This is a genomic window from Pseudoscardovia radai, from assembly GCF_002259605.1.
Taxonomy (GTDB): domain Bacteria; phylum Actinomycetota; class Actinomycetes; order Actinomycetales; family Bifidobacteriaceae; genus Pseudoscardovia; species Pseudoscardovia radai.
The window spans coordinates 1-45,762 of the sequence record NZ_MWWR01000001.1 but is presented as its reverse complement, the minus strand read 5'-3'; the positions used below and the strand labels follow the sequence as shown (position 1 = coordinate 45,762).

Genomic DNA, 45,762 nt, shown 5'->3' with positions numbered 1-45,762 from the left:
TCCCGCCGCCTTCCCGGCGGTCTTCCCCGCGGCCTTGGCGGCAGGCTTTCCCGCGGCCTTGGCGGCGGGCCCTCCGGCCCCTCCCGTCCGCGCGGCGTCGGCCGCGCCGGCGCGCACGGCGCGCCCCGTCACGTCATCCATGGTCGGCTCCTCCAGTCCGCCGGGGTCCCGGCCCTCCAATCCTCTCACGGACCCCGCCGCCGGCGCCACCGGCACGCCGCCCGCCGCGGGAACCCGCCGCGACGGATCGGCCCGGTCCACCCACTTGCGCAGCGTCCCGGGAGACGGATACCCCAGGCACCGGCACGTGCGCTGCACGCACCGGCCATGCGTCAGGAAATGCTCCACCGCCGCGCGCCTGAGCCCCTCGGGATACCCGCCCGCCGGCGCCGGCACCCTCGCGGGCGCGACCCTGCCCGGCACGCCCCCGTACCTCTCCGACGCGTACCGGCGGTACCACGCGCGCACCGAATGCCGGCTCGCCGGATACCCCAGCTCCCGCACCACGGCCGTCGCGCTCCGGTCCAGCCGCTCATACAACTCACACGCCCTGAGCCTCTGCTCCCGCGTATAACTAGCCATGACGCCCTCCAGTCAAAAGTCCAAGAAAACGTCACCACCTCGCAAGCCATCACATTGTTATTGGGGAGGAACTCAGTCTGTGCTGAGCTTAGAGGATCTCGGCGCCGAAGGGGGCCCAGGCGAGCTTGGCCAGCTTGAAGGCCTGCATGCCGAAGGGAATCCCGATAATCGTGACGCAGTTGAATATGCCGGCGAGGACGTAGCTCAGCGCGAACATCCATCCGAAAGTGATGGCCCACAGGAAGTTGCCGAGCGCCGACCCCACGCCGCCGCCATACACCACTTCGCGGCCGAACGGCGCAAGCGTGAGCTCCGCCGCCTTGAAGCACTGGAGTCCGAGCGGGATGCCGACAATCGTGAGGCACAGCACTCCTCCGACCACGAGCCAGCCCAAGGCGATTATCAGACCGCCGAAGACAATCCACAGAATATTCCCCAAAAAACGCATCGCATCCCCTTGGTAAGCGCCCCGTCGCATACGCCTCCACATCGGAGGCGCCGCCGGGCATCCAATACAGTATAGACAATGCCCGGAGGGCCGCAAAATCGTAAGGAAAATCGTTGCAATTCCAAGGAATTCACACGATTTTCCCGCCGTTCGCACCGCCCGGCTCGACACCGCCGCCCGCACTCGCGGCACCACTCGCCGCGCCAGCGCCTCCGCCCGACAAACCCGCACCGCCGCCCTGGCACAGCCGCCGCATCCCCTCGTGCACGCCGCTCGTATGCGACGTCGGGAACACCACCACGAGGTAATCGCCGGGAACAAGGCGCGTGGAATCGTAGGGAATAACCTCCGCCGACCCGCGGATGATCGTCACAAGAACAGCGCTGCGCGGCATATCGAGCGAGCCCACGCGCGCGCCGTCGGCAAGGCTGCCGGGCTCCACGGGGAACTCCATCATGGCGGTGCCCGAGCGCGATGACGCGCCGCCTTCATGCGAGGCCATGTAGCGGTCGAGGAGCACGGAGTAGATGGGCTGCGTATGCAGCACGTCCGACACGAACAGCGCCGTGAACGTGCAGATGGCGACGGGCAGCATATGCATGACGGACCCGGACATCTCCACCGTGAGCATGATGGCGGTAATCGGCGACTTCACGCACGCCGCGAGCGCCGCCGCCATGCCGTACACGGCGAACGCGGTGATGCCGCGCACGGGAATCTGGTCGAGAAGAGAGAGTCCCGTGCCGAACGCCGCGCCGCAGCTCGCGCCGATGGCGAGAATCGGCATGAAGATGCCGCCAGGCACGCCGCTGCCGAAGCTCGTGGCGGTGAACAGCATCTTCGCCAGCATCATGAGCGCGAGCATGCCGAACGGCATCGTGAGGCTTTCGCAGATATGGATCATCTGCTCGCCGCCGCCCAGCACATAGGGGAAGAACAGGCCGACGGGCACGGCGATGAGCATCGACAGCGGCGCGCGCATCCACTCCGGCATCCTGCCGTACAGCGTCTGCGCACCCAGGAGGAAGCGGTTCGTCAGCGCTCCGATGATTCCCACGACTATCCCGAACGGGATCATCCACAGCATACCGAACACCGACATCTGCGGGACGGTGGAGAAATCGAGCACGGGGCGCAGGCCGAACCAGTATTTCGAGACGAAATCCGCGCTGAGGCCGGCCGCGGCGGCGGTGAGCAGCACCAGCGGCGAGAAGCTGCGGTAGATCTCCTCCAGCGCGAACATCATGCCGGACAGCGGGGCGTTGAACGCGGCGCTGAGGCCGGCCGCGGCGCCGCCGGCGACGAGGAACGCGCCTTCTTCGCGCGTGCGGCGCAGCTTCCCGCCCAGCAGCTGGCTGCCGGCCGCGCCGATTTCAATGGACGGGCCCTCGCGTCCGAGCGAGAGTCCGAAGAGGCTGCACAGCGTTCCGCCGACGTATCGGACGGCGAGTACGGGCAACGCGGCGAGCTTCAGGCCGTTGAGCAGCACGCCCTTGATCTGTGGGATGCCGGAGCCCGATGCCATGGGGACTTTCTTCACCATCCACCCCACGGCGAGCCCGACAACCACGGCGAGCAGGCACCAGGGCGCTATATACAGCGGGTGCAGGCGCAGGTAGAGGTAGATGTCGGAGGCGACGCCGGTGCCCCACGCGAGCAGCCCGCGGTAGATCACGACGAGCACGCCGGAGAACAGGCCGCACAGCAGGGCCTTGCCGGCGAGGGTCCATTTGATCTGGTCGCCGTGCGACATGAAGCGGATGAGTCGCGAGCGCGGATGCACGATGCGCCTGCTGAAGTCGGGGGTGTCGGGGCCTGCGGCAGGCGCGGTCGGGGTGTCGGTGGCGGCGGCCGGGGTGGCGGTGCCGGCGGTGGCGGCGACGCCGGCACCGCCGGGGGTCGACGATGGCGCGGCGGAGGCATCGTGCATCCTCGCACCGCCGACCGTCTTATCAGCACCATCCGTTGCCTGAGCTGCACCCGCTTCTTGAGACCTCATGCTCCCATTATGCCCGCCCTCCCCTCACGCAACAATGTGATGGCTTGCGGACAAAAATCGTCGAAAAACGGCCTCGAACAGGGCGAAAATGTACGCAAGCCATCACATTGTTATTGGGGAGGGGCCGGGCCTAGGCGGCGCGAGCCCAGGCGAGCGGCTATATGCCGTACCAGCCGATGCCCTCGTAGCGCCAGCCGGCGGACAGAAGCCCGTCGCGCTGTCGGACACGCCGCTCGCGCTCATGGCGGTGATGGTGGCGGTGCCGGCGGCCACGCCGCGGACGATGCCGGAGCGGGTCACGGTGGCGACTGATTCATCGGAGGAGCTCCACGTAATGACGGTGCGGGAGCTCTTGGGCGTCAGCGAGGCGTCGAGATAGGTCTCGCCGCCCACGCCGATCTGCTTGCTCGTGGCGTTCAGCGAGATGGCGGTCGGCGCGTTCTGCTCGGAGTACGGGTCGAAGATATCCCACGGGTTCTGCTTGGTGTGGTCGCCTTTTGTGGAGGTGCCGGGGTTGGCGGGGTCGGTGATGGAGGTGTCGGGGTTGGCGGAACCGTCAGTTGCGGTGCCATCGGCGGCGCTGTCAGACGATGCAACCGACGACGAAGGTGCAAAATCGTGCACCCTCGACCGGGATTAGAGCACCAAAGACAGGCCCAGACAGAGGTAACCACCACCGAGGGTGCAATCCAATGCACCCTCGACCGGGATTAGGACGGGCGGGACGGCATTAGGACGATGCAACCGCCGCCGAGGGAGCAAAATCGTGCACCCTCGACCGGAGTTAGAGCACCAAAGACAGGCCCAGGCAGAGGTAACCGCCACCGAGGGCGCGATCCAATGCACCTTCGACCGGAGTTACCCCCGCCAAAACCGGCATCAACCTCGCCCATCCAAAGGCGAAGGTGCAAAATCGTGCACCCTCGACCGGAGTTAGAGCACCAAAGACAGGCCCAGGCAGAGGTAACCGCCACCGAGGGCGCGATCCAATGCACCCTCGACCGGGATTAGGACGGGCGGGACGGCATTAGGACGATGCAACCGCCACCGAGGGCGCAAAATCGTGCACCCTCGACCGGAGCCGGGATCAGGACGGCGGAACACGGAATCTCCCCGAAAACAATGTGATGACACCGATTCCTGGGCTCTATCTCGCCGCTCTGCGGACGGGAAGGATAGAAAAACCCGCGGGAGCCGGATAATCCGGAACCTCCCACGGGTTGGGTTGTCGGACGCCTAGCGTCTCAACGCCTCAGCACCTCAGTGTCTCAGCACTTCAGTGCCTCAACACCTCAGCACTTCAGCGCCGCACCGCACGCACACGCACGCAGCACGCGCGGCGTCACTCGGCGACGGCGTACCAGCCGATGCCCTCATCGGTCCAGCCGAAGGAGAGCAGGGTGTCGCGCTCCTGCTTGCTCACCGTGTAATGGTGGCTGTTCGCCGTGGCATTCGGGTTGTACAGACGGTACACCGGTATACCGGTGGATTCCGGCGCCGAGTACCAGCACACGCCCTCGTCCTTCCAGCCGAGGGGCACGAGGTGCGCGAGCTCGCCGAAGTCCTTGGTGTAATGGTGCTCGCCCGTGTTCGGGTTGTACACGCGGTACACCGGCACACCGGTCTTCGGCGACTGCCACGCCTCGCCCTCGTCGTTCCAGCCGACCCCCACAAGTTTCGCGCGCTCGTTGAGGTCGGCGGTGAAGAGGTGCTCGCTCGAGTTCGGGTTGTACAGACGGTACATCGTCTGGGTGGTGGCTACCTTCTCCGTAACGGTGACGAACGCCGAGGACGTGACGCCGTTCGACGATTTCGCAGTCACCTGCGCCTGGCCGGGCTTCACGCCGGTGACGGTGACGGTGCCGTCGCCGTTATCGACCAGCGTGACGGTGTCCGAACCGGTGCTCCAGGTGATGGACTTGTCGGTGGCGTTCGTCGGCAGCGCCGTGGCGCTGATGGTGACGGAGGAGCCGACCTCGACGCTCTGCGACACCGGGGTGACGACGATGCCCGTGACGGGCACGTCGATTGACGAGGCAGGGGCGACGGTCACGACGGCCCGGCCCATGATCGTCGGGTTCGAGACGGACGTCGCGCGGATCTCGGCGACGCCGGCCTTCACCGCCGTCACTTTACCGTTCTGGTCCACCGTGGCGGCATCCGGGTTGAGGCTCGTCCACGTCAGCGACGGATCCGTGGCGTTCGACGGCGTGACCGTGGTCTGAAGCTGGCCGGTCTCGCCCTCGGTGAGGTTCAGCGTAGTCGGGCTGACGGTGACCTGGTCCACGTCCACGGTTTCCGCCGGCTTGGGCTTGACGGTGACGGCGGTGGCGCCGGCGATGCCGTTCGACGCCGTGGCGGTCACGATAGCCGTGCCTTCCTTGATGGCGATCACGGTACCGTTCGCATCCACCGTGGCGACGGACGGGTTCTTGCTCTCCCACGTCAGCGTCTGGTCGGTGGCGTTCGACGGCGTGACGGTGGCCTTGATCTGGCCGGTCTCGCCTTCGACAAGGCTCAGCGGCGCCAGCGTGACGGCCGTGACCGGGATGTCGGTCTGCGCGGCGGTGACGGTCACGATGGCGGCGCCGGCCACCTTATTCGAGGCCGTGGCCGTGATGGTGGTCGTGCCTTCCTTGATGGCGGTCACGGTGCCGTTCGCATCCACCGTGGCGACGGACGGGTTCTTGCTCTCCCACGTCAGCGTCTTGTCGGTGGCATTCGTCGGCAGCACGATGGCCCTCAGCGTGCCGTTCTCGCCCTCGGTCAGCGACAGCGAGCTCGGCATCAGCGTCACCGAGGTCACATCCACGGTTTCGGGCGTCTTGGCGGTCACGATAATGCTGGCCTCGCCCTTCACGCCGCTCGTCGCGGTGGCGGTCACCGTCGCGGTGCCGGCCTTCACAGCCGTCACCAGGCCGTTCGCATCCACCGTCGCCACGGACGGATCGGAGCTCGCCCACGTCAGCGTCTGGTCCGTGGCGTTCACCGGCAGAACCAGCGTGCTCAGCGTGCCGCTCGCACCCTCGGTCAGGGTCATCGGGTTCGGCGTAAGCACAACGTTGATCACCGGAACCGTAATCGGCGTCGGGTCGGTGACGGTGACGGTCGCCTCGCCCTTCACGCCGTTCGACGCTGTGGCGGTCACCGTCGCGGTGCCGGCCTTCACAGCCGTCACCAGGCCGTTCGCATCCACCGTCGCCACGGACGGATCGGAGCTCGCCCACGTCAGCGTCTTGTCGGTGGCGTTCACCGGCAGAACCACAGCCGTCAGCGTACCGGCTTTACCGGTTGTGAGAGCCAGCGGATTCGGCGTCAGGGTCACCGACGCCACGTCCACGATTTCGGGCGTCTTGGCCGTCACGATCACGGTCGCCTCGCCCTTCACGCCGTTCGACGCTGTGGCGGTCACCGTCGCGGTGCCGGCCTTCACAGCCGTCACCGTACCATTCGCATCCACCGTGGCGACCGACGGATCGGAGCTGGTCCACGTCAGCGTCTGGTCCGTGGCGTTCGTCGGCAGCACCGCGGCCTTCAGCTGGCCGCTCGTACCTTCGGTGAGAGCCAGCGGATTCGGCGTCAGGCTCACGATGGTCACCGGAACCCTCTGAGGCTCCTTGGGCGTCACGGTCACCGCGGCGGTGGCCGTCTTGCCGTTGGCGGAACGCGCCGTAATCGTGGCGGCGCCGGCCTTGACGGCGGTCACGACGCCGCGGGACACGGTGGCGACGGACGGATCGGAGCTCGTCCACGTCAGCGACTTATTCGTGGCGTTCGTCGGCAGGACGGTGGCGGTCAGCGTCTGCGTGTCGCCTTCGGTGAGGCTGAGAGACGATGCATCCAGCGTCACGGAGGTCACGTCGACGGTCGGGGTCGAGCCACCGCCGACCGTCACCACCGCGGTGCCGGTTTTGCCGCCGGCGGTCAGGGTGATCGTGGTGCTGCCGGCCTTGATGCCGCGCACGGTGCCGTCGGAATCCACGAAGGCGACGGACGGGGCCGCGGAGCTCCAGGCGGCGTCGGTCACCGTGGCGTTCGACGGGCTATACGATGCGCTCAGCGTGCCGGTCGCGCCGACGGCGATCTGCTGCGTGGCGGGAGACAGCGCGATGGAGTCGACGGCGACATCCTTGGTGGAATCGTGCAGGACGTACACGGTTCCTTTCTTGATCTCGCCGTTGTTGCTCGTGGCGGTGATGGTGGCGGTGCCGGCCTTGACGGCGGTCACCGTACCATTCGCGTCCACCGTGGCCACGGACGGGTCGGAGCTCTTCCACGTCACGGTTTTGTTCGAGGCATCGGGCGGATAGATAACCGTCTTGTAGGTGTGGGTCTCGCCCTCATTGAGCTGCACGGCGCTGTCGCCCTCGAACTCCACGCCGTTCACAGGCACGGCGCCGCTGGTGGAGTTGACGACCACGAAGAGGTAGCCCGACACGCCGCCGCATTTGGCATACACGGAGGCGTAGCCGGCCATGTTGCCGGTGACGGTGCCATCGGCGGAGACGCTGGCCACCGTCGGGTTGCTGGATGTCCACATCAGGGTTTTGTCGGTGGTGTTCTCAGGAGACACCGTGGCACCGACCTTATGGGAGCCGCCTTCGGTCAGGGTCAGCGTCGCGCCACCCCACTGATCAAGCGTCACGGCGCTGTCGGCCGTGAAAGTCACGGAGGTGGCCGCGACGGCATCCTTCGAGGTGACCTTGACGGTAGCCGTGGCGCTCGCGCCGCTGGGAGCGGTGGCCGTCACCGTGGTGGTGCCGGCCTTGACGCCGCGCACGGCGCCGGTCGAGGCATAGACCGTGGCGATGGAGGGATCGGCCGAGGTCCACGTAATCTTCTGGTTCGAGGCGTCGGACGGCGTGACGGTGGCGGCCAGCGCATCGGAGCCGCCTTCGACCACGCTCAGCGAATCCTTGCTCAGCGTGACGCTCTGCACCGGGTTCGGGTCGATATGACCCGTGCCGGTGACGGTGACGTCATACGATGCCGTCACGTTGCTCGCGGACACCGCCGTGATGGTGGCGCTTCCCGGCTGGATGCCGGTGACGAGGCCGTTCGCATCCACATACGCGATGGTGCTGTCGGAGCTGTACCAGGTGACGGCCTTGTCGGTGGCATTGCTCGGCGTGGCGGCGGCGGTCAGCTGCAGCGTGGCGTCGGCGTCGACGCTGTGGCCGTCACCGGAAATCGTCAGCGCGCTCACCGGCGTCTGCGTGCCGCTGAAAGCGGGCACGGTGACGGTGATGGAGCTGTTCTTGCCGCCCGCGCAGGCGTAAATCGTGGCACTGCCGGGCTTGAGGGCCGTGATATAGCCGTTGCCATCCACATACACAGTGGTGGGATCGGACGACCTCCACGACACCGCGGTGTTCGACGCATCGGACGGCGCAACAGTGGCGCTCAGCTGCTTGCCGGCGCCCGTCTGCAGCGTCTGATCACCATCGGCCATCGTGACGCCGCTGACGGCGGTCTGCCCGTCGCCGGTGACGGTGACGGTGATATCGGCGGTTTCCTTACCGTTGCTGACATGCAGCGTGGTGGTGCCCACGCCGGTCGCCACGATGGTGTTCTCCGCATACTCCCCGTTGGACTCCGGCACGGCGTACCAACCGCTGGGATTCTCGAGCTTCGCGACGGTTTCATCGTCGCTCGTCCAGGTCACCCACGGATTCGTGAGGTCGGGCGTGCCGATGTAGGCCCTGACATCGACGCTCTGGCCAACGGTGGTGCTGTATTTTCCGGTACCGATGACCGTGATGCCCTCGTAGGAGAGGTCTCGCACATGCACGATGCATGTGGAGTAGACGCCATCGCTAGCGGTGGCGCGAATCACCGCCGTACCGACGCCGATGCCGCCGATGCGGCCCGTGGAGTCGACCGTGGCGATGTTCTCGTCAGACGATGAGAACGTGACGCCCGTCGACTGCGAGGCGTACAGCGGGAAGGTGGACTTGATATTGAGGTCGAGCTCCGTCGCATTGAGCTCGATGGAGCTGACATTCGCGCTCGACGACGAGTTCGTGTCGGATGCGAAGGCGATGGAGGGCGTCGAGGTTGCGACGATTCCTCCGGTGAACAACATGGCCGCGGACGCCAGAAGGCCGATGGCCTTTCGGCGCACGCCGCCCCGGGTGTTTGCGATTTCCCTTATCATCCATGCCCTTTCAAACAATAGATATGCGGGGGTGAGCGGCCTGACTGGCGCACGGGCCCCGGATGGGTCGGGGCGCGGCGCGACGGGGCCGCGTATTCTCTGTTTCGGCAGCGCGGCATTCTCCAATGTCACGCCCTGTGCCGAGTGTGGAAGGCTCTCGAACGCCTCCCTGGGGTTCAAGAAAATCCTCGAACGATTCAATTTTACCCATATCCACGATTGCCTCGGCCCTGCTTTCCAAATGCGCCGTGATGCCTCTAAGGCATCGTCGCGCGTTTCTCGAACAGCGGGAGCATGGACAGCCGAGGCATCAAACAGCGGAGGCATCGTGGATCGGAAGCGCCGGCATAACGAAACGGGCGCCGCGGGCCTCCCGAAGGAAGCTCACGACGCCCGCCAGAGGCATCAGCCGAAGCGACCAATCACCGCCCGGCCCATACGGGCCGGAGCGGAATCGACTACTCCTTCACGCCGTACCAGCCGATGTCCTCGTAGTTCCAGCCAATCTTGCGGAGATTTTCAATCTCGCCCCAGCTGGAGGAATAGTGGTGCGAGAACTGCGAGGCGTTCGGGTTGTACAGGCGGTACACCGGAATGCCGGTCGACTTAGGCGCCGAGTACCACTTCACGCCCTCGTTCCTCCAACCGGCATCCGTCAGATGCTGGAGCTCGGTGAGGTCGAGAGTGTAGTGATGGTCACCGGTATTCGGGTTGTACACGCGGTACACCGGGGTGCCCGTCGTCGGAGCCGTCCAGGCATAGCCCTCGTCCGTCCAACCGATCTTGATGAGAACCCCGATCTCGTTCTGATCCGAGGAGAACAGGTGCTCACCCGAATTCGGATTGTACAGACGCTCCATCTTGACGGTGTCGGAGGTGGTCTTGGCAGCGACCTTCACGGCGGCCTGGGCGCTCACACCGTTGTTGGTGTAGGCGTAGATCGTAGCGGTGCCTTCCTTGACAGCCGTCACCACACCGTTCTGGTCGACCGTGGCGATGGACTCGTTGAGGCTCTTCCACGTCACGGTCTTGTCCGTGGCGTTGGACGGGGTCACGATGGCGGTCAGCTGCTGCATATCGCCTTCGGCAAGGGACAGCGGATTCGGGGTGATGGCCAGCGACTGCACCGGGACCACGGACGGGTTCACCGTCACGATGGCCGTGTTCGAGTAACCGGAGGCGTTGGCGGTGATGGCGGCCGTACCGCCCTTGACACCGGTCACGAGACCATTCGCGTTCACCGTAGCGATGGAGGTATCGCTGCTGGTCCAGGTCACGGTCTTGTTCGTGGCGTTCGCCGGGGTGACGGTGGCGGTCAGCTGAACGGTCTGGCCGGCGGTCACGCTGGCGTTCTCAGGAGCAACGGTCACGCCGGTCACCGCAATCGCGGCGGCCTTGACGGTCACCGTGACGGTGCCGCTCACGCCGTTCGACGTGAAGGCGGTGATCTTAGCGGTACCTTTCTTGACACCGGTCACCACGCCGTTCTGATCAACCGTGGCAACGGACTGGTTATCGCTAATCCACGTCAGGGACTGGTCGGTGGCGTTCGCCGGAGCGACGGTGGCGGTCAGCCGCGTCGTGGCGCCCTCGACCACCGAGGGGTTCGACGGAGACAGGGACACGCCCGTCACCGGGACGGAGACGGCGGACACCGTCACCGTGGCCTCCCCGCTCACGCCGTTCTTGGTGAAGGCGGTGATCTTAGCGGTGCCTTCCTTGACACCGGTCACCACGCCATTCGCATCAACCGTGGCAACGGACTGGTTATCGCTAATCCACGTCAGGGACTGATCGGTGGCATTCGCCGGGAGCACGGTCGCGGTCAGCCGCGTGGCAGCGCCGACCTTGACGCCCACCGTCGCCGGAGAGACGGAGACGGATTCGACGGCCACGGTCTTTGCAGTCACATTGATGGTCGAGTAGGCGGTGTAGGAGCCGGCCTTGGCACTGATGGAGGCGGTGCCCTGAGCGCGGGCCGTCACGATGCCGTTCGCGTCCACCGTCGCGACGGACGGATTGGAAGAGGTCCACGTCACGGTCTTGTTCGTGGCGTTCGACGGAGACACGGTCGCGGTCAGCTGCGTCGCGTCACCGACGTACAGGCTCTTGATGGACGGGGTCACGCTCACGCCGGTCACCGGAACCGTCGCCGGGTTCACGGTCACGGTGCAGGTGGCGGACTTGCCGTTCGACGACTTCGCAGTGATCGTGGCGGTACCGGCCTTCACAGCCGTCACAATGCCACCGTTCACCGTCGCCACGGACGGATCGGAGCTCTCCCACGTGATCGTCTTATCGGTCGCGTTGCTCGGAGTCACCGAAGCCGTCAGAGTGCCGTTCTGGCCCTCGACAAGCTTCAGGGAATCCGTGGAAATCGTCACACCGGTCACGGGAACCGGCTGCGGCTCCGCATCCTTCACGGTCACGGTCACGGTAGCGGACTTGTCTCCCGCCTTCGCAATGAGGAAGGTGGAACCCTTGGCCACGCCGTGCACGAGACCCGTGTTGTCCACGGTCGCGACGGACGGATCGGTGGAGGTCCACGTCACGGTCTTGTCGGTCGCGTTATCCGGCTTCACGGTTGCCGACACGGCGTTGTACTCGCCAACGGTCAGTGTCAGGGAAGACGGCTCCACGGTCACCTCGGACACGGCCACGGTCTTCGCGGTCACGGTGACGGTGCAGGTGGCGGTCTTGCCGTTCGACGACTTCGCAGTGATCGTGGCGGTACCGGCCTTCACAGCCGTCACCACACCACCGCTCACCGTCGCCACGGACGGATCGGAGCTCTCCCACGTAATCGTCTTGTCGGTCGCGTTGCTCGGGGTCACCGAAGCCGTCAGCGTACCGTTCTGGCCCTCGACAAGCTTCAGGGAATCCGTGGAGATCGTCACACCGGTCACGTCGACGGTCGCCGGGTTCACGGTCACGGTAGCCGAAGCGGTCTTGCCGTTCGACGACGTCGCGGTGATCGTGGCGGTACCGGCCTTCACAGCCGTCACCTTGCCGTTGCTCACCGTCGCCACGGAATCGTCGGAGCTCTTCCACGTCACCGTCTTATCCGTCGCGTTCGACGGAGCCACGGTGGCGGTCAGCGTCGCCGAATCGCCCTCGGTCAGGGTCAGCGCGGACTGGTCGAGCGTCACGGACTTCACATCGACAATCGGGGCCGCGCAGGTCACGTCCGACAGGCTCGTGGAGCCGCTCGTCCAGCTCACAGGGCCGCCGTTGTAATCCATGCCCGGAACCATATCGGCCGGGTAACGGTTCGTACCGCTGCCGTTATCGCTGAGAATCACCTTCGCGCCCGACGCCAGATCGTCAGGAACCTCATACATATAGGTACCCGACTTGGCGCAGTTATCGTCGGCCGTCATCTGGGTCAGCGCAACACCAGGCCACTTCGCGTTCGACGCCGCGGAGGTGCCGGAACCCGTGTACATATACGCGTACACCGTGGACCAGCCACTCGGCTTCGTCACATAGATGACGTTCGCGGCTGCCGGGGCGGTGCCAGTCACGGTCACGGTGATGGAATCGGACTTGCTGCCGGCCTTGGCGGTAATGGTGGCGGAGCCCGCCTTCTTGGCGGTCACCGTGCCATCGGAGGCAACGGAGGCGACGGCGGAGTTGGAGGAGCTCCAGGAGACCTTGGCCGTGGACGGATCCACGGTGGCCGTGAGCTTCTTCGTGGTGGAGCCGGCGGAGATGTCGGTGGTGTAGTCATCCTGGTCGATGGAGACGGAGTTCACCGTCACCGTCTGGCAAGACATCTCGGTCCAGCTGGTGCCGCCGTCCCAGTAGTACGTGCCATCAATCTGCAGGCCGGCGGCGTCATCGCCTTGGGTGGTGTCGGCCGGGTACTTCGTCGAGGTTCCGGTCTGGCCGTCGGTGAAGATGACGCGCACGGTGCCGTCGTAATCCGAGGGGATCTCGTAACGGTACATGCCGGCTTCGCCGCAGCTATCAGCCGCCGTGAGCTTGGTCATCGCCACGCCAGGCCATGCGGCATTCTGCGTGATGCTGGCCGCGCTCGGATCGTCGATGTAGACGTACGCGTAGAGGCTCGCCCAGCTCGCCGGCTTCGTGGCATAGGCCACGCTGACGGCACTCGGGTCTTTCTTCTTGTACGTGTAGGTGGCCTTGTAGGAGTTGCCGTCCTTGTCGGTGGCGGTCAGCGTCAGCGTCACGGTCTCGCCGTAGGAGATGCTGGAGCCGACGGTGATGGTGTCGCCGTTGGAGAAGGAGCCGGACTTGCCTTCGCTGGTGCTGTAGGACGTGGTCTTGCAGTTGTCGTTGGCGATCAGCGTCACGTCGAGCGAGTCCGTGGTGAAGGACTTGCCGTCGGCCACGGAGGCGCTGATGTTGCACAGCGAGCTGTTGTGGTTGTAGAACACGCTCACCTTGCCGCCCTTGGCGGTGCCGGAGGTGATCTTGCCGCCGGACACGGTGATGGTGCCGTTGGAGACCTCATCGGTGTAAGTGCCGTCGTCCAGCTTGACGGAGGTGCCGGAAAGGTTGGCGTCGCCGCCCATGTTGGCGATCACGACGCCGTCGTTCTGGCTGTTTCCATCGGACTTGTAGCGCTCAATCATGAGGCAGGAGTTGCTGCCGCAATTGGCCATATACTCGGCATTGCCGTCCATCTGGTTGCGGAAGTGATTGACCGCCGCCACCTGCGGGTCCTTGTACAGGTCGGAGCCCTTGTCGCCAAGCTTGGTCTGCTCCGTGTACTGTGCGTTGTTGCCACCGGAGCCGTAAGGACGGTCGAAGAACAGCGGGGCGCCTTCGGCGCGGGCACCGATGATGGCCCAGCCCATGGTGAGCTGGTAATCTGTGATGCCCACGGAGAGCTTGTCGGTGTTCGCATAGTTATCGTGAGATTCAACCCACGTGACGAGGCGATCCGGATTGACCGAGGAATTGTAGCTGCCCAGGCTGCCGGCATTGAGGTTGCTGCTCGTGATGGCGTTACGAATCGTGTAGCCGTACTGAGAAGCCGTCACACCGCCGCCGTTGGAGGAAGCATTGGAGAAGAGGTTCGCGTAGTCGTTGTCGCGGGAGATGGAGTCATGGAGCACCTCGCCGTACTGATACTGCGCGCCGTTGTTCAGGATGTAGGTCCAGTACGGAGAGCCGTTCGAATCAGAGGAGAACTCGCCCGGGAGCTCGATATGCTTGGCCGCGTCGAAACGGAAGCCATCGGCGCCGTCCTGCACAACCTCCTGCAGGAAGCTCTGCATGGCCTTGCCGTTGTCGGGGTTGTTCGAATCGATGTCCCACAGGCCGAGCAGGCACTTGTGAGTGACCTTCCAGCGGTCGCCCCATTCATTATTCCCGACACTCTCGTGTGGGTGGTACAGGCTGGCGTTCGCCCAGCGGCCCTGGATGGCGCCGAAGTCGGCGGTCATGTGGTTGGCCACGACGTCGACGATGATACGGATGCCATACTCATGCGCCTTGGCGCACATGGCCTTGAACTCATCCTCGGTACCGACCACGAAGTTGCCGACCTGGGTGTCGATCGGCTGGTACACGTAGTACCAGTTCTCGTCGAACTTCATGCCGTTGGCGGTGTTCTGCTTGCACTTCTGGATCGGCTCCGTCTGGATCGACGTATAGCCGGCAGCGGCGATATCCGCCATATTCGCAGAAATCGTATTGAAAGACCACTCCCAGGCGTGGAGAATGGCGCCGTCCTTCATTTCCTTGGTGAAGCCGTACTTCTGGCGCGCGGCTTCGAACGTGGCGTTACCGAGCGTACGGTCATAGCTGGTCGTACTGGCGGCGGACGCCGTGGTGGTCGTCGACGAGGCGACGATGATTCCTCCGGTGAGGAGCGTGGCCATCGCCACCAGAAGGCCCACTGCCTTCCTGGCTACGCGGCTGCGCATGCTAGTCCCTTCCATTACCGATCCTTTCAGACGGAATGAATAACTGTGTGATTTCCTGCACCCTTCCGCGCCTCTCAGTACGGTCGGGCGATGGCATCGCTTCCGTGTGATGCCTTGCTTTCCCTTGGCGATCCCTCAACCGATACGGAACCGCCGAACGCATTGCGACGAAGCGTTGTAAGACGTCGTTGTAACGCGTTCGAGGAAACTAGTTATCTATGATAGCGGAAAAGCGCCGGCCATGTATATGCCGTGTGTTGCGTTCCGCCTTGATTTTTCAACGATTTTCACACTGCGCAAGAGGTGTTGTCAGGTGTTCGACAGGGGTTTGCGCGCGGGATCGGGCGGATTCCGGCCATCGCGCAGACGGCGTTCGCGTTCATGCACACCGGGGTGGGTTCATGTTCGTTCGTGCACAAATTGGTCTCATGTGTGCACGTTTTACCCGTACTCTTTTGGCGAAACGGGGGTGCGGATCCAAGAACGATCCAAGAACACCGGTACGGGGGGAGATTCCAGGCATGCAAAAACGGGCGCCGCGGGCTTCCCGAAGGAAGCTCACGACGCCCGTGGGATGGACGCCCGTGGAGTGTCAGCGTCCGGAATCCAATCCGGTTACGCCTTCACGCCGTACCAGCCGGTGCCCTCGCGGTTCCAGCCGGATCGATACAGATGGTCGACCTCGTTCCAATCCGTCGTGTAGTGGTGCGAGAACTGAGAGGCGTTCGGGTTGTACATGCGGTACACCGGAATGCCGGTCGACGCAGGCGCCGAGTACCAGCCGATGCCCTCGTCCGTCCAACCGATCTTCGTCAGCCCAGCAACCTCGGCTTCGTCGAGCGTGTAATGATGCTCGCCGGTGTTCGGATTGTACAGGCGGCGCACCGGGGTGCCCGTCGTCGGAGCCGTCCAGGCATAGCCCTCGTCGGTCCAACCAATCTTGGTGAGAATCCTGATCTCGTTCTGATCCTTCGAGAAGAGGTGCTCGCCCGAATTCGGATTGTACAGACGCTCCATCTTGACGGTCGTCTCAACAACCGGCTTGGCGGTCACCAGCACAAGCGCGGAAGCGCTCTTCTTGCCGTCCACCGTAGTCACGGTCACGGTCGTCGCGCCGACCGTGAGGGCGGTCACCACGCCGTTCGTATCCACCGTGGCGATGGCCGGGTCGCGAACCGTCCATGTCACTGCCTTGTTCGTGGCGTTCGACGGAGCAACAACCGCGGCCAGCTGCGTAGTCTGGCCAACGGTCACGCTGGCACGGCTCGGGCTCACGGTCACGCCGGTCACCGGAACAACCGGCGTGGTCTTGGCAGACACCGTCACCGTGGCGGCGCCGCTCACGCCGTTCGACGTGAAAGCGACGATCCTCGCGGTGCCTTCCCTGACACCGGTCACCACACCATTCGCATCAACCGTGGCAACGGACGGAGTCTCGCTGTACCACGTCACGGTCTTGTCCGTGGCGTTCGACGGAGCCACGGTCGCGGCCAGCTGCGTAGTCTGGCCAACGGTCACGCTGGCGCTGCCCGGGCTCACGGTCACGCCGGTCACCGGAACAACCGGCGTGGTCTTGGCAGACACCGTCACCGTGGCGGCGCCGCTCACGCCGTTCGACGTGAAAGCGACGATCCTCGCGGTGCCTTCCCTGACACCGGTCACCACACCATTCGCATCAACCGTGGCAACGGACGGAGTCTCGCTGTACCACGACACCGCCTTGTTCGTCGCATTCGACGGAGCAACAACCGCGGCCAGCTGCGTAGTCTGGCCAACGGTCACGCTGGCGCTGCCCGGGCTCACGGTCACGCCGGTCACAGGAACCGTCGCCGGGTTCACCGTCAGCGTGCAGGTGGCGGACTTGCCACCCGCCGTCGCGGTAATCGTGGCGGTGCCGGCCTTCACAGCCGTCACCGTGCCATTCGCGCTCACCGTGGCCACCGACGAATCGGAGGAGCGCCAGGTCACCGTCTTATCCGTTGCATTGCTCGGAGCCACGGTGGCGGTCAGCGTCTCGGAATCGCCCTCGGTCAGGTCCAGCGCGGACTTGTTCAGCGTCACCGACGTCACGTCGACGGTTGTCTGCGACTTGCTCACGATAACCGTGGCGTAGCTGGAGATCTTGCCGTCCGCCGACGTGGCGACGATCTGCGTGCTGCCTTCGCCGACAGCCGTCGCCAGACCGTTCTGGTCAACGATGGCGACGGATGCGTTGTTGCTCTTCCACGTCACGGTCTTGTTCGTGGCGTTGTTCGGAAGCACGATGGCGGACAGCTGCTGGCTGGCGCCGACGGTCAGGGTGCTGGTGCCCGGCTGCACGATGATCTGCTTGACGTCGACGATTTCCGGCGCCTTGGCCTTGACAGTCACCACGGCCTGCGCATACTTGCCGTTCGACGCGGTGGCCTTGATGATGGCGCCGCCTTCCTTAACAGCCGTCACGATGCCGTTGTTCACCGTCGCCACGGAATCATCCGAAGAGCTCCACGTAATCGTCTTGTCGGTCGCATTGCTCGGGGTCACCGAAGCCGTCAGGGTACCGTTCTGGCCCTCGACAAGCTTCAGGGAATCCGTGGAGATCGTCACGCCGGTCACGTCGATCCTCTCCGGCGTCTTGGCCTTCACGGTCACGGTGCAGGTGGCGGTCTTGCCGTTCGACGACTTCGCGGTGATCGTGGCGGTGCCGGCCTTCACAGCCGTCACAATGCCACCGTTCACCGTCGCCACGGACGAATCCGAAGACGACCACGTAATCGTCTTGTCGGTCGCGTTGCTCGGAGCCACCGAAGCCGTCAGAGTACCGTTCTGGCCCTCCACAAGCTCCAGTGAATCCGTGGAAATCGTCATGCCGGTCACGTCGATCCTCTCCGGCGTCTTGGCCTTCACGGTCACAGTAGCCGAAGCGGACTTGCCGTTCGACGCCGTCGCGGTGATCGTGGCAGTGCCGGCCTTCACAGCCGTCACCACACCGTTGTTCACCGTCGCCACGGACGAATCCGAAGACGACCACGTAATCGTCTTGTCCGTGGCATTGCTCGGAGCCACGGTGGCGGTCAGCGTCTCGGAATCGCCCTCGGTGAGGCTCAGCGCGGACTTGTTCAGCGTCACGGACGTGACGGCAACCGTGGGCGGCGTGCAGGTGGCGTCGGTGAAGCTCGACTGGCCGCTCGCCCACGTCACGGCGCCGCCGGTGTAGGCGAGGCCGGGCTGCCGCGAGGCCGGGTACTGGTTGGAGCCCTTGTCGCTGAAGATCACCTGCGAGTCCTCGGCCAGATCATCTGGCACCTCGTACATATAGGTGCCGGACTTGGCGCAGGAATCGTCGGAGGTCATCTGCGTCAGAGCAACGCCGGGCCATGCCGCGTTCTGCGTCTTGCCGCCGTTCGCGTACACATACGCGTACACCGTGCTCCAGCCACTCGGCTTCGTCACGTAGATGATGTTGTTCACGGCGGAGGTGACGGTGACAGGCACCGTGACGGTCTTGCCGTTATTCGACGTCGCGGTGATGGTGGCGGTGCCGCGCTTGACGGCCGTCACCTTGCCGGTGGAGTCAACGGAGGCCACGGAGGAGTCGGAGCTCGACCACGTGATGCGCTTGACCGTCGCGTTGCTCGGGGCCACGGTGGCGGTCAGCTGCGCCGTGTCGCCCTTGAGCATGTCGAGGCTCGTCGGCGTCACGGACACCGATTCGACCGGGGTCACCTGGCCCGTCACCGTCACAGTGACGGAGGCGCTGAGGCTGTTCGTGGTGGTGGCGGTGATCGTGGCCGTGCCGGCCTTGAGCATCGTCACGGTGCCGGTGGAATCGACGGAGGCCACGGACTCGTCGGAGCTCGACCACGTCACGGTCTGGCTGGCGCCTTCTGGCGCGACGGTCGCCTTGAGGCGGGTCGTGTCATTGCCCGTGGAGATATCGCGCGTCACGGTGCCGTTCGAAACATCGTCGCCGGAAATCGTGACGCCGGTCGGCTGCACCCTGCTGCGGCTGCCGGTGAAATTCGGTTCCTCGGCGTCGATGTAGGTGTCGGCGTTCCAGCCGTTCTTCTGCAGATACGTCACGCAGTACTTGTCACAGGGGCTTTCGGTGCCGTCGCTCGGGTCCCATGTAGGGTCGCCGAATTTCACATACGAATACGTGTGCTCGATGCTCGAGCCGTCGGCCGCCGTGCCCTTGACGGTCACGGTGATGACGTCGCCGCCGGAGGCGTTGGCGCCGATGGTGATGACGTCGCCGTCCTTATAGGAGCCGGACTGGCCGTCGGACACGGAATACGTGGTGTTCGTGGCCTGGTAGGCGCGCAGGGTGATCTTCTTCGACGTGCCGGGAATCGTGCCCTTGTTCGGGTAGGCCTCGGCGGTGGAGACGATGGGGTTGCGCGTCTTGTTCGAGAAGGCGGCCACGGACTTGGCCTTGACCGTGCCGGACGTGATGGTGCCGCCGGAGACGGTCAGCGTGCTGCCGGTGACCTCGTCCTTGTAGGTGCCGTTCGCGAGCTTGGTGGAGGTTCCGGCCAGGCTCTTGTCGCTGCCGTTGGCATTCGCCACCACGACGCCGTCCTGCGCGGAGGAGCCGGCGTAGCGCTCGACCATGAGGCACAGGTCGTCGCCACAGTTGGAGACGTTCGAGTTCTCGCCGATCATGGAGTTGCGGAAGTGGTTGACGGCTACGATTCGCGGATCCTTCCACATGTCGTCGCCGGCGTCGCCCAGCTTCGAGTTCTCGGTGAAGGGGCCGCTGCCGTTGCCGTAGGTGCCCTTGCCGCCGGTGCCGTAGGTGCCGCCATCCTTGTACGGACGGTCGAAGAAGAGAGTCATGCCGTTCTTCTGCGCGGTGATGCCGGCCCAGCCGTACATGATCCACTCGTCGTCGAGCTCCTGCGGGATGTTGGCCTCGCCATTGGCGAAGTTATCGTGGGACTCAACCCAGTTGACGCTCTTGTCTTCAGTCACCTTGTTGTGCTGCGTGAAGTGGCTCGCGGACAGGGAGCCGTGCTGCACGCCGTTGCGCACTTCGTGACCGAAGCTGGAATCGGTGATGCCGCCCTTGCCGGTGGAGCTGTTCCAGAACAGATCCGCGTAATCGGCCTCGCGCACGTTCGCGTCCTCGAGGACCTCGCCGTACTGGTATTGCGCGCCGTTGGGAAGGATCGTGTTCCAGTAATTCGACGTCTTGCCGCCGAACACCTCGTCGGGCAGCTCGATATGCTTGGCCGCGTCATAACGGAAGCCGTCGGCGCCGTCGGCCACCATCTGCTTGAGCAGGTCAGCCATGCCCTGCGTCACGGTCGGGTCCTGCGTGTTGAGATCCCACAGGCCGGACAGCTTGTGCTGCGTGCAGTCCTCGCGATTGTTGTAATCGGAGATCTGCTTGTCTTCATGGAAGTAGCTCTTGTTGCGCCAGCGGTCGGCGATCACATCGAAGTCGGACGTGAAGTGGTTCGCCACCACGTCCACGATGATGCGCACGCCGTACTTATGCGCGGTCTCGCACAGTTCCTTGAAATCGTCCTCCGAGCCGACCACGTAGTTGCCGATGGACATGTCGACCGGCTGGTAGACGTAGTACCAGTTGAGGTACCAGTTGCCCGTGCCGAGCTTGCGGTTGTCCTTGATCTTCTGGATCGGCTCCGTCTGCACGGAGGTGTAGCCGGCCGCCGCGATGTCGGGGATGTTCTCCTCGATGGTCTTGAACGACCATTCGAAGGCATGGAGGGTCGCGCCCTCCCTCATGTTCTCCGCCAGGCCGTATTTCTGCCGCGCCGCCTGGAACGACGCATTGCCCAGCGTCCTGTCATAGCTGGTGCCGGTGGCCGCGCTCGCCTGCGTCTGGGGCAGGGACGCCGCGACGATGCCGGCGGTGAACAGCGTGGCGAGGGCCGCGAGGAACGCACAGATCCTCCGGCTGACGCCGACGCGCCACTTGTTTCTATCTCCCATTTCCGGTTCCTTCCGAATGAGACCGTGATTTCTCTGATGCCGGGACTTCTCGGAAGAACGAACAGGGGGAAGGCGGACCGGCAGCCGGCGCTATCTCCACACTGAGGTCGGGGACGGCGACTGCGATCCGTTCGAGGGAATCCATTCACTCCGTTGGACTCCCGGAAGCCATAAGCGTATCCATTTTACCCAATGTGGGCCTATAGTCCAACTCCCGTGATTGCAAGCCTTCCGGCGGTTTTCGAGAGGCGTTCGAGGGGTGGTGCGGCGGAAGGGTTCGAGGCAGGCGTTCGAAAAGGCGGAAACACGATGGCGAAGACGATGGCGGGGCGGAAACGATGGCGCGGGCACGATGGCGCGCGCCGCCTTCCCCGCACGATCCACCGGAATACGAAAGCGGGCGCCGCGGGCTTCCCGGAGGAAGCTCACGACGCCCGCCAGAGGCATCAGCCGAAGCGACCGATCACCGCCCGGCCCATACGGGCCGGAGCGGAATCGACTACTCCTTCACGCCGTACCAGCCGATGCCCTCGTAGTTCCAGCCCTTGCTAACGAGGTCCAGCATCTCCTGCTGGTTGGTCGTGTAGTGGTGCGAGAACTGAGCGGCGTTCGGGTTGTACACGCGGTACACCGGAATGCCGGTCGACTCAGGCGCCGAGTACCAGCCAATGCCCTCGTTCGTCCAGCCGGCATCCGTCAGCCCCTTGACCTCGGCATTATTGAGCGTGTAATGATGCTCGCCGGTGTTCGGATTGTACAGGCGGTACACCGGGGTGCCCGTCGTCGGAGCCGTCCAGGCCTCGCCCTCGTCCGTCCAACCGATCCTGGTGAGAATCCTGATCTCGTTCTGGTCCTTCGAGAAGAGGTGCTCGCCCGAATTCGGGTTGTACAGACGCTCCATCTTGACGCCCTGGGCCGGATTCACGGTCACGGACACGGACGCAATCGTGCCGCTGGCGATGTTGTAGACCGTGATGGTCGCATCACCGGCGGAGAGGGCCGTGATCGTACCGTCCTGGCCGACCGAGGCGACGGTGGACTTGCTGGAAACCCAGTTGAGCGTCTGGTCGGTGGCGTTTGCCGGATACACCGTCGCGGTCACCTGCTGCTTCTCACCAACGGTGAGCGTCAGCTGGGACGGGTTGACGGAGATCGACTGCACCGGAACCGTGGCGGCATTCACCGTCACGGTCACCTGATCCTTCACACCGTTCGACGCAGTGGCATAGATGGTGGAGGTGCCGGCGGAGACACCGGTCACGACGCCGTTGTTCACGGTGGCGACGGACGGGTTGCCGCTGGTCCAGGTCACGGTCTTGTTCGTGGCGTCGGACGGGGTGATGTTGGCGGTCAGCGTGGTGGTGCCACCGACGGTCACGGTCGGGTTGCTCGGGCTGATGGACACGCCGGTGACCGGCTTGTTCTGGCTCACAGGGATAACCGTGACTGCGACGCTATCCGTCTTGCCGTTCGACGTCGTGGCGGTAATGATGGCGGTACCGGTGGTGAGACCGGTCACGACGCCGTTCGCGTCAACCGTGGCGACGGACGGGTTGCTGCTCTTCCACGTCACGGACTTGTTCGTGGCATTGGACGGGGACACCGCAGCCGTGAGGGCCGCGGAGTCGCCGACGGTGATCGTCGTGTTCCTCGGGCTCACGGACACACCCGTGACCTCCACCGCAGCGGGCTTCACCGAGACATAGCACGTCGCGGAAAGGTTGTTCGCCGTGGTGACGGTGATGAGGGCGGTGCCGTCCTTGAGAGCCGTCACAGTACCGTTCTGGTCGACCACAGCCACCGACGGGCTGTTGGACTTCCAGGTGACGGCCTTGTTCGTGGCGTTGCTCGGAGACACGGTGGCGGTCAGCGTCGCCGTATCACCTGCGGTCAGGGACATGCTCGCCTTGTCAAGCGTCACGCCGGTCGGATCAACGGTCACCTGCGAGGCAGCCACGTTCACCGTGGCGGAAGCCGTCTTGCCATTGGCCGTCGTAACGATGATGGTGGCCTGACCCTGGGCGCGAGCCGTCACAACACCGTTGGACACAGTGGCGACGGCCGGGTTCGTCGAAGACCAGGTGACGGTCTTGTTCGTAGCGTTGCTCGGGGCAACCGTCGCGGTCAGCGTCGCCGCGCCGCCGACCGTGAGGTCGAGCGACGAGCGATCAAGCGTCACACCCGTCGGATCGACGACCGTGGACGGTTTGTTCGTGACGTTCACCGTCGTGTACGCGTACTTGGTCTGGTCGGAGTTGGACGTCACCGTGACGACGGTCTGGCCCTCGGCCTTGGCGGTCAGCAGACCGTTCTGGTCGACGGACACGACGTTCTCGTCGTAGGACTTCCACGTCAGCGACTTATCGGTGGCGTTCTGCGGGAGAACCGTGGCGGACAGCTGGAGCGTGTCGCCCGTGTACATGGCGTTCGTCTCGCTCGGGAGGGTCACGCTCTGGACCGCGACGTTCTGCTGCGCGTCGGAGACGTTGAACTTCACGAAGGCATACTTGTCGTTCGCGGTCTCCGCAATCACCTGGGCCGTACCCTTGCCGACGGCGATTACAAGACCGTTGGAGTCCACTCTGATCACGGACGGATCGGAGGACTTCCACGTCAGGGTGGTGGTCGCGTTGCTCGGGGTGAGCGTGGCGATCAGCTGCGTGGCGGAACCGACGGTGACGTTATTCGTCGCCGGGGTCACGGTCACGGCGGTGGGCTCGACGGAGGCAGGCGTCACGGTGACGGTGCAGGTGGCGGTCTTGCCGTTCGACGACGTCGCGGTGATCGTGGCGGTGCCGGCCTTCACAGCCGTCACAATGCCGCCGTTCACCGTCGCCACGGAATCGTCGGAGCTCTCCCACGTAATCGTCTTATCGGTCGCGTTGCTCGGAGCCACCGAAGCCGTCAGCGTACCGTTCTGGCCCTCGACAAGCTTCAGGGAATCCGTGGAGATCGTCACGCCGGTCACGTCGATCCTCTCCGGCGTCTTGGCCTTGACGGTCACAGTGCAGGTGGCGGACTTGCCGTTCGACGACGTCGCGGTGATCGTGGCGGTGCCGGCCTTCACAGCCGTCACAATGCCGCCGTTCACCGTCGCCACGGAATCATCCGAAGACGACCACGTAATCGTCTTGTCGGTCGCGTTGCTCGGGGTCACCGAAGCCGTCAGGGTGCCGTTCTGGCCCTCCGTCAGCTCCAGAGACGTCTTGGAGATCGTCACACCGGTCACCGGAACCGTCGGGGCCGTGCAGGTCACGTCGGACAGGCTCGTGGAGCCGCTCGTCCAGCTCACAGGGCCGCCGTTGTAATCCATGCCCGGAACCATATCGGCCGGGTAACGGTTCGTGCCGCTGCCGTTATCGCTGAGAATCACCTTCGCGCCCGACGCCAGATCGTCAGGAACCTCATACATATAGGTACCCGACTTGGCGCAATTATCGTCGGCCGTCATCTGGGTCAGAGCCACGCCAGGCCACTTCGCGTTCGACGCCGCGGAGGTGCCGGAACCCGTGTACACATACGCGTACACCGTGGACCAGCCACTCGGCTTCGTCACATAGATGACGTCGTTCGTGGACTTCGTCACGGTCACCGTGACGCTGGCGGACTTGCCGCCCGCGCTGGCGGTGATGGTGGCGGAGCCGGCCTTCTTGGCGGTCACCTTACCCGTGGAGTCGACGGAGGCGATGGTGTCGTCCGAGGAGCTCCAGGTCACGGTCTTCACCGTGGCGTTGGTCGGGTTGATGGTGGCGGTGAGCTGCGACGTATCGCCCTTCATGAGGTCAAGCGAGGACGGAGACACCGTGATCGAATCCACCGGGGTGATCTTGCCGGTCACCGTAACGGTCACCGACGCGGACTTGCCGTTGGGGGTCTTGGCGATGATCGTGGCCGTGCCGGCCTTGAGCATCGTCACGAGACCCTTGGAGTCCACGGTCGCCACGGACTCGTCGGAGGAGCTCCAGGTCACGGACTGGCTGGCGCCGGTCGGGCCCACCTTCGCCTTGAGCTGGGTGGTCACGTCGCCGCTCGAGATGTCGCGGGACACGGTGCCGTTGGACACGTCGGAGCCGGAGATCGTCACGGTCTCGGGGTCGACGTGCACGGTGTTCGGGCAGGAGCCGATGCACGCGTATGCCGCGCTCATCTCGTCCTTGTCGGACTTCTCGTAGGAGTTGAGGGCCTGGGACTTGGTGTCGGGCTGGTCGGCGTTGTCGTTCTCGGCCAGATCGTACGGCAGGGAGTCCATGCCGGACAGACCCATGGTGCCGATGACCTGCACGGAGACACCGTTCGTCGCGACCGAGCCTGAGTCCATGCCCAGCTCGGAAAGCGGGATGGCGATCTCGTAATGGAAGTCCATCGTAGAGGAGTTGTGGCCCTTGGTGTTGAAGTCAACCCAATTGGAACTGTCGGAGGAGACGTCGCCGACCTTACGGGCCGGGTTGCCAGTAGTTCCCCAAGCGCCGTCGATGCCGATGACGGAGCTCTCGAGGATGCCGAGGCCATACTTCATGGTGATGCCGGACTTCTTCGTATTGGTCGTGGCGTTGGCGCCGGGACCGTACATGGCGTTGGAGTCGAGGCCGGTGGAGTCGCCGCTGTACACCCACGGGCCGTTCGAACCGTTCGTCGACATCTCGATGAGGCGGTTCGTGTCCTGGGTGTAGGTGATGCCGTTGTCCCACACCGTGCCGCCGGTCTTGAGGCCGGCGCCGTTACCGATCTTGTCGGAGTTGCCGGTGTTGACGGCGATCCACTGAGAGAGGTTCTGGGTCTTGTACAGAACGCCCTGACTCAGCGGGTAGTCGTCGCCGGGGTCCACGGCGTCCTGGACGTTGGTGTACTCCCACATGAGGTAGAGGTTGTTGTCATCGTAGGCGCCGTAGAGCGCATAGAGATCGATCGGAACCTCCCACATGGAATTCTCGCGGTAGACACGCGGGTCGTCGTTGGCGGCACCCTGAGCGATCTTCATCGAGGAATCCCAGTCGGAGAGGTCGCCGTCGATCGTGATGGTCTTCTTCTTGCCGAAGCCCGCCGCGTTCGTCGAGTAATGGCTCGACAGCTGCTGGCTGCCCTTCTCCAGCTTGGTATAGGTGTAGGTGGCCTTCAGCGGCTGGCCTGCGTTGTCTTCGGTGGTGTCGGTACCGGTCAGTGTCACCGTGATGGTGTCGCCGGCATCGGTGCTGCTGCCGATGATGATCTTGTCGCCGTTGGCGAAGGTGCCGGAGTCACCCTCGGAGGTGGTGTACTTCAGGTCCTTGGCGTTCTTGGCGTACAGGTTGATGGTATAGGTGTCGGTCTTGAAGGAGGAGTCGGTCGGGGACGCGCTCACGGAGCCGTGCTTGGACACGGAACCGCCGCGGTTGTAGAACACGTTGACGCCGTTCTTCGCGGTGCCGGAGGTGATCTTGCCACCCTTGACCGTGATGGTGTTGCCGGAGTGGACCTCGTCGGTGTACGTGCCGTCGTCGAGCTTGACCGTGGTTCCGGACAGGCTGTAGTCGCCGGAGGAGTTCACCACGACGGTGCCGTCGTTCTGGCTATTGCTGTCGTTGAGGTAGCGGTCGATCATCAGGCACTTCGAGTTGTCGGCGTTCGTTCCGCAGTTATGCAGGTACTCGACGTTGCCGTCCATCTGGTTCTTGAAGTGGTTGACCGCGGCGACCTCGGCGGACTTGTACAGGTCCGAGCCCTTGTCACCGAGCTTGGTCTGCTCGGTAAACTGCGCGTTGCTGCCACCGGAGCCGGCCGGGCGGTCGAAGAACAGCGCCATGCCCTCGGCACGGGAGCCGACGATGGCCCAGCCCAGCTTGAGCTGGTCGTCGGTGATGGGCACGGACAGCTTGTCCTCGTTCGAGTAGTTATCATGCGACTCCACCCAGAGGACCACGCTGTCCGGGTCGGCCGGATCGGCGTAGCTCTGCAGGTCGGAGGCGCGCATGTTTCCGCTCGTGATGGCGGTACGGACGGTGTATCCATAGCCGGAGGCGGTCACGCCGCCGCCGTCGCTCGAGTACTTGTTGAACAGCGCCGCGTAATCGGCGTCACGGGAGATGGAATCCTGGAGCACCTCGCCGTACTGGTACTGCGCGCCGTTATCAAGGATCTGCGTCCAGTACGGGGAGCCGTTGGAATCCGAAGAGAACTCGCCCGGAAGCTCGATGTGCTTGGCCGCATCGTAGCGGAAGCCGTCGGCGCCGTCGGCCACGAGCTTGCGCAGGGTCTCCTGCATGTACTCGCCCGGCCTGGTGTCGTTGGAGTTGATATCCCACAGGCCGAGGAGGGCCTTGTGAGTGATCTTGTAGCGGTCGCCCCACTCATTGTTCTGGATCTTATAGCTGTCACCGCCGCCATGGTACAGGCTCTTGTCCTTCCAACGGCCGGACTCGATGGCATCCCAGTCGGAGGTCATGTGGTTGGCCACGACGTCGACGATGATGCGCACGCCGTACTTATGGGCCTCGGCGGTCATCGCCTTGAAATCGTCTTCGGAGCCGACGACGAAGTTACCGATCGAATCGTTGTTGATCGGCTGGTACACGTACCACCAGTTATCGGCGAACTTCATGCCGTTGGCCGTGTTCTGCTTGCACTTGAGAACGGGCTCGGTCTGGATCGAGGTGTAACCGGCGGCCGCGATGTCGGCCATGTTGTTCTTGATGGTGTTGAACGACCACATCCAGGCGTGAAGGGTGTTGCCATCCTTCATCTCCTCGGTGAGGCCATACTGCTCGCGCGCGGCCTCGAAGGAGGCGTTGCCCAGCGTGGCGTCACGGCTGGTGGTCAGGACCGTGCTCGCCGACGCGGTCTGCGCCGTGGTGGCGGCGGAGATGACACCGCCGGTCACGAGCGTGGCGACCGCCGCGAGAATACCCACGGCCTTCGTGGCGAGGTTCGCTCGCCAACTCTTCCCTTCCATTGCGAATCCTTTCAGGAGGAATGGATAATTGTGATCTCTGGTTTCTGGTTTATGGGTCCGCGGCCGGCGCTAGGGACGACGAAACAAGCCTCGGGGCCATCGGCGCGGCTCCAGGCGGCAGAGCCCGGAACCCACTGGTGGCATCGATGACCTGTGTATCGACGTTCGGTCACGGCGACCGTAGGAAACACCGGCCGCGGATCCGTCATGGCTTCGCGGGCGGCGCTTATCTTCTGACACCCTTCGTCGGGCATCAAAAGCCATGTACAAGGATACTACGGAAAAATGAATACGGCACAGGCATTGCGTGACGGCAAACGCAAGGTTTGCCAACGATTTGCCCACTCCGCCACGGCGACATGTCTCCCGCCCGCTCCCCTGCCGACGGCAACCTCCGGCGAACATCGCCCGATGGCGTTCGATATCCTCCGAACACCACCCGCCGCCGCGCGGCACGCCTCGAACATGCGGCGTGCCGCGCGCAGACCGGCGCAACGCCACCGCCAATCCTCCGCTGATGTTCGATACATCGAAGCACGGCGTCTCCCCGACAGTCGGAAAGCGTCCTATTTTCGTGCACACTACCCCACCCTTGTGTGCACGAACGGTACAAATTCGTTCGAGATGTGCATAAAAAAGCCCGGAGCTTTCGCTCCGGGCGTGTCGTGCCGAATGCCATCAGCGCCGACCGGCACGACCTCCGGCGGCACGGTCACCGCCGGCACCATCGTCGGACTCATCGTCGTCATCATCATCGAAAGCCTCCACCGTCGCCGTCAGCTGCAGCGGCTTGAACAGCGGCTTCCTCCACGATTTCACACGCCGCGAGCGCCTGATCTCCACCACCTCGCCATCGACGGCGGCTGCGAAAATCGAGTCGGCGCCACGCTTGAGGCGCTCGATCTGGCGGCGCAGCTGGCGGTTCTCCTCGCTGAGCTCGAGGATGCGCGCGATGCCGGCGAGGTTGATGGATTCGTCCTGCGCCAGATGCTGCGCCTGGTTGAGCCGGTCGATGTCGCGCAGCGAATAGCGGCGCGCGCCTCCAGGGGTGCGCTGCGGCACGATGAGGTCGAGCCTGTCATACTGGCGCAGCGTCTGCGGATGGATGCCGGCGATTTCGGCGGCCTGCCCGACCGTGAAAATCGGACGTTCCACGTTCAGACCGGCCGCGTCCATCTGCTCGAGCGACACGCGGTCCTCCACCAGCGCCACGGCTGCGACGAGATAGGCCTTCTTGATCTGGCGGTCCACTCGGGAGGTCATGCCGCGCCTCCGCGACGCAGGTCGGCTATATGCCTGTTGAAGTCACCGCTTGCCTTGTCAAAGGCATGCAGCGCCTTCTCCTGGTCAGCGTTGAGGCCGTCGGGCAGCTGCACGTCGAGCACCACGATGAGGTCGCCCTTGGTGCGGCCGTCGTCCACGCCGCGGCCGCGCACACGCAGCTTCCTGCCGCTGGCGGATCCCGCCGGAATCTTGATCTTGAACGACTTGCCGTCGAAATCGTGCGCCTCCACGGTGGAGCCGAAGGTGGCCTCGCCAATGGTGACGGGCAGCTTGAGCACGAGGTCGTCGCCGTCCTGCGTGAAGCGCCCGGTCGGGTCGGGCTTGACGGCGATCGTGATGTACAGGTCGCCGGGGGTGCCGCCGTTCTGGCCGGCCTCGCCCTTGCCAGGAATGCGGATGCGCTGGCCGTCGTGCACGCCCGCGGGGATGCGCGTCTTGAACGACAGCCCGCCCTCGCGGATGTTCACGGTGGCGCCTTTGACGGCCTGGTGCAGCGTCAGCGTGATATTCGCGGTACGGTCCTTGCCTTCGCGCGGGAACGACGAGCCGAAGCCCGTCGAGCCGCGGGAACCGCCCGAGAACATGCTTCCGAACAGGTCGGAAAGGTCAGGCCCTCCCGAGCCCGTGCTGTACGTATAGGTGCGGCTGCCGCCGCCGTTGCCGAACATCGAGCCGAACATGTCGGAGAACTGGCCCGCGTCGAAGGAGCCGCCGGAGCCGCCGGCGAAGCGCGCACCGCCTGCGCCCAGGGACCTGATGGCGTCGTATTTCTGGCGCTGGTCCTTGTCGCTGAGAACATCGTATGCCTCGGAGATCTCCTTGAACTTCTCCTCGGCCTCGGGCGTTTTGTTCAGATCAGGATGGTATTTGCGCGCCAGTTTACGATATGCCTTGGTGATATCGGAGTCGCTGGCGTCCTTGCTGACGCCGAGGACAGCATAAAAATCCTTGTTGAGCCAATCCTGCTCGGCCATATCCACTCCCTCCTCTATCTCGTGGCATAGCTAGCTATCTCATGGCATAGCCGTATGGCGTGTCCCGCGGCCGGGGCCGCGCGGTTCCTTCCGCACGGCATCGCCCCGCCGCGAGACCTTGACCTTAAGGTGACGTTTGTTGTAGGTACGACACGCCTCGTTTCCGCGGCGTGTCGAAGTATAGGCACCGGTGTCTGCGCACCGGTGCGTCGACAGAGCCGGGCATGCGACATCCGTCACATGCCCGGCCCGAAACAACTGCGGATTCTCCCGCCGAGGCGCCTTGGCAGACCTTGGATTCCCCAGGCCTACTGGGCGTCGGGGGCCGGAGCCGCGACGACGACGCGCGCCGCCCTGATCACGCGATCGCCGATGCGGTATCCCGCCTCGACAACGGTGTCGACGGTTTCCACCGTGACGCTGTTATCCGGCTTGTGCAGGACGGCCTCGTGCTTGGTCGGATCGAAGGCCTCGCCTTTCTCGCCGAATTTCTCGACGCCGAATTTGTCGAAGGCCTTGTCGATTTTCGCGGCGACGGCCTTGAACGAATCGCTCATGTCGTCATGCTCGCGGATGCGGTCGATGTCGTCGAGGGCGGGAAGCAGTGCGGTGAGCACGTCGATGATGCCGTGCTGGCGGTACCTCTCCTGCTCCTTGACCATGCGGTTGCGGTAGTTCACGAACTCCGCGCGCTCACGCTGCAGGGCCTCGAGGTAGTCGGCCGCCTCCTTCTTGGCCTGCCCCAGCGGGGTCAGGCTTCCGTCGGCGTTCGTATCGGCGGCGGAATCGTCGGCTTTCGCGGCACCAGCGGCAGCGGAATCGTCCGCCTTCGCAGCGGCGCCGGCGTTCGCAGCACCGGCCTTGGCAGCACCATCGTCAGTCTTCGCGGCATCACCATCGGCACCCGCAGCAGCAGCCGGGGCGGCGCCTCCGGCCGGGGCCTGGGCGGCATCGGAACCCGCCGGCGGATTGCCCGCCAGCTTATCCGCGTCGTCCATGCCCGTCAGGTAGTCATCCTTGTCGAAGTCCGGCATCACTCGCCGTCCTTCTTGTCGTCGTCGTCCACCACCTCGGCGTCCACAACATCGTCATCGGACGAGCCGGTCGAGCCGGAGGCCGCGCCCGCGGCGCCTGCGGCACCCGCGGCAGCGGAGGCGTCGCCCTGCTTGTACAGGGCCTCGCCGATCTTCTGCGCGGAGGTCATGAGCTCCTCCTGGGCCTTCTTGATGGCGGCGATATCCTCGCCCTTGAGCGCGGTCTTCAGGGCCTCCACCTTGCCGGAGACCTCCTTCACCACATCGTCGGAGAGCTTGTCCTTGTTGTCGTTAAGAACCTTCTCCGTCTGGTAGGCGAAGCCCTCGGCCTGGTTGCGGGTCTCGGCGTCCTCGCGGCGCTGCTTGTCCTCGGACTCGTGCGCCTCGGCCTCCTTGACCATGCGGTCGATCTCGTCCTTGCTCAGGCCCGAGCCACCCGTGATGGTGATGGACTGCTCCTTGCCGGTGCCCTTGTCCTTCGCGGAGACATGCACGATGCCGTTGGCGTCGATGTCGAAGGTGACCTCGATCTGCGGAACGCCGCGCGGAGCCGGCGCGATGCCGCTCAGTTCGAAGGTGCCCAGCGGCTTGTTGTCGCGCGCGAACTCACGCTCGCCCTGGTAGACCTGGATGAGCACGCTCGGCTGGTTGTCCTCGGCGGTCGAGAAGATCTCGGAACGCTTGGTCGGGATGGCCGTGTTGCGGTCGATGAGCTTGGTCATGATGCCGCCCTTGGTCTCGATGCCCAGCGACAGCGGAGTGACGTCGATCAGCAGGACATCCTTGCGGTCGCCCTTGATGACGCCGGACTGCACGGCGGCGCCCACGGCCACGACCTCATCCGGGTTCACGGACTTGTTCGGGTCCTTGCCGCCCGTGAGCTCCTTGACGAGCTCCTGCACGGCCGGCATACGGGTGGAACCGCCGACGAGCACCACGTGGTCGATGTCGGACACCGACACGTTCGCGTCGGACAGCACGTTGTTGAACGGCGTGCGGCAGCGGTCGAGCAGGTCGGAGGTCATCTCCTCGAAGTGAGCGCGGGTCAGCGTCTCGTCAAGATGCACCGGCGTTCCGTCGGGGGTCATGGCCAGGTACTGCATCGAGATATTCGTGGACGTGGAGGAGCTCAGCTCCTTCTTCGCCTGCTCGGCGGCCTCCTTGAGGCGCTGCAGGGCGATCTTGTCCTTGCTCAGGTCGACGCCGTACTTGTTCTTGACCTCGCCGATGAGCCAGTCGATGATCTTCTGGTCCCAATCGTCGCCGCCCAGGTGATTGTCGCCGTTCGTGGCCTGCACCTGAATGGTGGAGAAGCCGTCGTCGTCCTTGCCGATCTCCAGCAGGGACACATCGAAGGTGCCGCCGCCGAGGTCGAAGACGAGGATGCGCTCGTCCTCCTTGCCCTTCTCGAGGCCGTAGGCGAGAGCCGCGGCCGTCGGCTCGTTGATGATGCGCAGCACGTTGAGGCCGGCGATGGTGCCGGCGTCCTTCGTGGCCTGGCGCTGGGCATCGTTGAAGTACGCCGGGCAGGTGATGACGGCGTCCGTCACCGGCTCGCCGAGGTAGGCCTCGGCGTCGCGCTTAAGCTTCATGAGGATCTGCGCGGAGATCTCCTGCGGGGTCCACTTCTTGCCGTCGATGTCGACGGTCCAGTCGGTGCCCATGTGGCGCTTCACGGAGCTGATGGTGCGGTCGACGTTCGTCACGGCCTGGCGCTTGGCGACCTCGCCCACCAGAATCTCGCCGGACTTGCTGAACGCAACAACCGACGGCGTGGTGCGCGCGCCCTCGGCGTTCACGATAACGGTCGGCTGACCGCCTTCAAGAGTGGCAATGCAGGAATTCGTGGTTCCCAGATCGATTCCAACTGCACGTCCCATATGTTTCCTCCAGTCGTTTCGCCCGCGCCGTTCGGCGGCGGGCCTGTCTCTATCGTCCTATCGGAACCCGAGCGACCGGCGGCGTTGCGCATGCCGTGGCTTGGCTTCCGTTTACAAAACTTGAGTCTACTACACTCAAGTTTGAAAACGCAAGCCCGCACCTTCAACTCATAGCGAAATTTCGGAAAATCCGTGGAAACGATGGCGCGGCGGGCACCCGGCGGCTAAAGCGCGACGGGCGGCGCCACGACAGGCACCGTCACGGACGCGGATGCCGTGGCGGCAAGGCTTGCCGTTCCCTGCGGCGTGGAGCCGGAGGTCACGAAATACGTGATGCCGCAGCCCAGCTGCACCACGATGCACACGGCGCACACAACGGCGAGCACGCGGCGGCGCAGCAGGATGGCCAGCAGGAAGATGACGATGGTCACGCCCACGAGCAGCGGGATGTATTCGACGGCGATGGACGACCAGTCGGGAGACAGCACATTGCGCCGGTACCAGTCAGGCATATGGTCCGAGCGCTCGGAGCCGAAAGAGGAGCGCGGCACGAACCACCACAGGCCCATGGCGACGATAATGCCGATGACGGCGATCCACATCAGCACGGTGAGCATGGCGCCGCCGGACGGCTCGGGGCGGTCGAGGTCATCGGATGCACGGGGATCGGGCGTGCGGTCGGCGTTGCGGACATCGGCGCGCGCGCTGGTGGCACGGTCCGCGCCACGATTTCCATCGCGATGTCCATCATGATGTCCATCGTGATTCCCTGCGCCGCTCTCCGCCGACCGACCCGTCGCGGCTCGCCCCGCCACGTCGGCCCCGGAAGCGACGAAGGAACGGGACGCTTTGTCGGAACGATGCGGGCCGACGGTTTCCATCAGGGCGCGGCGCAGGGCGCGCTCGTGCATTTCGCGGCGCGAAGCCTGACGCACCGCACGTTCTTCGGCGGATTCCTTGGCCGGCTTCGTGCTCCGGGCCCCCTTGCCTTCCTTGCTTTCCTTGGCTTCCCCGGACTCGGCGGCACGCGCCTCCATATCACGGTGATGCTTCTGCGCCACCTCCTCGCGGCGGGCGCGGTCGGCCGCCCGTGCCTCGGGGGACGCCGGATCGATCTCGGCATCGTCCGCCGGCTCTCCTTCGACAAGCGGCTGGGCCGAGGTAATCGTGATAGGCGCATAGGAGGGGTAGGAATCGGTGTTCTCGAAACGCCACGACCCCGAATCGCTCAGGGTCATGCCTCCGGCGGCGGTTTTGCGCGCCGCAGCGCGACGGACGCTCGGGAACTCACCCGTGTCCAGATCGGCGCTGCCGGAGACACCAGATGTGACTTTGCGTGCCATGCCGTTGCCCTTACCCACTCTCGCTATCAACTCTTTCCCCTCCAAGATAATGAAGGAGTTATGGCGGGTTTGTAAGCATCACAGAGACTGCACAAATCGCACGCATGCGCCGTACGGCGTATTACCGCGCGTCAGGCGCCGTAATCGTAGGTGATGCCGGACTGTCCTGACGCGTCGGGGGTCTGGTCGAGCCGCAGATCCGACGAGCCGGGCGTGCACGTCACGTCGAATTCGATGGAATCCGTCGCGGCCATGCCGATGTCGGTCTGGAAGGTGTACACCGTCGTGGCGTTAACCGTCACGGTCTGCACCTCGGCGCCCGACTGCACGGTCAGGTTGCTGATGGTGGCGCCCGCCGGCGTGTACACGAACATGCGCTGCAGCTGGTGGCCCACGCCCACGCCGTCGTTGGAATCGCCGACGATGGCGCTCGACATGCCCACGGCGCTTCCCAGCGTGTTGTTCAGACCGAAGGTGACGTGGTATGTGTTGGCGCCGGTTTTCTGCACGGTGCTGATGCGGTGCAGGTACCAGTCCATGGCGGCGTTGTGCTTCTGCTCGTTGTAGATGCCGACGACGGGGTTCGCCGCGTCGGTGTTCACGTTGCCGGCCAGGCGCGTCTCGCGCAGCGTCTTCTGGTCATCCTCGTGGAAGGACCACAGGTAGGCGTGTCGTCCGGAGGCGCATTCCACCAGTGTGTCGGACAGCGTCAGCACCTTGCTCAGCGTGAGGTCGCTGAACGCGGCGGTCACGATTTTCGTGACGATGCTCGAATAGTAGGTGGCGAAGGAATCGGAGTCCACGGAATCGTAAATGCCGTTCATGAGGAACTCCGCGGTGCCGTCCGCCGTGAGCTTCGTGCCGTCGTCCAGCGTGATGTCGCCGGTGATCGCCACGAGCTTCTGCAGCGCATACGGGTCGAAGGAGATGACGCCGTCAGCGCTGCCGCCGCCACCGGCGAAATCGGTGTTCTTCCAGAAGTCATTGGCCTGGTCGGCCACGGAGGGGAAGTTCGGGTTCGCGGAAATCGTCGACACCGAGGAACCGTAATCGATTCCCGAAATCGTGGAGAACAGGTTCTTCTCGTCGGCGGTTACATCGTTCAGGCCCGCGTCGGCGATCCAGTATTCCGAGGCGTAGAAATCGCCCATCGTGAAGGCGCCGTTCGCCACGGCCATCCAGCCCATCGTCTCGACGGGGCCGCCGGCCGCGAGCGCCGTGCCCGAGGCCTGGGCGAGGATGATATACGTGCGCGCGGTGCCGTCGGAGGCGAGGAAGTTCGGCAGGTACTCGAACATGCCCGACAGCGTCGAGAGCTGGTCGGTGACGGACGAGAAGCCCGACACGATGTTCTCAAACGATTCGAACAGCGCGGCGTCACGCGGCGGGGTCATCGCAAGGATCTGGTCGAAGCCGGCCTTCACCGTGGCGTTGAGCGTGCCGACATTCGTGGAGGCGTCGGTGATCGGCGTGACGTTGAGGCTGCCGTCGCCGTTGTAGAGCTGCTGCGACTCCATGCCGTCGAGCACCGTGGTGTACCGGGGCAGCGTGTCGTTCGCCAGGGAGAGCATCGTGGCGGCCATCTGGCGCATCGTGGCCACGTCGTCGCGGTAGCCGGAGATATGCGAGTAGAAGGTCCAGAGGTCTCCCGACACGATGCCGTTGGCCTGGTTGGCCTTGTCCTGCGCGGTGGAAAGGTTGGTTTTCAGCGCGTCGAGGTAGTCGGCGCGCGAGCCGCTGCCGCCGGCGGTCATGGCGGCCAGCGCGTCCTGTTCGAGGCTCGCGACCTGCTCCGCCTGCTTCGTCAGGCGGCGATAGGAGTAATAGGTGGCGGCCACGCCGACCGCGAGCGCCAGCAGCACGATGACGACGAGCACGGCCACGAGGCGCTTGAGCGCCGGGTGCTTCCTGTGCACGGTGTCGGAGGCATAGTCATACGAATAGTCGGCGTCCAAAGCACTCTGCAGATGCCTCGGCATTCGACCACCCCTCTCATGGACTGCGACGGCTTGGATGCGGCGTATGCCGCCTCACTCGTCTGGTTTCGGATTCGGCGAAGATATCGCATATCGAATCGTACAGCACCATGCCCGACCGGCGGGGCGCGTCCCGCCATTCGCACACAGTTTATTCAGCACTCGGCATGTCGGCGGCATTGTCGGCCGCGTCGTCGTCCGGCGCGGAGGAACCTGCGGTGATTTTCGCGTGCATCGTATGCTCGAGGATCGGCACATGGATCGACAGCACGAAGCCCGGCCCCAGCACCGCCAACAGGAACAGCCCCTGGATCAGATACATATAGGAGAGGTACACGACGTACACGGCGAGCGCGTCGAGGGCGATCAGCGACAGCGTGGTTCCGGCGTAGGAGATGCCGAACAGCAGCGAGTTGCGCAGCGTGGCGCCGTAGGTGTTCTCGAAGCGTGACTGCAGGTACCATACCCATTCGAAGCCGATAAGCCACAGCGCGGAAAACGCGATCTTCGGAATGAGCAGACCGTCGATGCGCAGGATGATCCATGAATACGCCAGGAGGGCGCCGGTCGGGCCGAACACGGCCCACAGGGCGGTGGCGCGGCCGAAATTCGACGCGAAGGACCGCACATACATGCGCGTCACATGCCCCTCGCCCTCGCGGATGCGGCGCAGGGACTCCATCGCGGCGGTCTGCGCGGCGCCGACGGTGACGACGGGCAGGGACGTGACGACGAGCAGCACGTTGACCCAGATGACGTCGACGATCCATTCCATGCCGCGCATGAAGGGGGAATCGTATTCGAACAGCGAACCCATGGCGTGCCTTTCTCTCGTTTTCCGCCGCATCTGCGCGGCGCACCCCTCCTATGCTACGCGCGGCGCGGTCTCGAACGAACGCACGCAACGGCAAGCAATAGTAAAAGGCCCGCGACCTTGCGGCCGCGAGCCTTCAACAGAAAGGGGAAAAGGTGAGCCCGTCGGCGTTCCGCGGATTCCCGTCGGAATCCTTCCGGAATCCCTCGGGGCTCGAATAGTGGTTTTCAGTTATGGATTTTCAGTTATGGACGCCGAGTTTCAGCTCTCGTGAGTGAGGTTGTACTCGGAAGCCCAACCATCGACGAACTGGGTCTTGACGTTGTCCCAGTCACCGGTGCCCTGCGCATACTCGAGGAGCGCGGAGCCGAGGTTGTTCTTCCAGTCGTCGGACGGCATCATCGTGAAGTTCCAGGACACGGAGTAGGTGTCCGGGTTCTCGGTGTCGGCCTTGGCGATCTTGACCAGCGGGTTGTTGGTCTCCTCATCGCTCATCGACTTGAACGGGGTCACGAAGCCCATGTCGTTGGTCAGGGCGGCCTTACCTTCGTCGCTGGTGATCATCCAGTTGAGGAAGTCCTTCGAGGCCTTCTTGTCAGCGTCGGAGGCGTTGGTGTTGACGCACCAGTAGTTCTCGGAGCCGGTGGTCAGGCCCTGCTTCTCCTCGCCCTTGACGCCGATGTAAATCGGCATCATGCCGAGGGAGTCGGCGTTCATGCCGGCGGCGCTCAGATCGGTCCATGCCCAGGTGCCGTTCTGGTAGAACACAGCCTTGCCGAGGGCGAACTCGGAGTTCGCGTCATCACCGGTCTTGGAGCTGAGCTGCGTGCGGTCCGTGGTGGAGTCCGTGATGTACAGGTCGAAGATCTGCTTGTAGTTGTCGAGGTAGGTGCCCTTGATCGTGGCCGGCTGCGTGGTCACGTTGTCATCCTTGAACTCGTAGTACAGGGGCATGTTCGCCAGATGGGTCTTGAAACGCCAATCGGAGGACGAATCGAAGCCGGCGGAGGTGAACGCACCGTCCACGCCAAGCTCGGCCTTGCGGGCCTGGATGTCGTCGGCGACTTCCTTCAGAGTGTCGAAGGACTTGATGTCGTCGGCTGAGGAGATCTTGGCGCCGTCGAGCTGTGTGTACTTGTTCAGCAGGTCCTTGTTGTAGATGATGCCGTAGGTCTCGTTGACGTACGGGATGGCGACGACGGTGCCGTCGGAGTTCTTCAGGGCGGCGCTCTGGTCGACGAGCTGGTTGTAGACCTCGGTGTCGCTCATGTCATCGCAATACGATTCCCACGTGGCGAGGCCGACCGGGCCGTTGACCTGGAACAGGGTCGGCGCCTCGTCCTTGTCGATCTCCGAACGGAGCGTGGACTCGTAGGTGTTGGAGGCGGCGGTGACGACCTTGACCTCGACGCCCGTCTCCTCGGTGTACTTCTTCGCGATCTTCTGCCAGGCATCGTTCGCTTCCGGCTTGAAGTTCAGGTAATAGACCTTGCCCTTCTCGCCATCGCCGCCGGAGCCCGACTTGCTTCCGCACGCGGACAGGCCGGCGAGCGACATGGCGGCGACGGCCGCGATGCTGACGGCTTTCTTGATGTTTCGATTCATCTTCGAATCCTCTCTCTCGGAAACGCCACAGGCAACCTTGCCCGAAGCGACATAGCACAGCTATTATCCTTCAAAAGTCGGATTTGCACAAACCCGAATCAGTCCGCGTCGGCGGCTCCCTGGCCTCACCGCGCACTGCACCGGATCATGCGCTCTTGGCGCTCCTGCAAACCCGACTCCCATAATAGTCGTTCACGGCGCATCGAGCGTATTCCACTCGCGGAAATTCGCACGACCCAAAGCTCCCCAGAGCAAAGACCGATCCCGAAACCCCTATTCGCAACAGGCCTGCGCGGCCGGGCGAATCGTACGATTCCCCGGGCCACGCCGCATTTCCGGGCGTGTCGGGCATGTCGCCCGCCCGCCCCGCCGCTCCGCGCCCGAAGATATCCGCAAACCATCACACCGTTATGAATTCCGTAACAGTGTGATGGCTTGCGGACATTTTTCGACGATTTCGGAACGGAAAATCGTGTTTTCTGTCCGGAACCCATCACATTGTTGGGATTCGTTGCCGGAATTCGGGAACAGTGTGACGGGTTGCGGACCGACCTTCTTCCGCCGCACACAGAACCTCCGCGCCACACCGCGCATAGAAAACGGGACCTCGCCCAAAGGCGGGGTCCCGTCGGAAGGGAAGGGTTCAGGTGAAGATCATCCCTTGACAGCGCCGGCCGTCACGCCGGCGATGATGTACTTCTGGCAGACGAGGTAGAAGATGATGATCGGCAGCATGGCAAGCACCAGGCAGCCCATCATGGCGCCCATATCGACCGAGCCGTAGCCACCCTTCAGGTACTGCACGGCGATGGGCAGCGTCTTGTACCTCTTCATGTCCAGAATCAGGTACGGAAGCAGGTAGTCGTTCCAGATCCACATGGTCTGTAGAATCGCGACCGACACCATGGACGGGCGCATCATCGGCCACACGATGCCGAAGAAGGTCTTCGGCACGGACGCGCCATCGATCATGGCGGATTCCTCGATCTCGGCGGGCAGGCCCTTGATCACGCCGGTGAACATGAACACCGACAGGCCGGCGCCGAAGCCAAGGTAGACGATCCACAGGCCCCACGGGGTGTCGAGGCTGAGCATGTTCGCGAGCTTCGACAGCGGATACATGACCATCTGGAACGGAACGATCATGTTGAAGAGGAACAGCATGTAGATGAGCTTGGCGAACCGGTTGTTGACCCTGACGATCCACCACGCGCACATGCTCGTACACACGAGGATCAGCGCCACGGCGCCGACCGTGATGAACACGGTCCAGCCGAAGCTGGCAATCAGGTTCGTGCGCTCGATGCCTCGCGTGTAGTTTTCGATGCCCACCCAGCTTTCCGAGGTCGGCGGTTCGAAGGTATGCGGCGAGGAGATGTAGACCTTGTCCTTGAAGGAGTTGTAGAACACCAGGAAGATCGGATAGACCCACGCCAGCGACAGGATGGCGAAGAACACCGTCCAGAACGTTGAGTGCTTGACCTGGTTCAGGAGACCGGACTTGCCGAACGATTCGTCGTCGCTTTTCTTCTTGTTCTTCTTATGCTTCTTGTCCGGGGTCACGACTGCGGGAGCCGTGGCGGTCGCGGTTGCGACGGCAGCGGTTGCGGGAGCGGCCGCAGCGGGAGCCGCGGGGGCCGGGGCTACGTTCTGGGCCGGGGCCGCGTTCTGGGCCGGGGCCGCTGTCTGCGTGGCTGCGGGAGCCGCGGCGGCGTTGACAACGACGGGCTTCGGGGCGGCCGGCGCCTGCTGTGCGGCAGCCGGGGCAGACGACGCAACCGACGATGCTGCCGGCGCCGTGGCAATCGCGGGAGCGGCGGCCGGAGCCGGAATGGCCGGGGCGACCGGAGCCGCGGCGACCTGCTTCACGGCCGGGGCCTGTGCCACGGGAGCGGGCGCAGAAGCGGGCTCGGAAACGGCCGGAGCGGCATGCGCGGGCTGGGCCGGGGTTGCGGCGGCCGGAGTCTCAGCGGCAGCCGGAGCCGGAGCGGTCGGGGTTGCGGCAGCCGGAGCGGCATGACGGGCTGTATTCGCGGCAGGCGCCGCCTCAGTGGCAACCGGCTTCGCGGAAGCAACCGGAGCGGCGGCATCGTGTGCCACCGCGGCACCGGCAACCGGCGCGGCACCAGCAGCGCCAGCGGCCCCCTGGGGATCCTGCGGCTTCTGGGCGGCGGAGAAATCCACACCATGCGCGGCGACGGGGGCCGCGGCATGCGGCACCTGCACGGGCTTGCGCACCGCGGAGAAATCCACGGACTCGGCGGCCGGGGCGGCCTTCTCGGCGGATTCCTTGGCGGCGGCTTCCGCAGCAGCCTTCGCAGCCGCGGCCTTCGGATCGGCGGCGGCAGCGGCGGCGGCCACATTCGCAGCGGCGGCGGCATCATCTGTCTCCGGCTTCTGCGCAACGCTGAAGTCCACGGCATCGTCCGCCGCAGCCTTCTTCACCTCAATCGGCTTGCCGGCCTTCTCGGCGGCGTCGAAGCTGATGGACTGCGCCTCATGCGCGATCTGCTGCTTGTGCAGCTCCTGCTCGGCCTGCTTGGCTTCCTCGGCCTTCGCGGCCTCGGACGCGGCATCCGTATGCGGCTCGACCTTGTGCTCGCCCTTGGAATCGATGATGTCGAACATGCCGGAGACGTCCTGCTGATCGGGCTTGTCGTCGCCCTGGTCCTTGTGATACGGCCTGAAAATCATGCCTGGACCTCCTTACGAGTCGTGAGCTTGTTCTGCAGAAGGGCGATGACGGCCACGATGATGAAGAAGATCACGGCCTTGGCCTGGCCCACGCCCTCGAAGCCCGGGCGTCCGTAGAACGTGTTGTAGATGTTGAGCGCGAGCATCTCCGACATCTTGCTCGGAGCGCCGTTGGTCAGCGCAAGGTTCTGGTCGAAGAGCTTGAAGCCGTTCGTGACGGTGAGGAACGAGCACACCGTGATCGACGGCATCATCAGCGGAATCGTGACGTTGAACAGCGTCTGGCGGCCCGACGCGCCATCGACGGCGGCGGCCTCCATGACGTCGCTCGGAAGCGCCTGCATGCCGGCGATGTAGATAACCATCATGTAGCCGATCTGCTGCCAGCACAGCAGGATAACCATGCCCCAGAAGCCGTATGTGGCGCTATACGTCAGCGTGACGCCCCAGTGCGAAAGCACGCCGTTGAGCAGCAGCTGCCACACATAGCCCAGGATGATGCCGCCGATGAGGTTCGGCATGAAGAACACGGTGCGGAACACGGTCGCGCCCTTGAGCGCCTTCGTGAACATGTACGCGATGGCGAACGCAATGACGTTGATGACGATTGTCGTGACAATCGTGAACAGCGTCGTGTACCACAGCGCATGCCAGAAAACGGGGTCCTGAACGGCGCGCTGGTAGTTACGGCCGCCGACCCACTTGGCGCTGGTGATGGTGGTGAACTTGGTAAAGCTCAGATACACGCCGAGAATGAACGGCGCGAGGAAACCGATGATGAACGCCAGGAACGTAGGCAGCGTGAAAACCGCCCACCACCGGCGTATCGACTTTCCGATCATTGTCGTCATAATGTCTTCCCTTCACCCGGCCTCTCTACTCTGAAAGGCAAGGATCTTCTCCCTTGTTACGATAGCATGAGCCGCGCGCATTCCCCGGCCTCTCTGGCGCGATATGCCGGGCGAACGATGCTCCCATGCCGCTCAGACCGTCGCAAATGCGTGGATTCCGTAAGGGAATACGCCGTGTGACTTTTTTCGAAAATTCTTTGCTTTCCCCGTCCGTTCGATGGTCGTGGCGTGTCGCATGTATCGAACGTACGACGGGTACAGCGCGTCGGAAGCAGGGGGGTGGGGAGGCAAGCGGGGCCGAGGCGGGCATACGATGGCGCCGTCGCCATCGGCGGAGGCATCGTCATCATCGGCGCCGTCGGCGGGAACCCGGCGTCCCGAAACGCGAACGGCCGGTCGTCGCGCACCCATTGTGCACGGCGGCCGGCCGTCGAATCGTCGGAAAATGGAATCGTCGGGAAATTACATATTCCACGCCTGGATCACGTGCTCGTCGTTATGGAAGCCGAGAACCGCGTAATGGGCGGTGTCGAGCTCGAGATGGCGCGCGAAATCGGCCGGCTGCCCCAGCCACACGGCCGTCAGCAGGCGCAGGATATGCGCATGCGCCACGCACAGCACATCATCGCCGTCGAGCAGCACGGGCGTCACCGCCTCGATCAGCGACCCAGCCCTCGCCGCGGCCTGTTCCGCGGACTCGCCCGGGCCGTTCACCACATGCACGGGCGTCCCGTCGGGCAGCATCTCGTTATGCTCGCCCTGAAGATCCTCGGGAAGGTCCAGCGGACCGGTGTCCCACACATTCCACGACGGCACGCCGAGCGCCTGCGCCATCATCTCGCGCGTGCGCCCCTCGGCCGGACCGTAATCCCATTCAGCGATCTGCGAGGTGACGTGGAAGCTCGTGAATCCCGCGCCCCGCGCCGTCGACTGGGCGCGCTGCAGTGGGGAAACGAAAACATGCTCGGGGATGAATCCATCGGGGAAATTCTCGCGAAGGCGGGCGCCGGCTTCCCTCGCCTGCTCCTCGCCCGTCAGCGTCAGCGGGATGTCGGTGCGCCCGGTATGCTGCCCGGACACGCTCCATGCGGTCTGTCCGTGGCGCAGCAGGACAAGCCGTCCATAATGTGTTTCTGCCATGTCACCACTGTATTGCACCTCCGGGCGGTGGGCAAACGATGCCATCGTCTTGGCAATCGTCCCGGTCATCGTTGCGAAACCGCCGCCGCCAACACGCGTCGCAGCCGCGTTCGCGCCGCCCGCCGCCGTAGAATGGGCGCATGGAAAACAAAGAGCATCTTCTGGGTCTTATCTCGACCGCGAACAACGCCGTTCTCAGCGCCACAAGCAAAGCGAAGTCCGACCCGAACGCGTTCTCGCACCATATTGCGGCGTTCGGTGCCACCACGATTGCGTCGCTTGTCGCCGACAAGCTCGCCTCGGGATCCTGGCGTACCGTCACGACGCGCATGGGCTGGAACGCGCAGAGCGCGCCGAACCGGATTATCCGCGCCGCCCTCGCAGGAGCCGCCGGAGCCGCCGCCTCGGTTGTGGCGAGCATGCTGGTTGACAAAGCCTTCGCCGTCGCCGCGGGCAAAGAAGCCGCCAAGGCCGCGCAGAAGGCCTCGGAGAACCAGGCGTAGGCGTTTTCCGGAGACCGAGTCTTTCGCGCGTTTTCTCGTCTTTTCTGAGTCCTTCCCGTGGCTTTTCGGCACGTGTCTTTTCTGCACGCCTCGTTGGCCGGCACGCCTCGGTTTGCCGGCACGCCTCGGTTTGCCTCGACGGACTCCTTTCGCCTGCTCTCTGCCCCCGGTTTTAGCGTCTCTCCTCGCCGTTAGACCCCTATTCGCGTAACGGTGGGTCTCACTGGCAGTGAATCGACCAGCGAGACCCACCCTTGCGAAGAAAACCCAGCATTCCCAACACCCGACCCACCAACAGTGGTCTCACTGGCAGCGGATCGACCAGCCAAACCCACCGTTGAAGCAGTTAGCGCCTCCTAGGCTTGTATCCGCGTTTGCGCGACCGGGGCTTGCCGGAATATCCCTGGTGATACATGGCTTCGGTGCGCGGCGGATTATGCGTCAGATGCCATGTCGCGCAGTAGTCGCAGCGGTACACCCACAGATGCGTACCCCGCTCGCGCTCGCTTTGATCCGCGGCCTGCAACGCCTGCTGCTTGGTGGCGTACATGATTTTGTTCGACGACGGGCAGCGCTTGGGGATGAAGTAATGCATGCCGGCTCCTTCCCTGTATCCGCCGTTTTCCACAGACTATGCGCGCCCGCTGATCGCACACCGCATGCCGACTGACTCAGAAATTCGATTAAGGTGTCTGCCCGGCCTAGGGTTGATGTGCGTTTTTGTGCGCTTAGTGTTCATTTAGTACGATTCTCCCGCTGCATATACGCACAAAACACTGCAAAAACCAATCAGTAGGACGAATTGATGTGTGTCATTGCGTGTAAATATGAGCGGGAATATGGAAAAAGGCCGTAGGAGCGTGGCTCCTACGGCCTTTATCATGTTGTGTAGCGGCGGCGTGCTACTCTCCCACACCCTGCCGAGTGCAGTACCATCGCCGTGCCGGGCCTTAGCTTCCAGGTTCGGAATGGAGACTGGGCGTTTCCCCCGGGCCATGGCCGCCGCAAATCCTTCTGTTATCCCGTCCGTCCCGCCCCGCGAGGGGGTGGTGTCGGCCGGGGGTTCCCGTGGTTTGGGGACCGGACAGGGACGCGTAGGTGATTCTTCGTTCTCGTCGTGTGTCGCGCAGTATGCTGCTTGCCGTCCGTTGCCCCCGGTGGGGGTCGTCCGCCAACGTGCGAGTATGAAGATGTTGATGTGTGTATGCGTTCGACCGTTAGTACCGGTCGGCTCCGCCCCTCGCGGGGTGTCCACCACCGGCCTATCGACCTCGTGTTCTTCAAGGGGTCTCACGACGCCCCAGGGGCGTCAAGGAATCCTAATCTCGGAGGGGGCTTCCCGCTTAGATGCTTTCAGCGGTTATCCCAACCGAACGTAGCCAACCGGCCGTGCCGCTGGCGCGACAACCGGCATACCAGAGGTTCGTCCACCCAGGTCCTCTCGTACTATGGGCAGGGCTCCCCAGGATTCCAACGAGCGCAGAGGATAGAGACCAAACTGTCTCACGACGTTCTGAACCCAGCTCGCGTGCCGCTTTGATCGGCGAACGGCCGAACCCTTGGGACCTGCTCCAGCCCCAGGATGCGACGAGCCGACATCGAGGTGCCAAACCATCCCGGCGATATGGACTCTTGGGAATGATCAGCCTGTTATCCCCGGGGTACCTTTTATCCGTTGAGCGATGCCGCGCCCGTGCGCCGGCACCGGATCACTAT

20 protein-coding genes, 2 rRNA genes and 1 pseudogene are annotated in these 45,762 nt (G+C 64.2%); 1 reads left to right on the top strand and 22 read right to left on the bottom strand.

The features are described 5' to 3' along the window. The 19 genes and pseudogenes from PSRA_RS00115 to PSRA_RS00025 all read right to left on the bottom strand — a co-directional run. Nucleotides 1–582 (bottom strand): annotated as a pseudogene (locus PSRA_RS00115) (hypothetical protein); the annotation flags it as partial. An 88-nt stretch (nt 583–670) separates the two neighbouring features. After that, nucleotides 671–1,030, bottom strand: a complete 360-nt coding sequence (locus PSRA_RS00110; protein WP_094659843.1) for a YccF domain-containing protein — start codon at nt 1,028–1,030, stop codon at nt 671–673. Nucleotides 1,031–1,160: 130 nt separating this feature from the next. Then, nucleotides 1,161–2,783 carry a ClC family H(+)/Cl(-) exchange transporter gene (locus PSRA_RS00105; protein WP_420820526.1) on the bottom strand — a complete coding sequence of 541 codons (1,623 nt, stop codon included), beginning with the start codon at nt 2,781–2,783 and terminating at the stop codon, nt 1,161–1,163. 348 nt (nt 2,784–3,131) lie between these two features. Further along, entirely contained in the window at nt 3,132–3,653 is a 522-nt protein-coding gene (locus tag PSRA_RS00100) for an Ig-like domain-containing protein (protein ID WP_094659840.1), read from the bottom strand. Between the two features lie 718 nt (nt 3,654–4,371). Next, nucleotides 4,372–9,186, bottom strand: a complete 4,815-nt coding sequence (locus tag PSRA_RS00095; protein WP_158216266.1) for an Ig-like domain-containing protein — start codon at nt 9,184–9,186, stop codon at nt 4,372–4,374. A gap of 458 nt (nt 9,187–9,644) precedes the next feature. After that, nucleotides 9,645–15,098, bottom strand: a complete 5,454-nt coding sequence (locus PSRA_RS00090; protein WP_094659838.1) for an Ig-like domain-containing protein — start codon at nt 15,096–15,098, stop codon at nt 9,645–9,647. Nucleotides 15,099–15,698: 600 nt separating this feature from the next. Then, complete coding sequence (locus PSRA_RS09515; RefSeq protein WP_094659837.1) at nt 15,699–21,023, bottom strand: Ig-like domain-containing protein; 5,325 nt, start codon at nt 21,021–21,023, stop codon at nt 15,699–15,701. A 499-nt stretch (nt 21,024–21,522) separates the two neighbouring features. Then, nucleotides 21,523–27,948: an Ig-like domain-containing protein gene (locus PSRA_RS00080; RefSeq protein WP_094659836.1), complete on the bottom strand. Its 6,426-nt coding sequence runs from the start codon at nt 27,946–27,948 to the stop codon at nt 21,523–21,525. 678 nt (nt 27,949–28,626) lie between these two features. Then, complete coding sequence (locus PSRA_RS00075; protein WP_094659835.1) at nt 28,627–29,211, bottom strand: heat shock protein transcriptional repressor HspR; 585 nt, start codon at nt 29,209–29,211, stop codon at nt 28,627–28,629. Next, nucleotides 29,208–30,206 (bottom strand): DnaJ C-terminal domain-containing protein, encoded by a 999-nt coding sequence (locus PSRA_RS00070; protein ID WP_094659834.1) that lies wholly within the window; start codon nt 30,204–30,206, stop codon nt 29,208–29,210. The genes PSRA_RS00075 and PSRA_RS00070 overlap by 4 nt, the downstream gene beginning before the upstream one ends. 308 nt (nt 30,207–30,514) lie before the next feature. Then, nucleotides 30,515–31,240 (bottom strand): nucleotide exchange factor GrpE, encoded by a 726-nt coding sequence (grpE, locus tag PSRA_RS00065; RefSeq protein ID WP_094659833.1) that lies wholly within the window; start codon nt 31,238–31,240, stop codon nt 30,515–30,517. After that, complete coding sequence (gene dnaK, locus PSRA_RS00060; RefSeq protein ID WP_094659832.1) at nt 31,240–33,120, bottom strand: molecular chaperone DnaK; 1,881 nt, start codon at nt 33,118–33,120, stop codon at nt 31,240–31,242. Before dnaK ends, grpE begins: the two co-directional genes overlap by 1 nt. 224 nt (nt 33,121–33,344) lie before the next feature. After that, nucleotides 33,345–34,463 carry a hypothetical protein gene (locus tag PSRA_RS00055; RefSeq protein ID WP_094659831.1) on the bottom strand — a complete coding sequence of 373 codons (1,119 nt, stop codon included), beginning with the start codon at nt 34,461–34,463 and terminating at the stop codon, nt 33,345–33,347. Between the two features lie 131 nt (nt 34,464–34,594). Beyond that, nucleotides 34,595–36,442, bottom strand: a complete 1,848-nt coding sequence (locus tag PSRA_RS00050) for a DUF4012 domain-containing protein (RefSeq protein ID WP_094659830.1) — start codon at nt 36,440–36,442, stop codon at nt 34,595–34,597. Between the two features lie 148 nt (nt 36,443–36,590). Further along, a complete protein-coding gene (locus PSRA_RS00045; protein ID WP_094659829.1) occupies nt 36,591–37,256 on the bottom strand; it encodes a YesL family protein in 666 nt (221 codons plus the stop codon). Between the two features lie 258 nt (nt 37,257–37,514). Beyond that, nucleotides 37,515–38,858: an ABC transporter substrate-binding protein gene (locus PSRA_RS00040; RefSeq protein ID WP_094659828.1), complete on the bottom strand. Its 1,344-nt coding sequence runs from the start codon at nt 38,856–38,858 to the stop codon at nt 37,515–37,517. Between the two features lie 654 nt (nt 38,859–39,512). Next, nucleotides 39,513–40,349 (bottom strand): carbohydrate ABC transporter permease, encoded by an 837-nt coding sequence (locus PSRA_RS09510; protein ID WP_143516274.1) that lies wholly within the window; start codon nt 40,347–40,349, stop codon nt 39,513–39,515. Between the two features lie 1,199 nt (nt 40,350–41,548). Beyond that, nucleotides 41,549–42,403 carry a carbohydrate ABC transporter permease gene (locus tag PSRA_RS00030; protein WP_094659827.1) on the bottom strand — a complete coding sequence of 285 codons (855 nt, stop codon included), beginning with the start codon at nt 42,401–42,403 and terminating at the stop codon, nt 41,549–41,551. A 462-nt stretch (nt 42,404–42,865) separates the two neighbouring features. Continuing rightward, on the bottom strand, nt 42,866–43,543 hold the full coding sequence (locus PSRA_RS00025) for a histidine phosphatase family protein (RefSeq protein WP_094659826.1): 678 nt from the start codon (nt 43,541–43,543) through the stop codon (nt 42,866–42,868). A gap of 140 nt (nt 43,544–43,683) precedes the next feature. Between PSRA_RS00025 and PSRA_RS00020 the strand changes: the two genes are divergently transcribed. Beyond that, the gene (locus PSRA_RS00020) at nt 43,684–44,046 is read left to right on the top strand and encodes a hypothetical protein (protein ID WP_094659825.1); all 363 of its coding nucleotides are present in this window, start codon (nt 43,684–43,686) and stop codon (nt 44,044–44,046) included. Between the two features lie 346 nt (nt 44,047–44,392). On the opposite strand, the gene PSRA_RS00015 is transcribed toward PSRA_RS00020, so the two are convergent. From PSRA_RS00015 to PSRA_RS00005, 3 genes are all read right to left on the bottom strand, one after another. Then, on the bottom strand, nt 44,393–44,641 hold the full coding sequence (locus tag PSRA_RS00015; RefSeq protein ID WP_094659824.1) for a hypothetical protein: 249 nt from the start codon (nt 44,639–44,641) through the stop codon (nt 44,393–44,395). Nucleotides 44,642–44,935: 294 nt separating this feature from the next. Beyond that, a 5S ribosomal RNA gene (gene rrf, locus PSRA_RS00010) occupies nt 44,936–45,053 on the bottom strand. Nucleotides 45,054–45,243: 190 nt separating this feature from the next. Beyond that, nucleotides 45,244–45,762, bottom strand: a 23S ribosomal RNA gene (locus PSRA_RS00005); the annotation flags it as partial.

Bases quoted from the DNA above. Each gene is read 5' to 3' on its own strand.
- PSRA_RS00110 (WP_094659843.1), bottom strand. From the start codon at position 1,030: ATGCGTTTTTTGGGGAATATTCTGTGGATTGTCTTCGGCGGTCTGATA.
- PSRA_RS00105 (WP_420820526.1), bottom strand. From the start codon at position 2,783: ATGTCGCACGGCGACCAGATCAAATGGACCCTCGCCGGCAAGGCCCTG.
- PSRA_RS00095 (WP_158216266.1), bottom strand. From the start codon at position 9,186: ATGATAAGGGAAATCGCAAACACCCGGGGCGGCGTGCGCCGAAAGGCC.
- PSRA_RS00090 (WP_094659838.1), bottom strand. From the start codon at position 15,098: ATGGAAGGGACTAGCATGCGCAGCCGCGTAGCCAGGAAGGCAGTGGGC.
- PSRA_RS09515 (WP_094659837.1), bottom strand. From the start codon at position 21,023: ATGGGAGATAGAAACAAGTGGCGCGTCGGCGTCAGCCGGAGGATCTGT.
- PSRA_RS00080 (WP_094659836.1), bottom strand. From the start codon at position 27,948: ATGGAAGGGAAGAGTTGGCGAGCGAACCTCGCCACGAAGGCCGTGGGT.
- PSRA_RS00075 (WP_094659835.1), bottom strand. From the start codon at position 29,211: ATGACCTCCCGAGTGGACCGCCAGATCAAGAAGGCCTATCTCGTCGCA.
- PSRA_RS00070 (WP_094659834.1), bottom strand. From the start codon at position 30,206: ATGGCCGAGCAGGATTGGCTCAACAAGGATTTTTATGCTGTCCTCGGC.
- grpE (WP_094659833.1), bottom strand. From the start codon at position 31,240: ATGCCGGACTTCGACAAGGATGACTACCTGACGGGCATGGACGACGCG.
- dnaK (WP_094659832.1), bottom strand. From the start codon at position 33,120: ATGGGACGTGCAGTTGGAATCGATCTGGGAACCACGAATTCCTGCATT.
- PSRA_RS00055 (WP_094659831.1), bottom strand. From the start codon at position 34,463: ATGGCACGCAAAGTCACATCTGGTGTCTCCGGCAGCGCCGATCTGGAC.
- PSRA_RS00050 (WP_094659830.1), bottom strand. From the start codon at position 36,442: ATGCCGAGGCATCTGCAGAGTGCTTTGGACGCCGACTATTCGTATGAC.
- PSRA_RS00045 (WP_094659829.1), bottom strand. From the start codon at position 37,256: ATGGGTTCGCTGTTCGAATACGATTCCCCCTTCATGCGCGGCATGGAA.
- PSRA_RS00040 (WP_094659828.1), bottom strand. From the start codon at position 38,858: ATGAATCGAAACATCAAGAAAGCCGTCAGCATCGCGGCCGTCGCCGCC.
- PSRA_RS00030 (WP_094659827.1), bottom strand. From the start codon at position 42,403: ATGACGACAATGATCGGAAAGTCGATACGCCGGTGGTGGGCGGTTTTC.
- PSRA_RS00025 (WP_094659826.1), bottom strand. From the start codon at position 43,543: ATGGCAGAAACACATTATGGACGGCTTGTCCTGCTGCGCCACGGACAG.
- PSRA_RS00020 (WP_094659825.1), top strand. From the start codon at position 43,684: ATGGAAAACAAAGAGCATCTTCTGGGTCTTATCTCGACCGCGAACAAC.
- PSRA_RS00015 (WP_094659824.1), bottom strand. From the start codon at position 44,641: ATGCATTACTTCATCCCCAAGCGCTGCCCGTCGTCGAACAAAATCATG.